Source organism: Tateyamaria sp., assembly GCF_039940735.1.
GTDB lineage: Bacteria > Pseudomonadota > Alphaproteobacteria > Rhodobacterales > Rhodobacteraceae > Tateyamaria.
This window is the reverse complement of the sequence record NZ_JBDVGB010000056.1, coordinates 1-47,990: the sequence shown is the minus strand read 5'-3', so window position 1 is coordinate 47,990 and position 47,990 is coordinate 1. Positions and strand designations below refer to the sequence as shown.

The following is a 47,990-nucleotide window of genomic DNA, read 5'->3' as shown; positions in this document are numbered from 1 at the left end:
TCAGCAAGCAACTTGTACCGCGGATTATTCCGTCACGCAGGCCGATCTTGACGCTGGTCAAGTGGACAATGTCGTCCTTGCCCAAACGACATTCGGTGCAGGAAACCTTCCCGTTGCAAGTTCGCCTGCGGATGAATCCGTTCAAGGCCTTCAAGAACCTTCAATCGAACTGATTAAGTCAGTGTCTAACGTTGCAGATACAAACCAGAATAGCCTGTTCGGTGATGCTGGTGATACTGTCAGCTATGAGTTTTTTGTTCGAAATACAGGCAATCTGTCACTGGCCGACATTATTGTTACAGACACAGGGCTTGCAAATGTCATTGCAACTCCTGTGGCGGCTTTCCAAGCTCCAAACAATGTCTTGCCGCCTGAGACCTCTGGGGTAGCTTCACCAGTTTTGGCAGCTACAGCCGAATATGTCCTGACCCCTGCCGATGTTGTCGCGGGTGCTGTGACAAATACAGCTGTTGTTACTTCAACGGCGGTGGCTACGGCTGCAGATGGTACACCTGACCGGTCCCTACCATTGGCGGGTCTAGATCCAGTAACGGATACATCTGATACAGGTACGGATCCTGAAATAGATGAAACCAACGGCGCAGTGGCAACGATCGATGATCCTGCAGCTGACGGGGGTAGCGATCCGACTGTTTTGAATTTGTCTGAAATTCGACCAGAAATTCGGCTCGTGAAGTCTGTTGTCACCATTGAGGATACTAACGTTCTTCCAGCTGGTGATCAGGTGCTGGGTAACGCTGGTGACACTGTGACTTATCAGTTTACACTTGAGAATGTCGGGAACACTGCTGTTGCAGCCGTTTCAATTGCAGATTTGGGCTTTGCCGCTCTTAACGGGGTTGCGACTGGACCAACAGTCGACCCAAGCTTTGACGGTGACCTTGCGATTGGTGAAGGTCCAGTTGTGGTTGCGACTGCGACCTATGTTCTAGATCAAACCGATGTAGACGCTGCAGAAATTGTTAATACCGCAACAGTAACTGCAACAGCCGTTGCGACAGGATCGAATGGCAATCCAGACCCCAATGCACCAATTGGGACAGCTGGGGCCGTAACTGACATAAGTGATACTGGTACTGAGCCGGATGCAGACGCCGATGGAAATATCGTCAACGTGGTTGGTGATCCTGCGCTTGCGAACACAAATGGTGTTGTTGGCGATGATGCAGACGAACCAACAGTTGTCATGCTTCCTTTTGTGCCATCTGAATTGTCATTGATAGGTACAGTGTTCTTTGATGACGGTGACGGTTCACTAGGTGTGGGCGAATCTGGAGAGGCAGGTTTCAATGTAAATCTACTCGATAGTTCCGGTAACATTGTTGCAACAACAACCACAGGACAAGACGGCAGCTATTCCTTTGAGGGTTTCGCAGCCGGAGAATATACAGTCGCGTTCCTAACGGATGAGGGTGTGACGATTGGGGTTTCTGATCCCGTTACTGTCGATGACCCCAATGTTGAGCCGGTGGTGAACCAACCAATTGACCCCAACGGTATCGTTTACGATTCCGTTACCGGTCAGGGCGTGCCAGGTATCCAACTTGCGTTTGTAAATGCTGCCACGGGTTTACCCCTTCCTGATGAGTGTCTCCTGCCTGGCCAACAGAACCAGCTTACTAGCGCCGTAGGTTTCTATGCGTTCGATTTGGTTGCCGGAGCAGCACCTGAATGCCCTGTGACAGAAACTAAGTATGCAATTGAGTTTGTCGATACTGGTACCTTCACAGGCCCATCCACCAGAATTTTGCCAGAGTCTGGAACACTTGACGGTACCACTTGTACGTCAGATGGAACGAACTTCGATGCGATCCCAGGAGGTGCATGTAACGTTTCAGCATCTGAGACGCCTCCGAATCCGACATCACCGACACCCTATTTCTTCATGTTCTTCTTAGAAGCTGGTGACCCGAATACCGTTAACAATCATATTCCTATCGATCCCGCGTCAGCAGTTGTTCCAGCAGGAACACTTACGCTCACGAAACGGGTAACTGACGGCGACACGGCAGTGATACTTGGTGATGCGGTTCCATATACAATTACGATATCTAATGCGGGTCCGAACAGTATTCCGGTAGACTTACAGGATAGATTACCGATCGACCTCATTTACACGCCAGGAAGCGGCTTGATCGACGGTGTGGCAATCGAACCTATTGTTTCGGGCCGCACGCTTACATGGGAAAATGTTGCGGTCGCACCAAACGCGACTGTGACCCTTGAATTGGTTGCACGCGTAGGGCCCGGATCGCCGCTTGGTGAATTGACCAATGTCGTGAACGCACTTGATCCAGTCACTGGAATAGCCTTGACCGAACCTGCTTCAGCTACAATTCGCCGCTTGCCAGAAGCCGTTTTCGACTGCTCCGACATCATTGGTAAGGTCTTTGATGATCGAAACTTCAATGGTTACCAGAATCCGGCCGCGGATGCTGTTAACCGCTCGTTGATTACTGATCAGAATATCTTTGGCGGCAAATTTGCAGGCAAAGCAGACCCAATTCCAGCTGATCCTGAGGGTGAGCCTGGTTTGCCAAATGTTCGTTTGGTGACGCCCACAGGGACGATCATCACAACAGATGAGCATGGCCGTTATTCTGTGCCTTGCGCGGCATTGCCAGACAATATTGGCGCCAACTTCACTCTGAAACTTGATCCTCGTTCCTTGCCCACGGGGTACCGGATTACGACGGAAAACCCACGTACAATGCGCGTGACCGCCGGTATCGCGACAGAAATGAACTTTGGCGCCGCTTTGGGCCGTGTTTTGGATATCGATCTGACCGCTGCTGCATTTGATGGAAATGAACCGATTGACCGTCTGGACCAGGGTATCGTCCAATTGCTGGGTCAAGTGGTTGATACACCAGCAATTATCCGGATCAGCTACTTCAGAGACGGGGAAAGCAAACAAACCGCGCTGAACCGTATTGCTGAATTGGAAGACCTTATTGATCGCCGTTGGAAAGATATTGGTCGCTATCGTCTGATTGTTGAAACTCAAGTCCTGCGCCTACAGTAATTGTTTAGAGAGTAAAAATGCGTAAACCATCCATGAACCACGTATCAGTTTTAGCTCTTACAATCGCGTTGATGACATCAACAGCGAGTGCGCAAGACAACGATGTTGTTAAGGCTCCCGTATTGCCCAACACAGAGCCGGACACAGGACCAGTTAACAATAACTCGGGCTTTGTTCTTTCGCTGGACGGGGATCCTGTTGATGCAGATCCACAAATTGAAGACCGCATACGCAAGGCAGACATCGCCCTAGAAAATGCGGATGTTCAAATTCAACTGGATGCCAACGATCCCGTACCACGCTTAGATGTTGAAATCGCCGGTACACCACAAGCTTATGCGCCAGGTGACCAAATTTCCCTTATTTCTGAGCTAAATTATCCAGCTTTCGTTGAACGTGGCGAAATGCGGATCATTGACCGGGCTGCGGCGGGTGGGCCACGTGTTCTAGCCACGGTCCCTGTGGAGCCGAATGGTCAAACGCGTGTAACCATACCCGAGGGGCGCGACATCGTTGTCGTCCACCGCGTATATGACGCGCGTGGCCGGTTTGACGAAACTCAAGCGTTGCCTTTGTTCTTCCCTGACGATCGCGCACAGATCGATGATGTCGAGGAAGGAACCCAATTTACAGCAAACCGGAATATTCCAATCACGTCGGGTTCCACTGTTACGGTTTCCGCTGAAAACATTCCCCCAAACGCAGTTTTAGAAACCTTGGGCGAACGCATTCGCCCCAATAGCAAGGGGCAACTGGTCATCGACCGCATTTTGCCACCTGGCGATTACGTTGTTGACGTTGAGGTAACCGAGGGTGGCCAAAACCTTGGTCTGACTCGTCCGATTCAGGTCCCCGGTGCTGAATGGTTTTATGTAGCTGTCGCAGATCTAACCTATGGTCGTTACTACTCTGAACGGGATGGGAATTATACAAGCAGCACAGGGCGACTGCAGTATTACGTCGAAGGCGAAACTGAAAACGGTGTCCAAGTAACGTCTTCGCTGGATACAGGCGAAGAAGAATTGGACGAGTTGTTCAGCCGCTTGGATGAAAGCAATCCCGACGATATTTTAGAACGGATCGACCCCAATTCTGGCTATCCGACGTATGGTGACGACAGCACGATTGTCGACAACACGCCGACCAGCGGTCGCTTCTATCTGCGGGTGGAAAAAGACAACAACTTTGGCGTTTGGGGTGACTATCAGGCATCGCTCGCGGGCAACGGATTTGTGCGCAATGAACGCAACCTTTACGGTGCCCAAGTACACTTGGAAGGTGAGACCACAACCGAGCGAGGTGACGTTCGTACATCGCTTGATGTTTACGCGGCACAACCTGATCAAGCAGTTGGTCGCGACGTGTTCCGCGGCACAGGTGGGTCAGTTTATTTCCTGAGCGCGCAAGACATTGAACCTGGCACGCAAACAGTGACTGTTGAGCTGCGAGATGAGGTCACGAACCGCGTTGTTGATCGGGTCATTCTGATTGAGGGACGTGATTACCAAATAAACGCTTTGCAAGGTCTTATCACTTTAAATGAACCGCTTACGGATAGCTTGGATCGTCGCGTAATCTCGAGCACGGGCAGTGGTGATGAGATTATCAACCTTGTTGTCCAATACGAGTTCTCTCCGACAACCAGCGATGTTGATGGCTTTAGCTACGGCGGACGCGTCGAACATTGGGTAACAGATGACTTCCGTATTGGCTTGTCAGCGACAAGCGACGACGACAACCAAACTGAACAGCAGAGTATTGGTGTCGATCTACGATATGAGCTCGGTGAAAATAGCTTTGTTCAGTTTGATTATGCTGAAAGCGACGGACCTGGGTTCACAAACTCGCTCTCCAACGACGGCGGCTTAGATTTTGATACCGATACGGCAGATCGTTCTGATGGGTCTGGTGAAGCAGTAAAACTGGAAGCCCAATTCGCACTTAGAGATCTAGGCATTAACCGTGATGGCATCGTGGGCGGTTATTTTGAAGATCGTACTGTCGGCTTCACCACTCTCGACTACAACGTGACGCCGACAACTGGCGACGAAACACTGTATGGTTTTTTCCTGTTCGTCGAACAAGAGCCGGGTAAGTTAGGATACAACCTTTACGCTGATGTCTATGAAAATGATGTCGGCGATGATCGTTTGGAACTTGGCGCAGAAGTATCTGGTCAGCTTAGTGAGAAATTTAGAATTGTCGGAGCAATCGAATACCTCGATGAAGAAAACATCCAAGCAGGAACTTCCGGCAACCGAACTGATCTGGCACTGGAACTGACATACGAGCCAACGGATAAGCTTGATTTATTCGTGTTCGGACAGGCCACAATCGACAACAACGGGCTGGACGACAACGAACGTTACGGCGTTGGCCTTGCTGCTGAATTGTCTAACAACTGGGAAATAGGCGCAGAAGTTTCCGATGGTCGCGGCGGTCTGGGGGCTGAACTTTTTGCGATCCATAATCGTGACGATAACAACTCTACCTATTTTGGGTACGATTTAGATCCTGGCCGGACATTGACTGGTATCGACAGCATTGATGGGTTCGGACCTAGCGATAACGGCGGACGCTACGTTATAGGGACGCGCCGCCAGATCAATGAAGATGTCGCCGTGTTTGGCGAAAACACATACGATCTGTTTGGCTCAACACAAGAATTGATTGGCGCGTATGGGATCACCTATTCACCAAGTGATTTCTTAACCTACACGGTGACGTACGACTTGGGTCAGCTCCGGACAGATGAAGACACTGGCGATATCGACCGTCAGGCCCTTAGCTTTGGTGTCCGCTATGAAGATGCACATTTGCGCACCTCAGGTCGCGTAGAGCTTCGCTATGACGACTTTGAAGACACGGACCAACAGGATGCATTCTCGTATTTCCTATCGTTTGACGCCGATTACGAGATCAGCGAAGAAAAACGCCTGCTCTTTAGCTTGGATTATGCAAACACAGAAAACAACGGCAGCAACAGCTTTGAAGAGGGCACCTATGCCGATGTCGTTCTAGGCTATGCGTTCCGTCCAATTGACAACGAACGCTTGAATATTCTCGCAAGCTATCGCTATTTCTTAGATACCGTCGGTCAAGAGGTTGATGGCGTATTTGATAGTGGCCCAGTCCAAGAAAGCCATGTCTTAAGCGTCGAAGCGAACTATGACTTGAATGAACGCTGGACCATTGCCGGTAAATTAGGCGGCCGCAGCACGACAAGCGCACCTAACTCAGACAGCATTATGACAAGTAACGACGCTTGGTTGGCCGTTGCAAATGCTCGGTATCATTTGGTTCATCGTTGGGATGTCTTGCTAGAAGCGCGTCACCTAAGTCTTGTTGATGCCGAGTTTTCAGAAACTGGGTTTCTTGGCGCAGCCTATTATCAGGCAAATAACAACGTATCAGTGGGCATAGGCTACAACTTCTCGAATTTCTCTGATGATCTAACTGATCTAACTTTCGATGACGAAGGGGTGTTTATCAACCTGATCGCTAAATTCTAAGTGGGGCCCTGTAGATATGTACGGACTCTCGGGACACTTCCTGTAAATTCCCTGATTTGGGATGGAGGCAGTATTCATGACGAACGAAAGCGCGACATTCAACGCAAACTCAGAGTCCCCAGAACGCCGAGAAAATCGGCAATGCTCGCCGAGCCTTCCGGTATTTTGGGGTCGGCAGATTTAGTTTTTGTAGATGGCGCGAAGCTGGGCTGAAGAATGCCAAAGCAATCCCGAAGAATCTTGCCAATCAAATCTCTGCTGAGATCGCCGAGAAAGTTCTGTATCTGCGCCGCAAGTATCACCTGGGGCCTACCCGAACAAGAATTACCAAAGGGTGCAGAGACCTTTATGCGAGACCTGCGCGATTACGGCGTGAACGCGGAGTATCCGGTTCCAGACTTCGCCCTCGGAGAAATCGTTACGCTTTCGTGCAACGCAGCTTTACAAGGTCCGCTTATCACTATGGTAAAGCGGATGATCATGCTCAGCGCAGCGAACTTCCGCTTCCCACCCGTTGTGTCGATCGACGCGAACGGCCCTTAGCGGGCATTGCTTTTGACAGATCGAGATTTTCGAACTAACATACTGTTTTTAATTAATAAATTATCTACTAAATAATTAGTTTGACAGCTTTCCATGACTGTGTGTAGCGTATAGCAGCCGGCGAAATCCGGCTCACAGAAAAATCTAGGGAGGAGACAAGATGCGTAAGTATCTGCTCTCCGCGACAGCGGCAATGGCCGTTTTCGCGGGGCATGGGACTGCTTTTGCCGACGCGGCAGCAGCTCAGAAATGGATTGATTCCGAATTCCAACCATCGACGCTCAGTAAGGACGAGCAGATGTCCGAAATGCAGTGGTTCATTGACGCTGCGGCACCTTACACGGGTATGGAGATCAACGTGCTCTCCGAGGGCATTCCGACTCATGGATACGAGTCCGAAGTACTGACCAAAGCCTTTGAGGAAATCACCGGTATCAAGGTCAATCACCAGATCCTTGGTGAGGGCGAGGTTGTGCAAGCTGTACAAACACAGATGCAGACAAAGCGGAACCTCTATGACGGTTACGTTAACGATAGCGACCTAATTGGCACGCACTCACGCTTGCAACTGGCTTACAATTTGACTGATCAAATGGCGGGTGACTGGGTCGGTACCACGTCACCTACCCTTGATCTCGAAGATTTCATGGGCAGTCAATTCACCACCGGTCCGGATGGTGACCTGTACCAACTGCCGGACCAACAATTCGCAAACCTCTACTGGTTCCGCAAAGACTGGTTTGACGACGAAGCCAACAAAGCTGGATTCAAGGCTAAGTATGGTTACGAACTAGGAGTGCCGGTCAACTGGTCGGCCTATGAAGACATCGCTGAGTTCTTTTCCAAGGATGTGAAAGAAGTCAACGGAGTCGAAATCTACGGCCACATGGATTATGGTAAACGCGCGCCTGACCTTGGCTGGCGGATGACCGATGCCTGGCTGTCCATGGCGGGCGCAGGATCTGTCGGTGAACCAAACGGCATTCCTATTGATGAATGGGGTATTCGCATGGAAGCGGGTTCATGTAACCCTGCCGGAGCGTCTGTTTCTCGTGGTGGAGCGGCCAACGGCCCTGCGGCGGTGTATGCGATCCGCAAATGGGACGAATGGTTGCGCAACTATGCGCCTCCAGGAGCGGCGTCGTTTGACTTTTATCAGTCTTTGCCAGCCCTGAGCCAAGGCAACGTGGCCCAACAGATCTTTTGGTACACAGCCTTTACCGCCGACATGGTGAAGCCGAAGTCAGAAGGCAACAACACGGTTGACGATGACGGTAATCCATTGTGGCGGATGGCGCCAAGCCCGCATGGCCCATACTGGGAAAAAGGCCAAAAGGTTGGCTATCAAGACGTTGGGTCCTGGACCTTCTTGAAATCCACACCGTCTGATCGTGCGCAAGCGGCATGGCTCTACGCCCAGTTTGTGACTTCTAAAACGGTTGACGTGAAGAAATCCCACGTGGGTCTGACCTTTATCCGTGACAGCACGGTTAATCATGACAGCTTCACGGAGCGTGCAGCGAAACTCGGCGGATTGGTGGAATTCTACCGCTCCCCTGACCGTGTTGCATGGTCGCCAACTGGCATCAATGTACCTGACTATCCGAAACTGGCTCAGATTTGGTGGCAGCAGATTGGTGACGTCAACTCAGGTGCATTTACACCTCAGGAAGCGATGAATCGTCTGGCTGAAGAGATGGACATCACCATGGCTCGGATGCAAGCAGCTGACGAGGCCGCTAATGTCTATGGTGGCTGCGGCCCACGCTTGAACGAGGAAAAAGACGCCTCAGAATGGCTTGGCAAAGGTGGTGCAAAAGCCAAACTGGACAACGAAAAACCACAGGGTGAGACCGTCAACTACGACGAACTTGTGGCTCGCTGGAACCAGTAACCTCCCTGCTGGTCCTGCGCTTGAGTGCGCAGGGCCGACATCTGGCCGGGGTCTCTTCCGAGCTCCGGCCCTTTCAGACCCTCCGCACAAGCAGGACGACACTATGACCGTTGAGCTCAGAAAAGCTAGCAAGGTAACCCGTGGGATCACCCACATCAAACCGACATCTCTCATACTGGAGGCTGGCCACTTTAACGTCCTGCTGGGTCAGACCGGATCGGGTAAAACGTCCCTGATCAAATTGATGGCGGGACTGGATCAACTGGCTTCTGGGCAGATTATTATGGACGGTCTCGATGTCTCGAAACTGTCCACCCAAAAGCGCAACATCTCCCTCGTGCACCAGTTCTTCGTGAATTATCCGCAGATGACAGTTTACGACAACATTGCCTCCCCCCTGAAGGTAGCAGGCATGGCCAAATCCGAAATCGCGGGCCGAGTCGAGGAAGCTGCGAAAATTCTACAGCTCGAACCCATGCTCAATCGCCGCCCGCAAGAGCTGTCCGGTGGCCAACAACAACGCTGCGCGCTCGCCCGTGCTATTGCCAAAGAAAGCCGCGCTGTTTTTTTAGATGAACCGCTGGCGAACCTTGATTACAAACTCCGCGAAGAATTGCGTGAGCAACTGCCAGAGCTTTTTGCGGGCAGAGGCGCGGTTGTCGTCTACGCGACGTCCGAGCCGGAAGAAGCGCTACTGCTTGGCGGAAAGACTGCGCTGATGGATGACGGCGTCGTTACCCAATTCGGCACGACCGCCGACATCTATCGTAAGCCCGACAACCTGACGGCAGCGCGCGTATTCAGCGACCCGCCGATCAATTCCGCCAAGATCGTCAAAGCAGGCACGCAAGCGCGTCTGGAAACTGGCGTCACATGGAACATGGTTGGTCCTGCTGCGGATCTGCCGGATGGCTCTTATACCGTCGCGGTGCGCCCGCATCACGTGACACCAGTCGCAGCGACATCAAATGACGTGGCGCTTAACGGCAAAGTGCAAGTAACTGAGCTCTCTGGTTCGGAATCCAGCGCGCATTTTCAGATGGGTGACAATGGCTGGGTATCGCTCGCCAATGGCGTACATCCCTATGAAATTGGAAAAGACCACGCGTTTTATATGAACTCCGCGCACTGCTTCTACTTCACCCCTGACGGAAGGCTCGTCGCGTAATGGCTAAGATCACCCTTAAGAAACTGCGCCATTCCTACATACCGCACCCCAAAGGCCCCGAGGATTATGCGCTGAAGGAAGTTGACCTCGACTGGCAGGACGGCGGCGCTTACGCGTTGCTTGGTCCATCCGGTTGCGGCAAGTCCACGTTGCTTAATGTCATTTCTGGTCTGTTGACGCCATCGGAGGGACGCATCTTGTTTGACGAGCAAGACGTGACCGACCTGCCACCGGACCTGCGCAATATTGCGCAGGTGTTCCAGTTCCCGGTGATCTACGACACGATGACAGTATACGACAATTTGGCTTTCCCGCTGCGCAATCGCGGCGTCGCCGCCGCCCGCGTCGATGAACGCGTCCGTGAGATTGCCGAGATGCTGGAAGTGACAGAGATGCTGGGAACCCGCGCGTCGCACCTGTCACCTGATAACAAACAGAAGATTTCTATGGGACGTGGTTTGGTCCGCGACGATGTGAATGTTGTCATGTTCGATGAACCGCTGACGGTGATTGACCCACACCTCAAATGGAAACTCCGTTCAAAACTGAAAGAGCTGCATCAACGCGTTAAGGCGACAATGATCTATGTCACCCATGATCAAACTGAGGCACTGACCTTTGCCGACCAGGTTGTCGTCATGCAGGACGGGGAGGTCGTACAAATAGGCACTCCGGTCGAGCTGTTTGAACGCCCACAGCACACCTTCGTTGGCCATTTCATCGGCTCGCCGGGGATGAACATCCTTGATGCATCCGACGTGAATGGAAAAATCAGTTTTAAGGGACAGCAGATTGCTGTCGAGGGCAAAGTCATAGGCCAAGGTGGAACCACGCAAGTTGGCATTCGCCCCGAATTTGTGTCGCTCAGCGACGCTGGCTTAAAAGCGCACGTGCGCAAAGTGTCCGATATCGGCAGGCACTCCGTGGTCGAGGCGATGGTTGGCGACACCTCAGTAAAAGCCGTCGTCGAAGGCGATGTGCCTGCACAAGGAGAAGCCGTCCATCTCGCCTTCCGCCAAGACCAAACCCGGCTTTACCGTGACGGCTGGCTTTCGACGGAGGGTGCATTATGAAAACTGAAAACCAAAAAGCATGGCTCTTTGTGCTTCCAGTGCTGTTGCTGGTCGCTTTCAACGCGCTGATCCCGATCATGACTGTAGTCAACTACTCGGTCCAGGAAACCTTCGGTGACAACCTGTTCTTCTGGGAAGGCCTCGGTTGGTTCGAACAAATCCTGCGCTCAGACCGCTTCCACAGCGCGCTTGGGCGTCAGTTTTTATTCACCTTCCTGATTCTGATCATTGAGGTTCCGCTTGGCATCATCATCGCGCTTGCGATGCCCAAGAAAGGCATTTGGGTCCCTGTCTGCCTCGTCACTATGGCGCTTCCTATGTTGATCCCATGGAACGTGGTGGGGGCCATGTGGAACATCTTCACGCTTCCTGATATCGGCCTTTTGGGCTACTTCATCAACAACACGCTGGGCATCGAATATAACATGACCCGCAGCCCTATCGCTGCGTGGGTTACAATCGTTACGATGGATGTCTGGCACTGGACCTCACTGGTTGTTCTGCTCAGCTATGCAGGTCTTGTGTCGATCCCAGACGCTTACTACCAAGCCGCCAAAATTGACGGAGCGAGCCCTTGGAAGGTCTTTCGCTATATCCAACTGCCCAAGATGAAAACGGTCTTGACCATTGCGATTCTGCTAAGGTTCATGGACAGCTTTAACATCTACACAGAGCCGTTCGTCCTGACAGGCGGCGGACCAGGGAACTCCACCACGCTTCTGTCTATCGACCTCGTCAAAATCGCCCTCGGCCAATTCGACCTTGGCCCTGCCGCGGCGATGAGCCTTATCTACTTCGCGATCACGCTGCTGGTCTCATGGCTCTTCTATACACTTATGACCAAGGACGATACCAAATGAGAAAACGCTCCCTCATTCCCATCCTCTACATCTTGTTCCTGATGCTTCCGATCTACTGGCTTGTCGCAATGAGCTTCAAGACCACGAACGAGATCCTCTCAGGCTTCTCCCTCTTCCCGCAGACCTTTACGCTAGAAAACTATAAAGTCATCTTCACCGACCCGTCATGGTACTGGGGCTACATCAACTCGATCATCTACGTGTCGCTTAACACCGTGATCTCAATTACTGTGGCGCTCCCAGCCGCCTACGCGTTCTCTCGCTACAGCTTTCTCGGCGACAAGACCCTGTTCTTCTGGTTGCTAACAAATCGTATGGCCCCGGCGGCGGTCTTCGCCTTGCCGTTTTTCCAGCTCTATTCTTCCGTCGGGTTGTTCGACACGCACCTTGCCGTGGCGCTCGCGCATTGTCTCTTCAACATTCCGCTGGCAGTTTGGATCCTCGAAGGCTTCATGGGCGGCGTTCCCAAAGAACTGGATGAAACCGCCTATGTCGACGGCTACTCCTTCCCGCGCTTCTTCGTAACAATCTTCCTCCCCACCATCAAAGCCGGAGTCGGCGTCGCCGCGTTCTTCTGCTTTATGTTCTCATGGGTGGAACTGTTGCTAGCCAAGACGCTCACAGCAGTCGCTGCCAAACCCATCGCCGCGACTATGACCAAAACCGCATCATCTGCGGGCTACGAATTAGGTCTGCTCGCTGCCGCCGGAACGTTGACGATCATCCCCGGCGCAATCGTTATTTACTTTGTGCGAAACTACATCGCCAAAGGCTTTGCACTCGGAAGGGTTTAATATGCTTAGTTGGATGGCCTGGACATGGCCCACTGGATTGTTCTTCATCGGTCTCTTCACCGCCATGGCAATCATCACATTCATTGAGATAAAAAAACCGGGCACATCAGAGCGCAAAGGGGCACTGGGACTAACCACAACTCGTGGCGACCGGCTGTTCCTGAGCCTGCTCGGGTCTGCCTATATCTTCCTTGCATGGCTTGGCCTGATGGGACAGCCACTTTGGTGGCCGCTTGCCATCTCACTTGGTTGGGGCACCTTCTGTTTTTGGAAAGTTTGAGAAAGCACTTTGAGATACGAAAGATTTAGTATCTATTCCCTACCCATAACGAGTGGGTGGATACGCGTGAACGGGATGGCATGAGACAGAAGAAGAAAAACGATCTGCTTACAGAAGTTGAGCTGGAGTTCATGAGCGAACTTTGGGCCTTGGGCGAAGGGACAGTACGTGATGTGCTGGATCAACTGCCCAAAGAGCGTAATCTGGCCTATACTACTGCGGCAACAATCCTTCGCATTTTAGAGCAAAAGGACTTTGTGATCAGCGAGAAGGAAGGCAAACGCCATATCTTCAAGCCGACACTTGCCAAAGACACGTATCAAACTCGCACACTGAAAGACCTCTCCATGAAACTGTTTGATGACACGCCCGCCTCTCTCGTGGCGCGGTTGGTCGATGATGCAGATCTGAGCGAAGAGGCGTTGGGGCAAATCCGAGCACTTGTGGATCGGAGGTTGAAAAATGATACCGGGTGATGCTCTTCTAGACGCTTTCATCAATGCCAATATCCTATTTATTGTGGCATTTTCGCTCTGGCGTATTGCCCGTTTGGGGCTTGACCGGACGGGTTTGAAACACGCTTACACAACACAACTGATGTTGTTGAACACAGTCTTTCTGGCAATTCTTTTCTCGCCGTTTCTTATACTTGGCCTCACCGCAGTGCAAAACGCAATCCTCGGACAAAGGATCAATTTCACCCTGTCAGATATGGTTGTGGCCTACTACCTGAACGGCGGCTTCGAAATGAAGGCGAGTGAGTTCGCAGACATGCTTGTCCTCCGTGAAACATTCACCGCCGATGTTATGCGTGCTGGAAGCTGGTCCACGCTTGCGGTTATTGTCGTCTTTGTCGCCGGCGTCGTTGTTGGCATAGTGCGTCTCGTGTTCTCGATGTTTTGCCTGCACAAGATCGTCTCTGCCAGCTATGGCTGGCGGGAGCTTGGCCGGGTCAAAATCCGCCTGTCCGACCGGACGCTGGTTCCTTTTTCCACCCGTGGCTTGTGGAGTTACTATGTTGTGATCCCGACGAGTATGCTGACCAATCCGGAGGATTTAAAAGTCTCCATCGCGCATGAATTTCAACACCTACGTCAGGGTGATCTTGAATGGGAAATCTTGCTCGAGGTGTTGAAGCCCTTCTTTTTTCTCAATCCGGCCTATCATGCGTGGAAGCGTCAGATCGAGAACCTGCGCGAACTTAGTTGTGATCAGCAGGTTCTGATCTCCGGCAAGATCACCGCCAAATCTTACTGCAATACACTGCTAAGTGTTTGTCAGCAGACACTACGTCGTGACCGCACTTTTGTGATCGCTGTTCCTAAGGTCACACTCGTGACAGCCGATCGCTCAGCACTGCGTGATGGCAAAATGACATTTCTTGAACATCGTATCACAACACTTTTCGATGCGCGCAAGCTGCGCCACCCAAAACTTGCCTTTGCGGTGGTCATCTTGCCCTTGATGGCTGCGGTTATGCTCACAGCAATGGCGCTCCAAAGCCCTGGTGACTGGAGCCATGATCGGTTGATGCTTTCAACAGTGGTTAACTTGGAACGCCTTGACGAGATTAACCGTCTGTCAACTTTTGGACGTTCCAGATAATAGGTCGATCCGCAATCACGCAGTCATCGGCGCGGGTTTCATTGAGGCGTTGGTAATTTAGCTTTTGGGAAATGTTGCGTTTGCTCTCTGAGGTGAGCCACTCCGAAATCTATGCCCCACAATGCGCCCTAAAATGAACATCACGATGTAACAGGTACTATGCGGGCATTCGACATGGCTGTTGCATTGCGTCACTCCACTGTATTTTTTCTTCCAACGGTACCTGCGCAAAGCGGGGCTTTGCCATGCGTTCGTCAAACTGCACTTGGCCAGTTGGATAGCGAAACTCTTCGAGCGGTATGCCTCAACTCTAAGCGCCGTCCTTATAGCCAATGATCTGAATAAACTTCTTATCTTGTTGGCGTGCCAAGGCGGTTTTCTTTAGGACGCCAGGGGCTCTATACGTTTGAGGTCCAACCATCACCAAAACAGCACGGGACCTCGCAATTGCTTTTGCGGCCTTGGTTTCCCATTCACGCTGAGGCGTGGCTGCTTTGAGCGAGAGATCTATAATGTTGAACGGTGAATCTGCTCTACGGGCTTGCATAACAATGAAGTCTTTAAGCTTTCGATCGTTGTCGAAATCAAAACTCACAAATACAGGTTGTTTTCATAAGGACGAGACTTCAAGATAATTGTACTCTGTCGAGTTAGCTTGCCGGGGAGAGCATTCTAGTACTGATCTGAGATCAGGACATTTTTACGTGATATTTTTGTGACCTCAAGTTAGGTTGCGACATTTCTTTACCCTAGATTTCTTAGTTCTTGGGCGAATGCCTCGGCTGGTGTTTTCCATCCCAAGCATTTTCGCGGTGTTCCGTTCAGGCGTTTGCAAATTGCCCTCATGTCGCGATCGGAAAGCGTTGAGATTGGCGTGCCTCTTGGCAAGTATCGCCGCGCTCGCTTGTTCAGATTTTCGACAGAGCCTTTCTGCCACGGAGCTTGCGGATCGCAGAACCAAACTTCAGTTCCGATCCCAGGTTTGAGCTTTCGCCAGCCCGAGAATTCAATTCCGAGATCGAAGGTGATCGATTGACGTGCGGTTTGGGGCAGGGGTTCCATGACATTCATCAGCCTTGCAATGAAGTGTTTGGCGCTACGATCATTGTTGCGGAACAGTACGGCGTAGCGCATTTTGCGTTCGGCTAACGACGCCACATTGGCTTTGCCGTGTTCGCGTCGAAAGATCATCAAATCGCCTTCCCAGTCACCAAATGCCGAACGATCTTTGACGTGTTTGGGTCTGTTCTGGATCGAGCGTTCCAGCGGGAACATCATACCACGTGGCGTCCGAGCATAGCGAGGTCTCCGCTTTTTACGACGGTCCGGCAGGTAACGGGCCAGAGCCTGTGATTGGCCATCCGGGCTGTAGACATACGCATAAATCGTCTCGTGGCTGACGGTTGTGACATGGCCTTCAATTTTCAGACGGCCTGCAATCTGTTTCGGCGACCAGCCTTCTTGAAGCCGATCAATCACAGCTTTGCGGAGTTCCGGAATGCGTACCAGCTTACAGCGTCTTGCACGCCGTTCGCCCGCTGACTTTTGCGCCGTCATTCAGTTGCGGTAGCTCTTGATCTGTGAAGTAATTATGTTTGATCTCGCGATAAACAGTCGCACGATGACGATTGATCCGGCGCGCGATCTCGATCACTTTGACTTTTCGATTCAAAAGATCTTTGATTGTACGTCGTTCGCCTAAATTTAACTCAGTGCGTTTCATAAACTGTTCTCCTGACTTTCCTGTAGGATAGAGAAAAAGTCGCTTCCCAGTTTAGAATGTACCCGATCCATATGATCAAAGCTGAATAAGGTTCATTATGTTAAAAAACTGCATTTCGTTCCACAACAACCCTTCATACATGTCGCAAAGAATGCTGGCTTTGAGCCCATCTTGACCATTTTCTGCGATGCAGCCAATGACCGATAGATCGCGCACTTGTCTTTGGGGGCGACAAATATGAGTTCGATCCCGTTTTCATTTTCGGTAGTGATCGTATTTCCGATTTGGCATTACCTTGTCTCCGTTGCTTTTGTTTGGCCAAAGTTCAAAGCTTGGAAAAGAACCGATAATAACGACAATGCTATATGGAAAGAATTTGAAATCCGAGTGTTATGGCACAACGAAACGCCGCATGAGCTTTCCCCTTTCTGGGGAACAATGAAACAAATCATATCGATTTTCGGCGGGTGTCTCTACTTGTTGGCGACGACTGGCATCCCGTAATTTTCATGTCACATCACAAACGCAAACATTGATAGTTCCTAAAAGATATCATTGAGCTTCAAAGAATGAATGACAACAAAATCCGAACTGTGTGCGTTCCTGGAAGGCGCAGCGAATGACTGCAACGCCGAGACAACCAGGGTAACCGGTGTTTGGTAGCGCGGAAAAAGTGCGCTGACAGATAAGGCAATTTTTGGGTCGGTGTCTCTTACCTAGGGTCAATATTTTATTATAGCAGCTCTTCTCACGAAGAAATAGAACTGACTTATATGCCTAAGTCGGATTAGAATAATTTCGTAATGAGGTAGAAATTTGCGGTTCAACCAAAACAATTACTCAAGGCCTAAGGTTCGCTTTTTATCAGATGCCCATTTCATGATTGTTAAGTCGAAAGTCAGCGCCATTAAAGAAACGCAGATACCAAGAACAAAATTCTTACCTAAATCCGTCCCTGCCAAAGTGCGTTGCAATTCTTGACCAAGGTCCTGAGTTCCGATGAAGGCGGCAATAATAACCATGAAGAACGCAAACATAATGGCCTGATTGAACCCCACCGCCATCGTCGGCAAAGCGAGCGGCAACTGAACGCTCCACAATTTTTGCATACGGGTTGCGCCGGACATGTCGGCCGCCTCGGTCATCTCTTCGGGCACTGTGCGCAAACCTTCGATTGTGTAGCGCGTAAGCGGGACCATCGCAAAGATCAGGATCGAAAAGATCACCGCGATATCAGTAATCCCAAACAGCATAATCGCCGGGATCAGATAGACAAAACTTGGGAAGGTTTGTGCGGTGTCGCAGATCAACAGCACACGCTCGGACCATTTGCCCGACCGCGACGCCAAAATCCCAATAGGCAGACCGATCAGGGCGGCAAGGCTTACGGCAGAGATCACGGAATAGAGCGTGATAATTGCCCGATCCCACCATCCAGACAAGGCAACCAACGAAAAGAACACAAGCGCAAAGATCGCTTCGCGTCGCCCGGCCAAAGCCAATGCAAACGCAGCCACCAGAAAGATAAACGCAGGCGTCGGGATCGACAGCATAAAGTTCCGAAACGGGATTAACACTTGAACGTTTAGGAAGGCACGCAAGAAACTGGTCGTCGCCTTCACCCATTCAATATTCAAAAAGCCCTTGATCAGATTATCGAGCTCTTTGCCTTGGCTGAAATCCTGCCCGCGCCCGACTTCTGCAAGGAACGGGACGATCAGCGACAACAAGGTGAACCCAACAAACAACGCGACCCCAAGCAGCAACATGCTGTGACGTTTCCAATAGGGTGTGCCGCGTTCAAAGTGCTCGGGTTGTTTGATGACCCACGCTTTTGACATCCGGTCTAGCATCACGGCCAACAAAACGATTGTGATACCGATTTCAAAGGATCGGCCCAGCTTGAAACTGCCCATCATGGCGAGCAGTTTGGCCCCCAATCCCGGCATCCCGATGAAGGCCGTCAAAACCACCATCGCCAGACACAGCATGATGACTTGGTTCACACCGACAAGGATCTCGGTGCGCGCAGATGGGATATAAACGTGACGCAGCATTTGACCTTTGGTACAGCCGCTCATTTTGCCCGCTTCAATCACTTCGGGCGACACTTTCTTAAGGCCCAAAGTTGTCATCAAGATCATCGGCGGAATTGCATAAATCGTGGTCGCAACGGCACCCGCCGTCGGGCCGACTTTGAAAAAGATCACCGCGGGCAGCAGGTAGGTAAAGAACGGCAAGGTTTGCAGCACTGATAGGACGGGTTTGATCACCCGATCCACCCTTGAGTATTTCCAAGCAGCGATGCCCAGCGACAACCCGATGGCAAAGGCCAATGGTGCAGCGATAGCCAATACAGACATCGTTTGCATCGCGATTTCCCATTGGCCAATCAGCGCGGTCCAAATCATCGTGCCGCCGCCAAGCAACGCCAACTTCCAGCCGCCCAGATGGTACCCGATCACAGCTGCAACAGCGGCCACAGCCGTCCACGGCATAGGTCCGATATTGGGGAAACGACGCTTGCCAAAGAAAATGTTGCCTGAGAAATCCAACAGCCATTCAAGCCCCTCGGTCAAAAATCGTGTAAAGGCGAGCAGGCCAAGGTCATCTTTGACAAAATTAAAGATAGCGTCCAGCCAGACCGCGAAATTCGGAATGACCGCTTCGGGAAGCCGGTGCAGCCACTCAGGCAGGCCGCCCAGATATTGCAGCAATGTCAGAACAATCGCCGCGCCCACCAGCCCCAAAGCAATCTGAGAATTGCTGAGCGCCCGTAGTTGGGTTGGCAATGTCGTCGTCTCTGTGCTCATGTTTCAGCGCCCAGTAAGATATCCAACGCGTCCTTGCGCGGCATGGCCCCGATCAGCGCATCACCACGTTTGACGGGGATCATGTCACGCGTATCGTTGACCAGCATGCGCGCCATGTCATGCACAGTTGTCATCGCATCCAACGGTTCGCCCTCTCCGGTCGCGCCTTTTTGCGCCAACACGCCTGCATGCACCACACGTGCTTTGTCGATGTCTTCGGTGAATTTGCGCACATATTCAGTCGCTGGGTGCAGCACGATTTGATCCGGGGTGTCGCACTGCTCGACCGCGCCGTCTTTCATGATGGCAATGCGATCCGCAAGGCGCAGCGCTTCGTCAAAGTCGTGCGTGATAAAGACAATTGTCTTGTTCAACAGTTGTTGCAAGCGCAGGAATTCATCCTGCATTTCTTTACGGATCAATGGGTCAAGCGCGCTGAACGGTTCATCCAAGAACCAAATGTCGGGTTCGATGGCGAGACTGCGCGCAATACCAACGCGCTGCTGCTGGCCACCGGACAATTCGCGCGGGAAATAGTCTTCGCGCCCTTCTAAACCGACAAGCTTTACAACCTCCAACGCGCGTTCACGTCGGGTATGCTTGTCTTGGCCGCGCATTTCTAAAGGGAATGCGACGTTTTCCAGAACACTGCGATGCGGCAACAGTCCAAATGACTGAAACACCATCCCCATTTTGGAACGACGCAGTTCGATCAATTCTTTTTCGGACAAGGACATGATGTCCTGCCCTTCAACAGTGATTGTCCCGCCGGTAATGTCATGCAAACGGGAAAAACAACGCACCAACGTGGATTTGCCAGAGCCGGACAGGCCCATGATCACCAACATTTCACCTTTGTGAACATCGATGGAAACGTCTTTGACGCCCGCGATATATCCGGCTTCGCGGATTTCATCAAAACTCATGCCCTCTGGCATACTGCTCAAAAAGCCCTTGGGGTCGGTTCCGAAAACCTTCCAAACGTTTTTACATGAAATGACAGGAGTATCGGAGGACATAGCGTTCCTTGCAGGTAAGTGTCCCCGCCCGAGCAACCGGACGGGGATCAACCAAAGTTAATCTAGGATGGCTTAGTTTAGCCAAGCTTCCCAGATATCTTTGTTGTCTGCCAACCAAGCTTCGGCGGCTTCTTCAGGCTCCATCTCATCGATGTCGACCAGTTTCGCCATTTCAGCAATCTGTGGGTTAGTGAAGCTGACTTTTTCCAACACAGAATATGCGCTTGGCCATTTGTCAGCCATGCCATCCCAAGCCGCTTTTTTCAGGTAACCCGTTGCAGGGTTGCCGCAATCATAAAGCGCGTCTGGGTTCGGACCAACAGCTGGGTCTTTGTCACAGCCATCAACCCATTCTGGGAATTCAACGAATTCACCGGGCCAAACAGCTTCTGCAAAGTTTGGTGTCCAGTTGAACACAACAACCGGACGCTTGTCTGTTTCGGCAGAGCCGATTTCAGCCCACAGAGCCGCAGCCGAACCTGCGTTCACAACAACAAAGTCCATGCCCAGTGCTTCAACACGTTCTTGACCGTGCTTCAGCCAATCAACGGGGCCATCAAGATAACGACCTTTGTCGCCTGTCTCGGCAGTTGCAAACAAAGCGGCGCAGTCATTCAGCGCTTCCCAGCTTGGAAGGCCAGGGCATGCGTCTTTGGTCCACATTGGATACCACCAGTCTTCGCGTGTCACGGCGTTGTGGTCGCCCACATCAACGATGCCACCTTTTTCCAAAGCTGCGCGGAACGACGCGCCAAAGGCGCCTTCCCATACTTCCAGCTCTAGCGTGACGTCACCAAGACGAACCGACTCGTATACCGCTTGGCTATCGGTCGTCACATATTCAACAGCATTCCCGTTTTGCTCAAGCATTTGACCAACCACGTTGGACATAACGATCTGGCTGGACCAGTTGTGGATCGGAATCACGATAGGATCATCGCTGTCGGCCGCAAAAGCGCTCAACGGCGCGAGGGTCAAAACCCCAGCCGTCAAAGCAGTCGTAAATTTGTTCATTTTTTAGCTCCCTATTTTTAGCTTCCAAACTGGAAACAACGCCATCTTGGTCGCCCTTGATGGCTTTCAAATGTGTACTCAGCGATTCTGTGCGCCATAGTATGCATCTACCTTCACTTTCGCATGATATTCCTGTCAATCAAGTTTTTTTCTTGCCAGTACTAAAAACTTGATTGCACAATAATCTGTCGCAAATGCACGCAACCGCGTCTGATCCCGAACTTCACAAGGGCTTCAGCTTCGGCAAAATGAACAAAAAAGGATCGCGGAATGCGTTATTCTGGATTGAGAGTCATCAAAGAGGCATTGACCGGCCACAAAGGCTGGCAGCCCGCGTGGCGTGATCCAGAGCCACAAAGCCATTATGATTACATCATCATCGGCGGCGGCGGTCACGGTCTGGCGACGGCGTACTATCTTGCCAAACAGTACAAACAAAAACGCATTGCTGTTCTTGAAAAAGGTTGGATTGGCGGTGGGAATGTTGGGCGCAACACCACGATCATTCGGTCCAACTACTTGCTGGATGGAAATGAACCCTTCTACGAATTCTCTCTCAAACTTTGGGAAGGTTTGGAACAGGACCTGAACTACAACGCGATGATCTCACAACGCGGGATCTTGAACCTGATCCACTCGGACGCACAGCGCGACGCCTTTGTACGCCGAGGCAACGCGATGATCCTGAATGGCGCGGACGCCGAAATGTTATCAACCGAGCAGATCAAGGCGCGTTACCCGTTTCTGAACACTGAGGATGCGCGTTTTCCGATCAAAGGTGGCTTGGCGCAGCATCGCGGCGGGACCGTGCGCCATGATGCCGTTGCTTGGGGCTATGCACGGGGTGCGGACAGCAACGGCGTGGACATTATCCAGAATTGCGAAGTGACCGGGTTTCGCATCGAAAATGGCACATGCCTTGGTGTGGAAACATCACGCGGATTTATCGGAGCGACCAAAGTGGGCTGCGCGGTTGCCGGGTCTTCAGGCCGCCTGATGGCCAAAGCAGAGATGCGCTTGCCGATCGAAAGCCACGTCTTGCAGGCGTTTGTCTCGGAAGGGTTAAAACCCGTGCTGCCCGGTGTCGTGACGTTCGGTGCTGGTCACTTCTATGTCAGCCAATCTGACAAAGGCGGGCTGGTCTTTGGCGGCGATATCGATGGGTACAATTCTTACGCACAACGCGGCAACCTGCCGACGGTCGAAGACGTCTGCGAAGGCGGCATGGCGATCTTCCCCGCCTTTGGACGCGCACGACTGTTGCGTATGTGGGGCGGAATCATGGACATGTCGATGGACGGCTCACCCATCATCGACCGCACCCATATCGACGGGCTCTATTTCAACGGCGGTTGGTGTTACGGCGGGTTCAAAGCCACCCCAGCCAGCGGGTTCAGCTTTGCCCATCTGTTGGCCACTGACACACCTCACCACACAGCTACGGCCTATCGGTTCGACCGCTTCGAAAAGGGTTTGATGATCGACGAAAAAGGCATGGGCAATCAGCCCAACTTGCATTGAGAGGACGCACAGTATGATTATCGAACATCCTCTTTTAGGTCCGCGCGACGCCTCCGAGTTCACCTATTTGGGCGACGCCAAATTGATCGACCGCCCCGATTGGCAGTCCGAAACAGCAGCGCAGGATTTTTACGAATACGGCTATCTGCGGGACAATCCGACAGGTTGGCACCAAGAGCTGTGGTTTCACGAAGCGGGCGACCGTTCGTGGTTGGTGGTGACGCGCAACACCGTCACGCATGAAATCAAATCAGTTGAGCTTGCCCGCAATGTGGCGCGCAAGCGGGGGCGCAGCACATGACCCAAGTCAATCGGTTCACAAGCGGCGGTCAAATCGACCGCCAAGTCACACAGTCCTTTACCTTTGACGGCAAAACCTACCATGGCCACGCCGGCGATACGCTTGCATCGGCATTACTAGCCAATGGCGTACGTCTGATGGGGCGGTCGTTTAAATATCACCGCCCCCGTGGCGTTCTAACGGCGGGGTCCGAAGAGCCCAATGCGTTGGTCGAACTGCGTGATGGCAACCGCCAAGAACCCAACACCCGCGCGACCACGGCCGAACTTTATGACGGGTTGATTGCCAAAAGCCAAAACCGGCTTGGATCGCTGCGGTTTGATTTGCTCGCCATCAATGATCGGCTTTCGAACTTTTTGACGGCCGGGTTTTATTATAAAACCTTCATGTGGCCCGCTGCGTTCTGGGAAAAACTGTATGAACCCATAATCCGCCATGCGGCGGGTCTTGGATCATTGTCGCTTCAGGATGACCCTGATGTGTATGACAAAGGTTTCTTGCATTGTGATCTGCTGATCATTGGGGCTGGACCCGCTGGATTGGCCGCAGCTTTGACGGCGGGGCGTTCCGGTGCTGATGTGATCCTCGCGGATGAAGATTTCCGTATGGGTGGGCGTTTGAACAGCGAAACATTTGGCCTTGGCGATCAAAGCGGTTCAGATTGGGCGCGGGCTGCGGTCAATGAACTGGAAAGCCTGCCAAATGTTCGCGTGATGTCGCGCACAACCATTATCGGCGCATTTGATCACGGCACTTACGGCGCAGTTGAGCGGATCAGCGATCATGTCCACACACCTGCCGCTGGAAAACCGCGCCAAATCCTGTGGCGCATCTATACCAAACGCACCGTGCTGGCCGCTGGTGCAACGGAACGCCCGATTGCATTTGAAAACAACGACCGTCCGGGCATCATGTTGGGTGCCGCGCTACGTACCTACGCCAATCGGTTTTCTGTGACGGCTGATAAACGTGTCGCGATTTTCACCAACAATGACGACGGACATCGCACCGCTGCTGACCTGCACGCCAAGGGCGTCAAGATCGCCGCCGTTGTCGATGTGCGCCCAAATACGCCGCGCAGCATGGACTACGAAGTGTTGCACGGCGAGGTCGTTGATACCAAAGGTCGGCTTGGCCTGACCTTTGTAGATGTTCGGTTGGGTGATGGATCTACCCGTGTCTTGGAGTGTGGGGCTTTGGGCCTGTCCGGAGGATGGAATCCCAATGTGCATATGACCTGCCATCAACGCGGTCGCCCAACGTGGAACGAGGGCCTTGCCGCCTTTGTGCCCGGTGGTGATCTGCCCGCTGGGATGACCGTCGCGGGTGCTGCAAATGGTGATTTATCTACAGCTGGTGCGTTAAACGGCGGCCGTGCAGCAGCCATGGACGCGCTGGATTTGAAAGCACCCAACTTTGATCTGCCAGCAGCCGAAGACGCGCCCGTTGCGTTGAAACCCTTTTGGTATGTCGAAGGGTGCGCGCGCGCATGGCTGGATCAGCAAAACGATGTCACCGTCAAAGACGTCAAGCTTAGCCATCAAGAAGGCTTTCGGTCGGTCGAGCATTTGAAACGCTATACCACGCTTGGCATGGCAACCGATCAGGGCAAGACCTCGAACATGGGTGGCCTTGCCATCATGGCTGAACTGGCCGGTAAATCCATTCCAGAAGTTGGCACGACGATCTTTCGCCCGCCCTATACGCCCACTGCGATTGGCGCTTTTGGCGGACGACATCGGGGGCAAGATTTTCACCCTAAACGCCTGACCCCCAGCCACCAATGGGCGACTGAACAGGGTGCGGTCTTTGTCGAAGTCGGCAATTGGCTACGTGCGCAATGGTTCCCACGCGCCGGTGAAACAACATGGCGCGAAAGTGTGGACCGCGAAGTTCTGGCGACGCGGCAATCCGTTGGGGTTTGTGATGTGACGACCTTGGGCAAAGTGGATGTGCAAGGCACTGACGCCGCGACCTTCCTCAACAAGATTTACTGCAACGGCTTTGCCAAGCTTTCTGTTGGCAAGACCCGTTATGGGCTGATGCTGCGCGAAGATGGCATTGCCATGGATGACGGAACCGCCGCGCGACTGGCCGAGGACCACTTTGTGGTCACAACCACCACCGCCAACGCCCTACCCGTCTATCGGCACATGGAATTTGGGCGCCAATGCCTGTTCCCTGACTTGGACGTGCAGTTGATATCGACAACCGAAGCGTGGGCGCAATATGCGGTGGCTGGCCCAAACAGTCGCAGTGTATTGGAAAAGATCGTCGATCAGGACATGTCGAACGAGGCCTTTCCCTTTATGGCCTGTGCGAACATCACTGTGTGCGGCGGCTTGCGCGCGCGCCTGTTCCGCATCTCGTTTAGTGGCGAACTAGCCTATGAAATCGCTGTGCCAACCGCCTATGGCGACGCGCTGATGCGCAAGATCATGGAGGCTGGGGCGGAATACGACATTACGCCTTACGGGACAGAGGCGCTTGGCGTGATGCGCATCGAAAAAGGCCACGCAGCGGGCAATGAATTAAACGGCACGACGACTGCACAAAACCTTGGAATGGGGCGCATGGTGTCCAAGAAAAAGGACAGCATCGGATCAATCCTGTCTGAACGTGAAGGCCTGAATATGGAAAATGACCTTCGGCAAGTCGGGATCAAACCCGTCGATCCCGAGGCCCCTGTCCCGGCAGGCGCACATTTGATGGCGCTGACCGGGCCGATTGATGCCGCACACGACCAAGGCTACGCCACATCGGCGTGTTATTCACCCAATCTAGGCCACGCCATTGCGCTTGGGTTCCTTAAGAACGGCAGCGAGCGCATGGGCGAACGGATGCGGCTGGTCAGCCCCCTGACGCAAGTGGAAACCGAAGTTGAAATTGTCAGCGCCCACTTTATCGACCCCGAGGGAGGACGTCTTCGTGCATGATCTGCAACCAGTCACCGCCCTAGGTGGGTCAGAACCCCGCGTCGACACGTTTGACCATGTCACAATTGCGGAAAACGACGGTGTTGCGTTGGCCTCAGTGGCGGCACGAAGGGGGTATGAAAAGAAATGCCACGCCACGTTGAAAAACGTGCTTGGGGCGGTCCCTGCCCCCGGCCGCGCGGTCCTGCATGACCCAGAGGCCGGGTTTTGGATGGGGCCGGATCAGTGGATGATTGGCGCGCCAAAGACGACGCATGACTTGTTGGCCGATGACCTCAAACAGCGGTTTGGCGACACGGCATCCGTGACCGAACAGACAGGGGCATGGGTGTGCTTTGATCTGACCGGGTCGGGCATGGCCGATGTGGTTGAACGACTGTGCGCTGTACCAATCCGCAAGTTACAAGCAGGGGATGCGCAGCGCACTGTGATCCATCAGCTTGGTTGTTTTGTCATCCGCCGCGTCGACGAACATCACTTGCGTATCCTTGGCCCCCGCGCCTCGGCCGCCACACTGCATCACGCGCTTTTGACGGCGGCGCAATCGACAGCCTAATCTGAGGCGCGAATGCCTTCGCGCACACGAAACATGTTGATTTTGCTGCGCTCTTCTTTGGGGAGGATGCCAAAAACCTCTTTGTATGTCTTGGTCAGTGTGGTTGAGGTTGAATACCCAACGGCGGCGGCGATTTCGGCAAGTGTCTGCGTCCCGTAAAGCAACAACTGACGGGCTTTGTGCATGCGCAGCGACTTGTAATAGACCAGCGGCGAACTGCCGGTCGACTTTTGGAACAGCCGCTCCAATTGACGTACAGACACACCGACCTCTTGCGCCACATCTGCGATATTCAACGGATCCTCAAGGTGGCTGGCGAACATCGCGACCGCATCACGAACCACGGGCGGCAACATGTCACTGGTGCTTTCTGCGGCAAAGGTGGGCGTACGTTGCAGCACCCCCTGCCCGCGCACAAATGGATGTTGGAACCAACACGCCACTTCTGTTGCGACATCCGCACCAAATGCCTGTTCAATCAGATGCAATGACACATCAAATGCAGCGGCAGAACCCGACGCTGTAACCCTGCGATTGTCAAAAGTGATGACATCGCTTGAGGTTGCGAGATGCGGAAATTCCTCGGCAAATGCCGCCTCATAGCACCAATGAACAGATGCTGTTTGTTCTTCAAGAAGGCCCGACCTTGCCAACGGAAATACACCACCGCTGATTGCACCGATCGTGACACCGTGCCGGGCCAGCTTGCGCAATTTTCCATTTGAACGCTCGGGGTTTTGAAAAAGAGAGGACGGGCTGCTGAGCAAAAACACTTGCTCGGCATCATCAACATCTGCAAGCGCAACATCAGGGTCGAAACCGACCCGCGCACTGGCTTCAATTCTGCCCCCATCCTCTGAAATCAACGTCCAACGAAAAATGTCCTCGCCCGCAATCTCATTTGCTGCGCGCAAAGGTTCGATCATCGAAGTCAGGCAAGCCATCGGGAAGCCAGGGAAAATTAGAAATCCAATATGTCTTTCTTTACGAGCATGCATAATTTTATCCTACTAGGAAAATTCGGTGCTATACTAGTGACGGGATAGTAAAAAAATTGAACCGTCTACTTGTCAGTCTGAAACAAAGCAGTAATGCGATGAATGTAGAAAATTTGGATGTGAAGATGGCCAACACTCTTTTGCAACAGGATCCTCACCGCGTTGATGAAAACCGTGAAAAGGTTCTTGAAGTTGCCATAGGACGTGAAGTGCGCGCCTTTCGCCGCAAGCAAGAAATCACTGTGGCCGAGTTGTCCGCGATCACCGGTATTTCAATCGGGATGTTATCCAAGATCGAAAACGGCAACACCTCGCCGTCATTGACGACGTTGCAAAGCCTTGCAAACGCGCTGTCCGTTCCATTGACCGCCTTTTTCCGCCGTTTCGAAGAATCCCGCACAGCGGTCCATACAAAAGCCGGCGCGGGTGTCGAACTGGAACGCGAAGGCACGCGGGCCAATCATCAGTACAATCTGCTGGGACATATCGGTTCCAACGCAAGTGGCGTGATTGTTGAACCCTATCTGATTACACTGTCAGACAAGGCTGACGTCTTTCCGACGTTTCAGCACGCCGGAATCGAGACGATCTATATGCTCGAAGGCGAAGTTGATTATCGCCACGGTGATCAGGTCTATAACCTGACACCCGGCGACACGTTATTCTTTGACGCAGATGCCCCGCACGGTCCAGAAAACCTGATTGCGCTGCCTGCCCGCTATTTGTCGGTCATCAGCTATCCGCAAGACGGTTAATACTTGGACGCGCCAAACACCGGCACTTGCAATTCCCGGATCAATTTGCGGCGCATCGCGTCGGCATAATCATCGTATCCATGGGCGATCATCGCAAACGACGATGAGCCGTGGATGACTTCGGTTTCGAAATACCGCAGCAAATCATGTTTCGCCGACGCTTGGCTGGCCCCGCTTCCACCAATAACCAACGCATTTACCGTGATCTCGTCAAAAGCGCCACTTTGGTAAAGCTGGACAGGTGTGATGCCGATATTGTTTTTGCCGTCCCCCGACACATCAACCGTTTTCACCCAACAGTCCGATTGGGCCCTAAAAAGCGATGCTGCAAACGACAAAGACGTGCCCATTGCTGTTCGCAATCCTGCACGAACCTTTTGATGCCCGCGGATTCGTGCAATCGCCGCATCTAACACCCCGTTTGTGGTCAAAGCTGTCCAAGGCTGGATCACATATTGATGGTTGCGCGAACTCCATTCGTACACTGCCAACGACACATGTAAGCCCGAACCATCCAATATCTGCGCGCGCACATCCGGATGATCTAGGGCCGCTGCCAATCCATTCACTTGTTGTGTGTATTCGGCAGCGTCCACAGACCCCGAGACATCAAGTGCAAGAACCAAGGCCAAGCGGCACGACTGCGCAAATGCAGCCCCACCCAAAGCCAATACAATCAACAGCGCACTCATTCCTGTCGTCAAGAAAGTGCGCATATGTATCCTATCTTATTTTGCGAGTGGTGGTTCAGACGTTAGGTCAGGCCAGATGCCGGGAGATGTGGGCAATCCGTCATCAAAGGCTTCGAGATAGTCCAACATCATGGGCCGGTTGTCGATAAACCCTTTATAGGTAGCCAGCTCAACCGGAAGGTCACGCACAACGCGGTGCAAACGGCGCCCCCATTTTGGCACAGTCATAATATCTTGAAAGCTGCACAAATAGCAGCGGATCGGGAACACCAACGCATTGGATCGTGGCAAACGAAAGAAGGTCTGCAATTCAACCCGCAAGTGCTGTTTTGAGCCCAAGTTTTCAGGGGTCAGTGTTGTCTTTTGAATGCCCCATTTGTGGTAGTTCTCGGGGCTAGTGTCCAACAGTGGATTCACTGTCATGGTCCAGTTCAACCGCCGCGCAGGTGCGCCTTGTTGGATGTTAAGCAGGAATTTCAACGCGCGGACAAAAATCCCTTTTTCATGGGCCAGCGGAACAGGTGCGTGCCACTCAAAAAAGTTCATTCCAATGTCAAAATCCAGCGACCAATCCGCTTGCGTGGTCACACAACCCGCATCCATCCACAGATTGTCATCCCGTTGGTCTAGTACACAAAAGTCGCCCTGCGCCTGACGCGTAATATATTCCATCGGGCCATATGGCAGCGTGGTTTCATCCAAAAACACAAAGCTGTCGTCGATGCCCAATGGTTTGTTAATCCACCGCCAGTTGTTGCCATCGCGGTGCAGCTCAAACAGGTCAGGATAGTCTTCGGATTTCGAGACCATGATCAGTTCAAGTAAGTCCCATCCGGCAAGCGTCATGTGCGGCAATGATTGACAACGCAGTGGGTCGTCGGCCAAAACCATCGCCCGGTCACGCATCTCGGCGACGTAATGTTCGTCGACATCAAACCGCATTTCGTAGACGGAATCCTTTGGCCCACCCCGGTGCTGTTCCATGTTGACCGAATACATGTAGCTGTCTTCGTGGAACGGAAAGGGGAACCGTTTGATCGCGCGTTCCGAGTTGAAAAAGGAATAGTCGTCGCGGAAGGTTTCGTCGTTGAATTGAAGTGTCATTGTTGTCTCTCCGTCCGCCGCGTTAGCGGTCCAAAACCAGTGTTTTGCCTTCAAAGCGGCTGACACAGGGCATGATCTTTTGACCACCTTTATGTTCGTCATCGTCCAACCAGTGATCGCGGTGAATGAAGTTGCCCGTGTAATCGATCACTGACGTTTCACACTGCCCGCAAGCCCCGCCCCGGCATAGATAGGGTGCGTCGACACCTGCGCGTTCTATCGCTTCCAGCAGGCTTTCTTGTTCACCGACTTGGATGACTTTGTTTGACACGGCCAGTTTAACCTCGAACGGCTTGCCCGGTTGGGGTGCAAGGAATTCTTCGTAGTGGATCGCCTCGCGCGGCCACCCTTCGTCTGCCGCAGTCTTGCGCACCCAATCGATCATGCCCTTCGGGCCACATACATAGACATGCGTTCCTAAAGGTTGCCCATCGAGAAGGTTCACCAGATCAATCGTTTGATCCTGATCATCATAATAGACATGCGTTTCATTGGGGTGGTGGTTGGTCAACTCATCCACATAAGACCCCAGGCTTTCGGACCGACACGCATAGTGCAAATCCCAGTTGCCGTTGAACCGTTCAAGCTGTTTGATTTGCGCAAGAAACGGCGTGATCCCAATACCACCAGCAACAAACAGGTGCTTTTTGGCGCGCAGATCAAGGCTGAACAGGTTAACCGGATAAGAGATCACCATCTCGTCCCCGACTGCGACATTGTTATGCATAAACAGCGACCCACCTCGCCCTTCGTCGTCACGACGTACGGAAATGGTGTAATGCGTTTGATCCATCGGGTCCGACATCAGGGAATAGGGGTTCAGCCGCGTGAGTGCGCCGTCCTTCATTTCCACTACGGTGTGGGCACCGCCCGAAAAGGTGGGCAGCAAATCACCATCCGTTCGCTTGAATTCGAACCGGGTCACCAGCGCGTTGAGCGGCACAATATCCGTAACCGTCACAGCAATCTTTTCAGCGCCACTCATTCGTAAATCCCCTTGGATGCTGGCACGTTTCCTGGATCCTCAGCATCAATGCACACCCCTTGATAGGCCGCAAGACGACGTGAATAGTGATCGCGCACAAACAGGTTCAGCCCGCAATGGGCACACACAAACGGATCCGTTTCCACGTCTTCGGTGATGCCCTTGCAATGCACGCACTGCATCCGGCGCGCCACGCTGCCGCGGTGTTCGGTCTGAATAGCTGTGTGTGGGATACCGGCGGCCATGGCCGCGTTTTGCGCCTGCCCCATCAGCCCTTCGGTGCCTGCCAAATAGACCTGCAACCCCATTTTGGCATCTTCTAACGCTTTGCGCAGTCGCGACTCTGCTGCCCCATATGTTGGCCCAGAATAGAACGACGCAGGGTTCAAGGCGCGCAGTTTATCTTCAAACGCTTCGCCCTTGGAAATGTAAATAATGTGCGCTTTCGCCATCATGTCCGGCGTCGCCACATCCAAGATCGCCTCGGCCCCGTGGGCATCGGCAACCAACAAATGCGCCGACCCGTCACGCACGCTCAACGTGCCATAAACCGGGCGGCTTCTGATACTTTCGGGAAACGTGAATTTCGACATCTCAGTCCTTTGAATAGCAAAAGGGTGCGGGACCAAATCCCGCACCCAAGTCAATCAGCCCTTAGCGGTACGGATTTTCTTGTCTTGGTCATAGAATGGCATTTCTTCTGCCGTCGCGGCCAGTTCGGTTCCGTCCGGTTGCTTGACCACCAACTTGGTGCCCGGTTTGGCAACCGATGGGTCAAGACGCGCGATCGCAACGCTGTAGTTGTTTAACTCGGACGACAGGCCATAAGTGATCACACCGACATCCTTGCCATCGTGCAGAACGCGGGCAAACATCTCCATCTGATCCATGCTGTCGCTTAGCTTCACGCCGTAGATCTTGAACCGTTCTTTGCCCTTGGAAGCATAGTGGTTTTCGGACCCCACAAAACCTTCTTTGCCGGGGGACACTGTGAAATCAAGGCCCAGTTCCCATAACGTATCGCCACAGGTTTCATCCGCGAACGGGAAGGTTTCGGAGTTGTCGCCGGGGTAAAACAGCAAATAGCTTTCGATCCGTAGCATATCGAGTGTCGAGAACTGAACCGGGCGCACGCCCATGTCCTTGCCTGCGTCTAGAATGCTGTCCCAAAGGTGGGTTGCGTCTTTGGCGCGGCAGAAAATCTCGTATCCACGCTCACCGGTGTAGCCAGTGCGCGAAATCATAACGTCGCGACCATAAAGGCGCGTTTGCATCAGGCCAAAATATGCAAGATCGCGGATCGCCGGAATTTCTTTGGCCAACAGGTCAACCGACACAGGCCCCTGCAACGACATGTCGTGCAGATCATCGTCAAACAGGATTTCACAGTTTTTGCCAGCCGCCGCAGCTGCCAGTTGTTCCATGCCAGTGCCTGTACCATGCACAACCAGCCACGAGTTTACCGCGATGTGATAGATGATGCAGTCATCGATGAACTTGCCTTCGGAATTCAACATGGACGCATATGTCGACCGGCCCGGTGCGATCTTTTCAACGTTGCGTGTGGTCACGCGGTCGATGACATAGGCCGCATCAGCGCCGACGACATGGACCTTTTTTAGGCCAGACACGTCCATAAGCCCGGCCTTGGTCCGTACGGCTTCGTAATCCGCTTTGGCGCGTTCAGGCGTTTGGTCGTAAAACCACGCCGTGCCCATACCGTTCCAATCTTCCAACTCTCCGCCGATCTCGGTGTGACGGTGTGCAAGCGCTGACGCTCTCCATAGAATGGCCATTGATAATCCCCTGTTTTCGACTCTGTCATCGTTGAAGTGTATTCAGCCTCAGGCCACTTCAAAAAGCAACAATGTCATGCAACTTTTTTTCCTAGCAGGCAATTCTTGGCAAAAAGGGGCCACCTGTTGGCGGCCCCATTGATCAGATTAACGATCACTTATTTGTCGAAGGCTTTTGCCTTTTCTGTTTCGGATCGTTGGCCGATCACAAGGACAACGACACAGATGACCGCCGCGATAAATGTGGTGAGACCGGGCAATGCGCCGCCCCAACCCATAAACATCGCACCATCAACAACAGACCAGCTTGCTTCATCATATGGAAACATGATTTTCTCCTTTGGTGTTCATTATTCAGCAGGGTGTGCAGGTGTGACAGGTGCATCACCACCCCATTCAGGATAGCCAGCGGCTGGCACTTTAACGATGTCCATACCCGCAAGTTCAGCGCCTTCCCGGATGCGCAGCATACCTGCCATTTTAAGCAGAAGTGACACAACATATCCCGGCACAAAGCCCAGCAGGAAGAAGACGATCGCGCCAACAATTTGCCCGATTAGGGAAATCGTCGGGACTTCGCCTGCGGCGCCTTGCAATGCGGGGTAACCTGAACCCCAGATGCCCAGCATGACAACGCCGTAAAGGCCAATCGTGCCGTGCACAGTGACCGCGCCAACAGCATCGTCGATACCGCGTTTTTCCAGCCAGTCGGCACAGGGCTTCAGGATAATCCCTGCCGAGAAGGCGATGATGAACGCCAGCGCAGGGAAGTAGATATCCAACCCAGACGCTGTCGAAATGATCCCGGCAAGTGCGCCAGACATCATCCAGAACGGATCACGCGTAAACAACCACGCACCGATGATCCCACCAGCGACAGCCATCAGGATGTTGAAGGACAGGGCCGACAACGTGATTGGCGTCCCGTAAATAGTCGAAGGTTTGTCAGCGAACCATGACCACGCTTCGCCCGGAACGATGACGCAAGCCATCAAGAAGCCCCAGAACCCTACGATGATCAGCATCAAGCCCGTCACAGTCAGTGGCATATTGTGCCCCGGAATGTGGTTCGCAGACCCGTCCGCGTTGAACTTGCCAATACGTGGCCCAAGGTTGATCAGCACGCCAAGCGCAAAGAACCCGGCCACAGCGTGGACAAGGCCAGCAGCACCAAAATCGTGCACGCCCCATTTTGTGACCAACCAGCCATCTGCGTGCCAGCCCCAAGCGGCCGCAACCACCCAAGCAAAAGACCCAAGCACAACGGCCAGAATGATAAAGCCAACAGTTTGGATCCGCTCGATCACAGCTCCGGACATGATGGAGGCGGTCGTTGCAGCAAACAACGCAAAGGCACCAAAGAACACGCCAGATGCTTGGTCAGCAATGTTTGGCCCCATGTATTGGGCGCTTTCGCCCCAACCCCAAGCAATAGCGTTCGCATATTCCACACCAGAAATCCCGGCGGGCCCCGCGGCACCCGGCAAACCAGTGGGGAAGCCCCAATAGATCCACCAACCGAAGAAATAGAACGTTGGAATCATAAAGGCGAAGGCCAGGATGTTTTTGACCCCGGATGACAAGACGTTCTTAAGGCGCGATGCCCCCATCTCGTACGCCAAAAAGCCCGCATGAATGATGATCATCAGCGGGATTGTCAGATAGTAAAATGTCTCAGCGAACATGGTATTGGTGACGGCTGCGCCACCTGCCGCCGCCTCTAACTCTGCCACTTTGGCGACGAGTTCAGCCAGTTGTTCTTCCACGGTTTGTACCCCCACGTAGAATTTCGTTTCAGTCGTTTCAGTGCCCACGCATGGGGCCGATGACGCAAATGAAACATAAAACGTCGAAACCGCCTAGCAAATTTTGCCCTCAAAGAAAAAAAGTTTCCTGATGGTTGAGTTTTGGAATTTTGGTGATAGCGTTTAGCAGGAAAACTGGTCCAAGAGATCAGCACCGAGTCGGGAGCGTAAATATGTGCGGAATCGTTGGTCTTTTTCTGAAAGACAAATCCTTAGAACCTAAGTTAGGCGAGATGCTGACGGCGATGTTGATTACTATGACTGACCGCGGGCCGGACAGCGCTGGCATCGCGATTTATGGTGGTGAATCAAGTGGTCGGACCAAAATGACCGTTCAGTCAGACACGCCCGATACCGCGTTTGCGGGACTGGAAACTGTGCTTAGCGACGCGGCGGGCGGCAGTGTCTCCATGACAACCAAAAGCACGCACGCCATTCTTGATATCCCTGCCGGATCAACCGCAAAAGTGCGCGCGGCTTTGGATGATTTAAACATTCGCGTGATGAGCCGGGGCGACAGCCTTGAGATATACAAAGAAGTCGGTCTGCCAAAAAAAGTAGCGGCCCAATTTGATCTTGCTGCAATGTCGGGCACCCATGGTATCGGGCATACACGTATGGCAACGGAATCTGCCGTGACCACAATGGGCGCGCACCCTTTCAATACCGGCGACGACCAATGTCTTGTGCACAACGGCTCACTTTCCAACCACAACTCGTTGCGCCGCAAATTGCGTCGTGAGGGCATCCATATCGAAACCGAAAACGACACCGAAGTTGGTGCCGCCTATTTGACATGGCAAATGCAGAATGGCGCAACCTTGGGCGAAGCCCTCACCAGCAGCCTTGATGATCTTGATGGGTTTTTCACTTTTGTTGTCGGGACCAAAGACGGCTTTGGCGTCGTACGTGACCCAATTGCCTGTAAACCTGCCGTCATGGCCGAAACCGATCAATATGTGGCGTTTGGTTCCGAATACCGCGCCTTAGTTGATCTGCCGGGCATCGAAAATGCGCGCGTTTGGGAACCAGAACCCGCAACGGTCTATTTCTGGAGCCACAACGACACTCCTTCAGCCACAGAGAAAGCGGCCTGATGCAAACAATCGACCTTTCAGAAGTCGGCTTGCGTGACATGAACAAAATGTTGCACGCACAAACCGAAACAACCAACCAAACCGCATGGGAAATTGTGAATCCAAAAGGTGCGCATGCGATCGCCTGTGGCTTGGATTCCCCAATCGAAGTGACCGTCAAAGGTTCAACCGGCTATTATTGCGCCGGGATGAACCAGCAAGCGACTGTGAATATTCATGGCTCGGCGGGTCCGGGCACCGGCGAAAACATCATGTCAGGTAAAATCGTCATCGAAGGTGACGCTAGCCAATACCTTGGGGCAACCGGGCACGGTGGGCTGATCGTCGTTAAAGGCAACGCATCCTCGCGGTGCGGCATTTCGATGAAGGGCGTGAACATCGTCGTTCAGGGCAACATCGGACACATGTCCGCTTTTATGGGGCAATCAGGCAATCTGGTGGTTTGTGGTGATGCCGGCGATGCCCTTGGTGACAGCTGCTATGAGGCACAGTTTTTTGTACGCGGCACCGTCAAAAGCCTTGGCGCGGATTGCGAGAAAAAAGAGATGCGCGCAGAGCATTTGACGCTTTTGCAGGACCTTTTAAACGAAGCCGAAATAGATGCCCAACCAAGCGAATTCACCCGCTACGGATCGGCGCGTACTCTTTACAACTTCGACGTCGACAATGCCGGCGCGTATTAAGGACACCCTGTAAATGAACAAAAATGATCCACAGGGTATTCCCCACACCACGCCGCGCCAATCCGCGACCTTTACCCAAGATGTAAACAGCGACATCCGGCGCGCCGCAGCGACAGGCATCTATGACATTCGCGGAGGCGGTGCCAAACGCAAGGTTCCGTCATTTGACGATCTGTTGTTCATGGGCGCGTCAATCTCGCGCTATCCGCTCGAAGGGTATCGCGAAAAATGCGAGACCTCTGTGACCATCGGGGGGCTGCACGCTGAAAACCCGATTGAATTGGATATCCCCATCACCATTGCGGGCATGTCATTTGGTGCGCTGTCTGGGCCTGCCAAAGAGGCGTTGGGGCGTGGCGCATCGGCGGCTGGCACGTCGACGACTACAGGTGACGGGGGCATGACACCCGAAGAGCGTGGGCATTCCGACAAGTTGGTCTATCAGTACCTTCCATCGCGCTACGGCATGAACCCGGATGATTTGCGCAAGGCTGACGCGATTGAAATCGTGGTGGGCCAAGGCGCCAAACCCGGCGGCGGTGGTATGCTGTTGGGTCAAAAAATCTCGGATCGCGTAGCCGAAATGCGCAATTTACCCAAAGGGATCGACCAACGCTCGGCCTGCCGTCACCCAGATTGGACCGGCCCGGACGACCTTGAGATCAAGATTCTTGAGCTACGCGAGATCACGGGCTGGAAGGTTCCGATCTATGTGAAAGTTGCGGGCGCGCGCCCTTACTATGACACAACGCTTGCGATCAAAGCCGGTGCAGATGCGGTTGTTCTGGATGGCATGCAAGGTGGCACCGCTGCCACGCAAGATGTCTTTATCGAACATGTCGGCCAACCGACGCTCGCCATTGTGCGCCCCGCTGTGCAGGCGTTGCAGGATCTTGGCATGCACCGCAAAGTCCAGCTGATCTTGTCCGGTGGCATTCGCTCTGGTGCGGATGTCGCCAAGGCGATGGCGCTTGGCGCGGACGCCGTTGCGATCGGCACTGCGGCGTTGATTGCCCTTGGAGACAACGATCCAAAGTGGGAATCCGAGTACAATGCTCTTGGCACGACTGCGGGTGCATACGATGATTGGCACGAAGGCAAAGACCCCGCAGGCATTACAACGCAAGACCCTGAGCTGATGGCGCGGTTCGACCCCGTCGAGGGTGGCCGTCGCCTGCGAAACTATCTCAAGGTGATGACGCTCGAGGCGCAAACGATCGCGCGCGCGTGTGGCAAAAACCACCTTCACAATCTTGAACCCGAGGACCTTGTGGCCCTGACAATGGAGGCCGCCGCCATGGCGAAAGTGCCTTTGGCGGGCACCGACTGGTACCCCGGCAAACCCAACACATCTTTTTAACCAACACGAGGGCGCGGCTGCATGCAGACCGCGCCCCATTTCTTAGACGACAGGGAAACAAATCGATGGCTACAGACCTCGCAAAATTCGCCGAAGACAATGGCGTGAAATACTTCATGATTTCGTTCACAGACCTGTTTGGCGGGCAACGCGCCAAGCTGGTTCCGGCACGCGCCATTGCCGATATGCAAGAGGACGGCGCTGGCTTTGCCGGATTCGCGACTTGGCTTGATCTGACGCCCGCGCACCCCGACATGCTGGCCGTGCCCGACCCAGAGGCCGTGATCATCCTGCCATGGAACAAGGAAATCGCGTGGGTGCCGGGCAACTGCGTCATGGAAGGCGAAGACGTCGCCCAAGCGCCACGCAATGTACTGCGCCGCCTGATCAACGAAGCCACCGCCGAAGGCATGCATGTCAAAACCGGGATCGAAGCCGAGTTCTTTTTGCTCACCCCTGCGGGTGATCAAATCTCGGACGCATTCGATACGGCGGCCAAGCCGTGCTATGATCAACAGGCCTTTATGCGCCGCCTCGATGTGATCCGCGAAATCTCGGATCACATGTTGGAACTGGGTTGGAACCCGTACCAAAACGACCACGAGGACGCGAACGGTCAGTGGGAAATGAATTGGGATTTCGATGACGCGTTGAAAACCGCAGACAAGCATTCTTTCTTTAAGTTCATGACCAAATGCGTCGCAGAAAAACACGGATATCGCGCGACCTTTATGCCCAAGCCAATCGAAGGACTGACCGGCAATGGCTGCCACGCGCATATCTCGGTTTGGGATGCACCCGGTGCGGCGTCCAAAACCAACGTGTTTGCGGGCGAAGGCGAAGGCCAAACCGGCGAGTTGGGCCTGTCTGAACGCGGCAAGCACTTCCTTGGTGGCATCATGAAACACGCCAGCGCACTGGCCGCGATCACCAACCCAACAGTGAACAGCTACAAGCGGATCAATGCACCGCGCACGACGTCGGGGGCCACATGGGCGCCCAACACTGTGACCTGGACAGGTAATAACCGCACACATATGGTGCGCGTTCCCGGCCCCGGCCGGTTCGAATTGCGCCTGCCAGATGGCGCGGCCAACCCCTATCTGTTGCAAGCAGTGATCATCGCGGCGGGCCTGTCTGGCATCCGTTCCAAAGCGGACCCCGGCAAACGCCACGACATCGACATGTATGCCGAAGGTCACAAGGTCAAAGGCGCACCCAAGCTGCCGTTGAACATGTTGGATGCTTTGCGCGAATACGACAAAGACAAAGGCCTCAAAGCTGCAATGGGCGAAGAATTCTCAGCCGCCTACCTTAAGATGAAGCACGAGGAATGGAACGATTATGCGTCGCATTTCTCGGATTGGGAAAAGGCCAATACTCTGGATATTTAAAGACTTGCCTGCGCGGTGTGATCATCGCGCAGGCAACCTGCTTTGGCTTATGACAGCCAGCCAAAACGGCGCACGATGGACGCATACCACAACAGTGCAATTGCGACGAGGATCGACAGTGCCATGCTTGGCACCACGCCGACAATGCTGAGGGTAAAGACCCCCATCAAAAGAACCCCTGCGCCTGATAGAATAAACACCGGCACGGCCACGCGTTTGCGCAGCAGCAGCAAAATGCACCCGACAGCACCACCAAAGACACCAATCGCAAAACCCGCTGTCGCCCAATCTGGGCGACCATTGATGATCGCCTGATAGACAGGTGGCATCTGCGCAACCGCTTCGGGATTGGCTTGTGTGACGTAGTTCAGGCACCCCATAAGGTTCCAAAACAAGCCCAGGGCCGCGACAACCCAGAAACTGAAATGTGGTTTTATGTCATTCATACTCAACACCCTCTTAAGTAATGACCATACACATATCGCAGCTTTCCTAAAAAGAAAATTTGTTGACTTGTAGGGATATTTTTGTGCATTCTGAAAATCGATTTTTCCAACTAAAGGCTGCACAATGACAAAGAGAATCGCTGTTCTAGGGGCAGGTCCATCAGGTTTGGCACAACTGCGTGCATTCCAATCTGCGGCAGCCAAAGGCGCCGATATTCCAGAGGTCGTGTGCTTTGAGAAACAAGCGAACTGGGGCGGCCTTTGGAATTACACATGGCGCACCGGATTAGATCAATACGGCGAACCGGTCCACGGTTCCATGTATCGGTATCTTTGGTCCAATGGACCCAAAGAAGGTCTGGAATTCGCTGATTACAGCTTTGAAGAACACTTTGGTAAGCAGATCGCATCTTATCCACCACGGGCGGTTCTGTTCGATTATATTCAAGGTCGTGTCGAAAAGGCTGGAGTACGGGACTGGATCCGGTTCGAAACAGCAGTGCGCTGGGTTGAAAAGACCGACAACGGCTTCAACGTAACCGTTTGCGATCTTCCTAACGATCGCACCTACACCGAACAATTCGACCACGTGATCGTGGCAACCGGACACTTCAGCACGCCTAACGTGCCTCACTTTGACGGGTTTGAATCCTTCAAAGGGCGCGTTCTGCACGCACATGATTTCCGCGATGCCATGGAGTTCGCCGACAAAGACGTTTTGATCGTTGGTACATCCTATTCCGCCGAAGACATTGGATCCCAGCTGTGGAAATACGGCGCAAAAAGCATCACTGTCAGCCACCGCACCGCAGCCATGGGATATGACTGGCCCGACAACTGGAAAGAAGTGCCCCTGCTGACAAAAGTCGAAGGCAACACGGCACATTTCAAAGACGGCACAACCAAAGACATTGACGCGGTGATCCTGTGCACGGGCTACAAGCACCACTTCCCGTTCCTGCCGGACAGCCTGCGCCTGAGAACACCAAACGTCCTCGCGTCCGATGATCTTTACAAAGGGACAACCTATGTACACGAGCCGGACCTGTTTTATCTGGGGATGCAGGACCAGTGGTTCACCTTCAACATGTTCGACGCACAAGCCTGGTGGGTACGGGACGTGATCTTAGACCGGATCGCCCTACCCGATCACGCTACAATGGTTGCTGATGTGGAAGCACGCCAAACAGCCGAAGCCGCGATTGAGGATGACTATGCCAGCATCTGGTTCCAAGGTGACTACACCAAAGAGCTGATCGACGAAACGGACTACCCCAGCTTTGATGTTGAAGGCGCGTGTCAGGCATTCAAAGCATGGAAGGGCCACAAAAAGGCGGGCATCATGACCTTCCGCAACAACTCTTATACGTCAGTGATCACCGGCACGATGGCTCCGGTGCATCACACGCCGTGGAAAGATGCGCTCGATGACAGTCTTGAGGTGTACCTGGAAAACTAAGGTTGCTTACTTGGGCAAGGTGACCCTCAGGAACACATAAGTTTCTGACAACGCAGCTTTGTCCTTAAGCGAAACGCCAATCTCTTGGCCTCCAGCCCGAAACGTTTGGAGGTCATAAAAATCGGGGTGATTGACGTTCAAATCTGTCGTCACGACAGCCCCGTCCCCTAAACATTGCGTCACCGCTTCGACAAGCCCTTCAAAGGCCTCAGAAGCTGCTGACGCGCGGTAGGTGAATGACCAACCACAATGCAGCTGTGTCCCGCCATCTAGCATCAGAGACCGCGTACAGCGCACTACACTTGCGGATCCCGGCAGAGCCAGCGAGATATTGTCTGACCGTGCGCTTAGGGTTTGGATGGTTTCGCAAAACACGCTCGCCGTGGCCGATCCTGCAAAGATAGACATAGCAAAAAAGACCACCGCACGCGCGATCATCGAGCTTCTGCCAAGTCATCTTCCCAATCTGGTACGTCGTTGACCAGAACCGCTGCGACCCGCTCAAAAGCACTGTTCAGTTTGTCCACGTGGGCACCGCAATGCCCTTGTTCGGCCAACGCCTGGCGCATGCAAAACAGCCAGTTTTTGGCGTCTTCGGGTCGGATGGGCACATGGGCATGCATCAACTTCACATCCATATGCCCGTGTTTTTCTTTGTAGTAGGATCGACCGCCCATAAATCCGCTCAGAAAGTTGAACTGCTCAACGCGACCATGTGCAATCCCGTGACCGCGCGCATGAAGACGCCGTAGGTTCGACCCTTCCGGAAGCGTTTCGATTAGATCATAGAATGTTTCGACAAGATCACGCAGCTTCTGTTCGCCGCCGATGTCGTCAAGCATGCTCACTGCACGACCAGTTCTTGTCCTTCGACCACGTCGAATGGCGTAGGTGGAGTTATCTTACTGACCCAGAACCACTGCCCCGCATATTCCATGACAAGCCAGCCTTCCCATTCCGTGTCGCTCGCCCAGATGCTTTGGTATTCTTCCCCTTCAACACGCCAGCTGCCGCGGGCAGAACGCGCACCTTCTTGGGCATAAATCGTGCTGCCATCGGCATCAAAATACTGGCGGTAGGCATTTCCCTCCCACGTCCCAACGGCAGTATTACCGGTGAGTAGGGTCGCAATCTCATCCGCGCTCAACTTGACCGACTGAGCGTCAGCCGCCCCTGCCAAAACAGCCAATGTCAGCGCAAATCGGATCATGACCGGGGGCGTTCCTTTTTGGGGTCAAACGCAGCCAATGTTTCAGCCACCTTTGCAGGCAAGCGCATTTGATGACCGTCAAGTTTGCCGATCTCCACCTCGGTCCCGACATCTGCATGCGCCACATCAATGCGCGCCAACGCGATGTTCTTTTTTAACAGCGGCGAGCGCATAGAGGACGTAACCTCGCCGATCTGCGCGCGTCCGATATGGATGCAATCGCCGTGGCCCACATCAACGTTGCTGTCGATCTCAAGCCCTACCAATTTGCGCATCGGATGTTCCTTGCGCCGGATCAATGCGTCCCGGCCAACAAAGTCGTCGGTCTTGGATTTCAACGGGCAAGTAAAGCCAATGCCAGCCTCAAACGGATCCGTCTGATCTGTGAAATCGTAGCCAGCAAAGATCAAGCCCGCCTCAATCCGCACCATATCAAGGGCCTCAAGACCCATTGGGGTTAACCCATGATCCTGCCCGACACCCCAAATCGCATCGAAAATTTCGGCGCAATCTTTGGGGTGGCAAAAAACTTCGTACCCCAATTCGCCCGTATAACCGGTGCGACTGATGACAAAGGGCGTGCCCGCTTCGTTGTGCAAGCGCGCAGGTGTAAAGCGGAACCAATCAAGCTGATCGAACTCGGGGTTATGTGGCGCAGTCCACACGATCTTGCGCAACAAATCCCGGCTTTCGGGGCCTTGCACGGCAACGTTGTGCATTTGATCCGTGGATGAACGCACCAGCACCTTCAGCCCATTTTTCTCGGCCAGTTCGCGTAGCCATTCGCCGCCGTAATCCGCACCACCGATCCAACGGAAATTGTCTTTGCCCAAACGGAACACCGTGCCGTCATCAATCATTCCGCCGTGTTCATAACACATCGCCGTATAGACAACGCCGCCGACGGGCAGGGTCTTCATGTTTCGGGTAAAGGCATATTGGCACAGCGCCTCGGCATCGGGGCCGGTAATTTCAAATTTGCGCAAAGGCGACAGATCAAGGATTACGGCCTTTTCCCGACACGCATGGTATTCTGCGATGGGCCCGGCGGCTGCGAAACAGCTTGCCAACCAATAGCCGTTGTATTCGATAAAATTGCGCGTGTGTTTGGCAAAGCTGTCGTGGAAACCTGTTTGCTTGGTCATCTTAGCCTCTGAGTCCGGTGTCGCGCGAATTGCGACGGCCTTTTGAAAGGTTTCTTTGCCGCTATAGGTGCGGATGTGAATGTCAGTGGGGTTCCAGCCATTGGCGGCTGTTGTGTCATCGGGGCAAGCGCTGGATACGCACACAATGTCCGTAAGCGCGCGCAGCAGAACGTAGTCGCCCGGACGGCTCCATGGTTCGTCCGCATACATGACACCATGATCGTCCAAAAACGTGTTGAAGAAAAAGTTGATGGCCATCCAACCGGGCCGCGCAGTTACATTGAACTTTTCCAGTGCGGTGTTGAAATTTTCCGAACAATTCACATGCCCCGGGTACCCAATATCGTCGTAGTATTTCGCCGAACAGGCCAGCGCAAAGGCGTCATGCCGCCCGCATGTGTCTTGTACCACTTCGACAAGCGGCAGCATTTCCTGATCGTAGTATTTCGCGTGCAATCCCGGCATCGGATAGGCATGCCCCATCAGGGTTCGCGTGGTGGTGACATCCAGCGCGTGTTCTATCCCCTTGTCCAGCTTGCGTGCCGAAAAGCATTCAAAATCAGTGCACTGACGCCCATCAACATCCAAAATTTGAATGTAATCGCCAGCTTTTACAAAATACGCCTCTGCCGTTTGGCTATGGACGCGCAAGTCCGTCAATGGGTCGGCCAACGGGTCTGGCAACGCAAAACGAACCTGTGTTTTTAACGTCGCCCTTTTGATCATCACGGTCAGAGACGTGGCGGTGTCTTGGACCTCAAAATCCATCGCCGCTGCGGGTGCGGCAATGATCACTGTTCCAGATCGGGTCACGGAAAAGGCCGTCTCGGTCTTGGCTGGAGTCGTGCTTTCGAACAGATGCACAGCGGGTGCTGCACCCAAATCGATGCCGCGTGCATCAAGCCCCATACGCAACCCGCGCAAAGACCGATTGTTTGACGTCACCAACGCCTGCAACCCATTTGCATTGCCAGACGCGCTTGCACCAATGATCCCGGCATCGCTTTTGCCCTTTTCATCAACAACAACGACTTCACAATGCTGCCCGCCTTCATCATTGATGATGGTCAGCTGATCACCGGTTTCGATCGGGATCAAAACCGCGCCTTGCCCTTCGACAACATAGCGCTCAGTACCCGGAGGCATCGAAAAGACCTGTGGCTTGATGATCGAGCTGGCTTTTGGCGGCCCGGGGCGTACATTGGGATATTCGTCGAGCACTATGTTCTCCCCTCGGCCGTGTTGCATGAACGGAATAAATGTTTAATCATAAGAATACAGACCTCGGGCATTTCAGCAAACAAATTCGGACGTCATGAGCAATCATCAGATCACTTTTATCGGTTGGATCCTGTTTGTGATCTCGGCGCTTGGATTTTGCATCGCATCCATTGGCAGTTTCTGGGCTATGTTTGGCTCTGTCTTCTTTTTGATCGCATGTCTGGTGTTCATGATCCCCTTCTTTCGGAACGACCCGTGAACGCGCTCGCTTTGGGCCTTGTGGCTGCATTGTGTTGGGGATTTCACGATGTCTGCGCCCGATTTCTAAGCCAGAAGACCGCTGTCAGTGCCTGCATTTTTACAGTCCTGCTTACAGGGTTGGTGTTTCACACAGGCCTGACCGTCGCCACTGGCACGTTGCAAACGATGCCTGCCCCCGCAGTCTTTCGCGCGCTCGCGGCAGGTTTCTTTTTTGTGGTGGCGACGTTTGGGCTTTATTATGCGTTTCAACGCGGGCCGGTGCGCCTTGTCGCACCTTTGATTGCTGCCTATCCGATTCTGTCTGTCAGTTGGGCTGCATTTCAGGGTGTTCCCGTTTCTGGTCTGCAATGGCTTGCTGTGATTGCGATTGTTGTCGGTGTGTCAGCCGTCGCCATTCTGTCAGACAACAGCGCGGAAAAAGACCCGCCGATTGGGCCAACAATCCTATTTGCAGTGATCGCCGCCATCGCCTTTGCCTGCACATTTGCGTTGGGCCAAAGTGCAGCCGCCCTTAGCCATGACATGCCCAGCACCCTTGTGACTCGTCTGGTTTCATTCGCACTGGTCGTGGGGATCGTTGCGATCCTGAAACTGCCGATTTGGCCGGGGAAACAAGCGCTGCCGTGGCTGTTGGCGATGGGCATTGCGGACGGCATTGCCTTGATGTGTGTTCTGTCCGCTGGTGCCCTGCCCAATGCTAAATACGCGGCTGTTTCATCCTCATTATTTGGAATGCTGACAATCGTGTTGGCGTGGATGTTCCTAAAGGAGCGGATGACCTTGCCTCAATGGGCCGGGTGTGCCGTCGCCTTTGCCGGGGTCGGCTATCTGGCGCTTTAGGGTCAGGCCGTCCACCCAGCCTCTTTTTGGCGTGCATGCGCACGAATGGCATTGCGCATCAAAATAGCGACAGTGACAGGGCCGACGCCACCGGGCACTGGTGTGATCCAACCGGCCAGTTCCTTGGCACCTTCGGTATCGACGTCGCCTACCAGCTTGGTTGTGCCATCGTCTGCGATGATTTGATTGATCCCGATATCAATGACAACAGCGCCTGGTTTTATCATATCCGGGCCGATCAGATGCGCCTTGCCGACGGCCACAATAACAACATCTGCGCGCCGCGAATGCATCGCAACTGAACGTGTCATGTGGTGACAAACCGTAACCGTCGCGCCTTCGGCCATGAGCATCATCGCAGCCGGTTTTCCGACGATTTCGGAATGGCCAACCATGACCACTTCCAGCCCTTCCATATCCAATCCGGTTTCGCGGATCAGCTCGACAGCAGCGGCAGCAGTGCACGGCGCCATCGCGACGTCGTTGTAAACAATGTTCCCGATCGAAGCCGGGTTCATGCCTTCGACATCTTTCAAAGGGTGAATCGCAGATTGCAGCGAACGGATATTCAAATGCTCAGGGACCGGGCGCTGCAGGATAACACCCAGAACTTCAGGATCATCATTCATCTGTTGGATCAGCGATTTACATTCTTCCTGAGTGATTTCTCCGCCCCAGAGTTGTTGATCGAAAGGCAGGTTCGCCTTTTGCGCGGCGCGGGCTTGGTTGCGCACGTACACGGCCACTTCGGGCACATCGCCAATGGACACAGATACCAGTTTGCCAACGTGACCAACCGCCTTCACATAGGTGTTTACGTCGCTAAGGATACGATCTTTGACCGGCCCACCTTTGAGGTAACGCGGGTCATCTTGGTGATCTTTCATGCCGTCAGTCCCTTGGGTTCGGCCAAGCCATTGGCACGACAGCACGCGGTAACGGTATTTGCCAACAGGCACGCAATCGTCATCGGGCCAACACCACCGGGCACGGGTGTGATGGCACCCGCAACGTCCGCGCAACTGGCATAATCGCAATCGCCCACAAGCCGCGTTTTACCTTCGCCTTTTTCGGGGGCGTCGATCCGATTGATGCCCACATCAATCACAGTTGCACCCGGTTTGATCCATGCCCCAGTCACCATCTGAGGGCGACCCACCGCAGCCACAACAATGTCCGCGGCCCGTGTGATTGCCTGAATGTCCTTGGTGCGCGAATGCGCGATGGTCACCGTGCAGCTGTCACCCAGCAGCAATTGCGCCATCGGTTTGCCCACAATGTTCGAACGTCCGACAACAACTGCATTCAATCCAGACAATGACCCATGATGATCGCGCAGCATCATCAAACATCCCAAAGGCGTGCATGGGACCATCGATTTTTGCCCCGTACCCAAAAGCCCAACGTTCGAGATGTGGAACCCATCAACATCCTTGGCCGGATCAATGGAATTGATCACAAGGTCTTCGTTCAGATGCTCTGGCAACGGCAATTGCACCAGAATGCCGTGAATTGTCGGGTCAGTGTTGAGCCGATCAATTAAGTCCAGCAAATCCACTTCGGACGTGTCCGCATCCAACTTATGTTCGACACTGTTCATGCCAACTTCGACCGTCATTTTGCCCTTCGAACGCACATAGACTTGCGATGCAGGATCCTCCCCGACCAGCACAACGGCCAACCCCGGCGTTAATCCGTGGTCCTCCTTCAACTTGGTCACATGTTCAGCAACTTGGCCGCGCACCTTGGCGGCAAAGGCTTTTCCGTCAATCACGGTTGCAGGCATGCTAGGTTCTTTCTTTTCGCGTATGATGTTGGTGGGCACAGCGCCAACTGTGCCCAAAGGTCATAGAACGAGGCCTTAAAACAGCCCTTCGATTTGTCCTGCGTCGTTGAGGTGGATGCTTTCGGCTGAGGGCACGCGGGGCAGGCCCGGCATCGTCATGATCTCTCCGCAAACCGCCACGATGAACCCGGCGCCCGCTGACAGGCGCACTTCGCGCACGGGCACAGTAAAGCCTGTGGGCGCGCCGCGTTGTGTTGGGTCGGTTGAGAACGAGTACTGCGTTTTTGCCATACAG

Annotated in this window: 43 protein-coding genes and 2 pseudogenes; 24 read left to right on the top strand and 21 right to left on the bottom strand. The window is 53.4% G+C overall.

Going from position 1 to position 47,990, the window contains the following annotated elements:
• Positions 1 to 61: 61 nt before the first annotated feature.
• The 12 genes and pseudogenes from ABJF76_RS12400 (at position 62) to ABJF76_RS12345 (ending at position 14,775) form a co-directional block, all read left to right on the top strand.
• A complete protein-coding gene (locus ABJF76_RS12400; protein WP_413820533.1) occupies positions 62 to 3,046 on the top strand; it encodes an SdrD B-like domain-containing protein in 2,985 nt (994 codons plus the stop codon).
• A gap of 17 nt (positions 3,047 to 3,063) precedes the next feature.
• Positions 3,064 to 6,558, top strand: a complete 3,495-nt coding sequence (locus ABJF76_RS12395; protein ID WP_413820532.1) for a hypothetical protein — start codon at positions 3,064 to 3,066, stop codon at positions 6,556 to 6,558.
• A 72-nt stretch (positions 6,559 to 6,630) separates the two neighbouring features.
• A pseudogene (locus tag ABJF76_RS12390) lies at positions 6,631 to 6,875 on the top strand (IS481 family transposase); the annotation flags it as partial.
• A gap of 31 nt (positions 6,876 to 6,906) precedes the next feature.
• Entirely contained in the window at positions 6,907 to 7,101 is a 195-nt protein-coding gene (locus ABJF76_RS12385) for a hypothetical protein (protein WP_413820535.1), read from the top strand.
• 160 nt (positions 7,102 to 7,261) lie between these two features.
• Positions 7,262 to 8,995, top strand: coding sequence for an ABC transporter substrate-binding protein (locus tag ABJF76_RS12380; RefSeq protein WP_413820531.1), 1,734 nt, complete (start codon positions 7,262 to 7,264; stop codon positions 8,993 to 8,995).
• A 103-nt stretch (positions 8,996 to 9,098) separates the two neighbouring features.
• Positions 9,099 to 10,163, top strand: a complete 1,065-nt coding sequence (locus tag ABJF76_RS12375; protein ID WP_413820530.1) for an ABC transporter ATP-binding protein — start codon at positions 9,099 to 9,101, stop codon at positions 10,161 to 10,163.
• Positions 10,163 to 11,236 (top strand): ABC transporter ATP-binding protein, encoded by a 1,074-nt coding sequence (locus ABJF76_RS12370; protein WP_413820529.1) that lies wholly within the window; start codon positions 10,163 to 10,165, stop codon positions 11,234 to 11,236. The genes ABJF76_RS12375 and ABJF76_RS12370 overlap by 1 nt, the downstream gene beginning before the upstream one ends.
• Complete coding sequence (locus ABJF76_RS12365) at positions 11,233 to 12,096, top strand: carbohydrate ABC transporter permease (protein WP_413820528.1); 864 nt, start codon at positions 11,233 to 11,235, stop codon at positions 12,094 to 12,096. The genes ABJF76_RS12370 and ABJF76_RS12365 overlap by 4 nt, the downstream gene beginning before the upstream one ends.
• Positions 12,093 to 12,890, top strand: coding sequence for a carbohydrate ABC transporter permease (locus ABJF76_RS12360; RefSeq protein WP_413820527.1), 798 nt, complete (start codon positions 12,093 to 12,095; stop codon positions 12,888 to 12,890). The genes ABJF76_RS12365 and ABJF76_RS12360 overlap by 4 nt, the downstream gene beginning before the upstream one ends.
• Position 12,891: 1 nt before the next feature.
• Positions 12,892 to 13,170, top strand: a complete 279-nt coding sequence (locus ABJF76_RS12355; RefSeq protein WP_413820526.1) for a DUF2160 domain-containing protein — start codon at positions 12,892 to 12,894, stop codon at positions 13,168 to 13,170.
• A gap of 80 nt (positions 13,171 to 13,250) precedes the next feature.
• Positions 13,251 to 13,646 (top strand): BlaI/MecI/CopY family transcriptional regulator, encoded by a 396-nt coding sequence (locus tag ABJF76_RS12350; protein WP_413820525.1) that lies wholly within the window; start codon positions 13,251 to 13,253, stop codon positions 13,644 to 13,646.
• Positions 13,633 to 14,775, top strand: coding sequence for a M56 family metallopeptidase (locus ABJF76_RS12345; RefSeq protein WP_413820524.1), 1,143 nt, complete (start codon positions 13,633 to 13,635; stop codon positions 14,773 to 14,775). The genes ABJF76_RS12350 and ABJF76_RS12345 overlap by 14 nt, the downstream gene beginning before the upstream one ends.
• A 310-nt stretch (positions 14,776 to 15,085) precedes the next feature.
• Here the strand turns inward: ABJF76_RS12345 and ABJF76_RS12340 are convergent, their stop codons facing one another.
• From ABJF76_RS12340 to ABJF76_RS12320, 5 genes and pseudogenes are all read right to left on the bottom strand, one after another.
• Positions 15,086 to 15,370 (bottom strand): hypothetical protein, encoded by a 285-nt coding sequence (locus ABJF76_RS12340; RefSeq protein ID WP_413820523.1) that lies wholly within the window; start codon positions 15,368 to 15,370, stop codon positions 15,086 to 15,088.
• 149 nt (positions 15,371 to 15,519) lie between these two features.
• A pseudogene (locus ABJF76_RS12335) lies at positions 15,520 to 16,498 on the bottom strand (IS30 family transposase).
• An 836-nt stretch (positions 16,499 to 17,334) separates the two neighbouring features.
• Positions 17,335 to 19,311, bottom strand: coding sequence for an ABC transporter permease (locus tag ABJF76_RS12330; protein WP_413820522.1), 1,977 nt, complete (start codon positions 19,309 to 19,311; stop codon positions 17,335 to 17,337).
• Positions 19,308 to 20,330, bottom strand: coding sequence for a quaternary amine ABC transporter ATP-binding protein (locus ABJF76_RS12325; protein WP_413820521.1), 1,023 nt, complete (start codon positions 20,328 to 20,330; stop codon positions 19,308 to 19,310). Before ABJF76_RS12325 ends, ABJF76_RS12330 begins: the two co-directional genes overlap by 4 nt.
• A gap of 72 nt (positions 20,331 to 20,402) precedes the next feature.
• Positions 20,403 to 21,344, bottom strand: a complete 942-nt coding sequence (locus ABJF76_RS12320) for an ABC transporter substrate-binding protein (protein WP_413820520.1) — start codon at positions 21,342 to 21,344, stop codon at positions 20,403 to 20,405.
• Between the two features lie 270 nt (positions 21,345 to 21,614).
• On the opposite strand from ABJF76_RS12320, the gene ABJF76_RS12315 reads away from it, so the two are divergent.
• Genes ABJF76_RS12315 through ABJF76_RS12300 form a run of 4 tightly spaced genes read left to right on the top strand, consistent with a single transcriptional unit; the run spans position 21,615 to position 26,658 of the window.
• On the top strand, positions 21,615 to 22,865 hold the full coding sequence (locus ABJF76_RS12315; protein WP_413820519.1) for a sarcosine oxidase subunit beta family protein: 1,251 nt from the start codon (positions 21,615 to 21,617) through the stop codon (positions 22,863 to 22,865).
• Between the two features lie 13 nt (positions 22,866 to 22,878).
• Positions 22,879 to 23,166 carry a sarcosine oxidase subunit delta gene (locus ABJF76_RS12310; protein ID WP_413820518.1) on the top strand — a complete coding sequence of 96 codons (288 nt, stop codon included), beginning with the start codon at positions 22,879 to 22,881 and terminating at the stop codon, positions 23,164 to 23,166.
• Positions 23,163 to 26,102 carry a sarcosine oxidase subunit alpha family protein gene (locus ABJF76_RS12305; protein WP_413820517.1) on the top strand — a complete coding sequence of 980 codons (2,940 nt, stop codon included), beginning with the start codon at positions 23,163 to 23,165 and terminating at the stop codon, positions 26,100 to 26,102. Before ABJF76_RS12310 ends, ABJF76_RS12305 begins: the two co-directional genes overlap by 4 nt.
• Positions 26,095 to 26,658 (top strand): sarcosine oxidase subunit gamma, encoded by a 564-nt coding sequence (locus ABJF76_RS12300; RefSeq protein ID WP_413820516.1) that lies wholly within the window; start codon positions 26,095 to 26,097, stop codon positions 26,656 to 26,658. The genes ABJF76_RS12305 and ABJF76_RS12300 overlap by 8 nt, the downstream gene beginning before the upstream one ends.
• Here the strand turns inward: ABJF76_RS12300 and ABJF76_RS12295 are convergent.
• Positions 26,655 to 27,656 carry a GlxA family transcriptional regulator gene (locus ABJF76_RS12295; RefSeq protein WP_413822580.1) on the bottom strand — a complete coding sequence of 334 codons (1,002 nt, stop codon included), beginning with the start codon at positions 27,654 to 27,656 and terminating at the stop codon, positions 26,655 to 26,657. The genes ABJF76_RS12300 and ABJF76_RS12295 overlap by 4 nt on opposite strands.
• Positions 27,657 to 27,754: 98 nt before the next feature.
• Between ABJF76_RS12295 and ABJF76_RS12290 the strand changes: the two genes are divergently transcribed.
• Positions 27,755 to 28,411, top strand: coding sequence for a helix-turn-helix domain-containing protein (locus tag ABJF76_RS12290; protein ID WP_413820514.1), 657 nt, complete (start codon positions 27,755 to 27,757; stop codon positions 28,409 to 28,411).
• On the opposite strand, the gene ABJF76_RS12285 is transcribed toward ABJF76_RS12290, so the two are convergent.
• From ABJF76_RS12285 to ABJF76_RS12255, 7 genes are all read right to left on the bottom strand, one after another.
• Entirely contained in the window at positions 28,408 to 29,127 is a 720-nt protein-coding gene (locus ABJF76_RS12285) for a DUF1194 domain-containing protein (protein WP_413820513.1), read from the bottom strand. The two genes, ABJF76_RS12290 and ABJF76_RS12285, sit on opposite strands and share 4 nt — an antisense overlap.
• A gap of 12 nt (positions 29,128 to 29,139) precedes the next feature.
• Complete coding sequence (locus ABJF76_RS12280; protein WP_413820512.1) at positions 29,140 to 30,207, bottom strand: heme-dependent oxidative N-demethylase family protein; 1,068 nt, start codon at positions 30,205 to 30,207, stop codon at positions 29,140 to 29,142.
• A gap of 22 nt (positions 30,208 to 30,229) precedes the next feature.
• Positions 30,230 to 31,192, bottom strand: a complete 963-nt coding sequence (locus ABJF76_RS12275; protein WP_413820511.1) for a PDR/VanB family oxidoreductase — start codon at positions 31,190 to 31,192, stop codon at positions 30,230 to 30,232.
• A complete protein-coding gene (locus ABJF76_RS12270) occupies positions 31,189 to 31,785 on the bottom strand; it encodes a dimethylamine monooxygenase subunit DmmA family protein (RefSeq protein WP_413820510.1) in 597 nt (198 codons plus the stop codon). The genes ABJF76_RS12275 and ABJF76_RS12270 overlap by 4 nt, the downstream gene beginning before the upstream one ends.
• Positions 31,786 to 31,839: 54 nt before the next feature.
• Positions 31,840 to 32,988 carry an aminomethyltransferase family protein gene (locus ABJF76_RS12265; RefSeq protein WP_413820509.1) on the bottom strand — a complete coding sequence of 383 codons (1,149 nt, stop codon included), beginning with the start codon at positions 32,986 to 32,988 and terminating at the stop codon, positions 31,840 to 31,842.
• Positions 32,989 to 33,146: 158 nt separating this feature from the next.
• A complete protein-coding gene (locus tag ABJF76_RS12260; RefSeq protein ID WP_413820508.1) occupies positions 33,147 to 33,317 on the bottom strand; it encodes a hypothetical protein in 171 nt (56 codons plus the stop codon).
• A 21-nt stretch (positions 33,318 to 33,338) separates the two neighbouring features.
• A complete protein-coding gene (locus ABJF76_RS12255; RefSeq protein ID WP_413820534.1) occupies positions 33,339 to 34,754 on the bottom strand; it encodes an ammonium transporter in 1,416 nt (471 codons plus the stop codon).
• 212 nt (positions 34,755 to 34,966) lie between these two features.
• Here ABJF76_RS12255 and ABJF76_RS12250 point away from each other — a divergent pair, with 212 nt between their 5' ends.
• The 4 genes from ABJF76_RS12250 (at position 34,967) to glnT (ending at position 39,327) form a co-directional block, all read left to right on the top strand.
• The gene (locus tag ABJF76_RS12250; protein WP_413820507.1) at positions 34,967 to 35,890 is read left to right on the top strand and encodes a class II glutamine amidotransferase; all 924 of its coding nucleotides are present in this window, start codon (positions 34,967 to 34,969) and stop codon (positions 35,888 to 35,890) included.
• Positions 35,890 to 36,573 (top strand): protein GlxC, encoded by a 684-nt coding sequence (locus ABJF76_RS12245; protein WP_413820506.1) that lies wholly within the window; start codon positions 35,890 to 35,892, stop codon positions 36,571 to 36,573. Before ABJF76_RS12250 ends, ABJF76_RS12245 begins: the two co-directional genes overlap by 1 nt.
• A 13-nt stretch (positions 36,574 to 36,586) precedes the next feature.
• The gene (locus ABJF76_RS12240; RefSeq protein WP_413820505.1) at positions 36,587 to 37,933 is read left to right on the top strand and encodes an FMN-binding glutamate synthase family protein; all 1,347 of its coding nucleotides are present in this window, start codon (positions 36,587 to 36,589) and stop codon (positions 37,931 to 37,933) included.
• Between the two features lie 65 nt (positions 37,934 to 37,998).
• Positions 37,999 to 39,327 carry a type III glutamate--ammonia ligase gene (gene glnT, locus ABJF76_RS12235; RefSeq protein ID WP_413820504.1) on the top strand — a complete coding sequence of 443 codons (1,329 nt, stop codon included), beginning with the start codon at positions 37,999 to 38,001 and terminating at the stop codon, positions 39,325 to 39,327.
• A gap of 47 nt (positions 39,328 to 39,374) precedes the next feature.
• Here glnT and ABJF76_RS12230 read toward each other — a convergent pair whose 3' ends face one another.
• Positions 39,375 to 39,773, bottom strand: coding sequence for a hypothetical protein (locus tag ABJF76_RS12230; protein ID WP_413820503.1), 399 nt, complete (start codon positions 39,771 to 39,773; stop codon positions 39,375 to 39,377).
• Positions 39,774 to 39,897: 124 nt separating this feature from the next.
• On the opposite strand from ABJF76_RS12230, the gene ABJF76_RS12225 reads away from it, so the two are divergent.
• Complete coding sequence (locus tag ABJF76_RS12225) at positions 39,898 to 41,232, top strand: NAD(P)-binding domain-containing protein (protein ID WP_413820502.1); 1,335 nt, start codon at positions 39,898 to 39,900, stop codon at positions 41,230 to 41,232.
• 6 nt (positions 41,233 to 41,238) lie between these two features.
• Here ABJF76_RS12225 and ABJF76_RS12220 read toward each other — a convergent pair whose 3' ends face one another.
• Genes ABJF76_RS12220 through ABJF76_RS12205 form a run of 4 tightly spaced genes read right to left on the bottom strand, consistent with a single transcriptional unit; the run spans position 41,239 to position 44,808 of the window.
• A complete protein-coding gene (locus tag ABJF76_RS12220; RefSeq protein ID WP_413820501.1) occupies positions 41,239 to 41,670 on the bottom strand; it encodes a hypothetical protein in 432 nt (143 codons plus the stop codon).
• Positions 41,667 to 42,074, bottom strand: coding sequence for a group II truncated hemoglobin (locus tag ABJF76_RS12215; RefSeq protein ID WP_413820500.1), 408 nt, complete (start codon positions 42,072 to 42,074; stop codon positions 41,667 to 41,669). Before ABJF76_RS12215 ends, ABJF76_RS12220 begins: the two co-directional genes overlap by 4 nt.
• A 2-nt stretch (positions 42,075 to 42,076) precedes the next feature.
• On the bottom strand, positions 42,077 to 42,442 hold the full coding sequence (locus tag ABJF76_RS12210; RefSeq protein WP_413820499.1) for a hypothetical protein: 366 nt from the start codon (positions 42,440 to 42,442) through the stop codon (positions 42,077 to 42,079).
• A complete protein-coding gene (locus ABJF76_RS12205) occupies positions 42,439 to 44,808 on the bottom strand; it encodes a DUF1989 domain-containing protein (RefSeq protein ID WP_413820498.1) in 2,370 nt (789 codons plus the stop codon). The genes ABJF76_RS12210 and ABJF76_RS12205 overlap by 4 nt, the downstream gene beginning before the upstream one ends.
• Before the next feature lie 94 nt (positions 44,809 to 44,902).
• Between ABJF76_RS12205 and ABJF76_RS12200 the strand changes: the two genes are divergently transcribed.
• Both ABJF76_RS12200 and ABJF76_RS12195 read left to right on the top strand, forming a co-directional pair.
• On the top strand, positions 44,903 to 45,067 hold the full coding sequence (locus ABJF76_RS12200) for a cytochrome oxidase subunit III (RefSeq protein ID WP_413820497.1): 165 nt from the start codon (positions 44,903 to 44,905) through the stop codon (positions 45,065 to 45,067).
• Positions 45,064 to 45,909: an EamA family transporter gene (locus tag ABJF76_RS12195; RefSeq protein ID WP_413820496.1), complete on the top strand. Its 846-nt coding sequence runs from the start codon at positions 45,064 to 45,066 to the stop codon at positions 45,907 to 45,909. Before ABJF76_RS12200 ends, ABJF76_RS12195 begins: the two co-directional genes overlap by 4 nt.
• Positions 45,910 to 45,911: 2 nt before the next feature.
• On the opposite strand, the gene ABJF76_RS12190 is transcribed toward ABJF76_RS12195, so the two are convergent.
• The 3 genes from ABJF76_RS12190 to ABJF76_RS12180 form a co-directional block, all read right to left on the bottom strand.
• Positions 45,912 to 46,796 (bottom strand): bifunctional 5,10-methylenetetrahydrofolate dehydrogenase/5,10-methenyltetrahydrofolate cyclohydrolase, encoded by an 885-nt coding sequence (locus ABJF76_RS12190; protein ID WP_413820495.1) that lies wholly within the window; start codon positions 46,794 to 46,796, stop codon positions 45,912 to 45,914.
• Positions 46,793 to 47,695: a bifunctional methylenetetrahydrofolate dehydrogenase/methenyltetrahydrofolate cyclohydrolase FolD gene (gene folD, locus ABJF76_RS12185; RefSeq protein WP_413820494.1), complete on the bottom strand. Its 903-nt coding sequence runs from the start codon at positions 47,693 to 47,695 to the stop codon at positions 46,793 to 46,795. Before folD ends, ABJF76_RS12190 begins: the two co-directional genes overlap by 4 nt.
• 75 nt (positions 47,696 to 47,770) lie before the next feature.
• The coding region (locus ABJF76_RS12180) for a formate--tetrahydrofolate ligase (protein ID WP_413820493.1) at positions 47,771 to 47,990 on the bottom strand (220 nt) is incomplete at its 5' end.

Bases quoted from the DNA above. Each gene is read 5' to 3' on its own strand.
- ABJF76_RS12240 (WP_413820505.1), top strand. From the start codon at position 36,587: ATGAACAAAAATGATCCACAGGGTATTCCCCACACCACGCCGCGCCAA.
- ABJF76_RS12320 (WP_413820520.1), bottom strand. From the start codon at position 21,344: ATGAACAAATTTACGACTGCTTTGACGGCTGGGGTTTTGACCCTCGCG.
- ABJF76_RS12225 (WP_413820502.1), top strand. From the start codon at position 39,898: ATGACAAAGAGAATCGCTGTTCTAGGGGCAGGTCCATCAGGTTTGGCA.
- ABJF76_RS12325 (WP_413820521.1), bottom strand. From the start codon at position 20,330: ATGTCCTCCGATACTCCTGTCATTTCATGTAAAAACGTTTGGAAGGTT.
- ABJF76_RS12355 (WP_413820526.1), top strand. From the start codon at position 12,892: ATGCTTAGTTGGATGGCCTGGACATGGCCCACTGGATTGTTCTTCATC.
- ABJF76_RS12315 (WP_413820519.1), top strand. From the start codon at position 21,615: ATGCGTTATTCTGGATTGAGAGTCATCAAAGAGGCATTGACCGGCCAC.
- ABJF76_RS12290 (WP_413820514.1), top strand. From the start codon at position 27,755: ATGAATGTAGAAAATTTGGATGTGAAGATGGCCAACACTCTTTTGCAA.
- ABJF76_RS12275 (WP_413820511.1), bottom strand. From the start codon at position 31,192: ATGAGTGGCGCTGAAAAGATTGCTGTGACGGTTACGGATATTGTGCCG.
- ABJF76_RS12215 (WP_413820500.1), bottom strand. From the start codon at position 42,074: ATGCTTGACGACATCGGCGGCGAACAGAAGCTGCGTGATCTTGTCGAA.
- ABJF76_RS12380 (WP_413820531.1), top strand. From the start codon at position 7,262: ATGCGTAAGTATCTGCTCTCCGCGACAGCGGCAATGGCCGTTTTCGCG.
- ABJF76_RS12230 (WP_413820503.1), bottom strand. From the start codon at position 39,773: ATGAATGACATAAAACCACATTTCAGTTTCTGGGTTGTCGCGGCCCTG.
- glnT (WP_413820504.1), top strand. From the start codon at position 37,999: ATGGCTACAGACCTCGCAAAATTCGCCGAAGACAATGGCGTGAAATAC.
- ABJF76_RS12350 (WP_413820525.1), top strand. From the start codon at position 13,251: ATGAGACAGAAGAAGAAAAACGATCTGCTTACAGAAGTTGAGCTGGAG.
- ABJF76_RS12270 (WP_413820510.1), bottom strand. From the start codon at position 31,785: ATGTCGAAATTCACGTTTCCCGAAAGTATCAGAAGCCGCCCGGTTTAT.
- ABJF76_RS12200 (WP_413820497.1), top strand. From the start codon at position 44,903: ATGAGCAATCATCAGATCACTTTTATCGGTTGGATCCTGTTTGTGATC.
- ABJF76_RS12310 (WP_413820518.1), top strand. From the start codon at position 22,879: ATGATTATCGAACATCCTCTTTTAGGTCCGCGCGACGCCTCCGAGTTC.
- ABJF76_RS12375 (WP_413820530.1), top strand. From the start codon at position 9,099: ATGACCGTTGAGCTCAGAAAAGCTAGCAAGGTAACCCGTGGGATCACC.
- ABJF76_RS12280 (WP_413820512.1), bottom strand. From the start codon at position 30,207: ATGACACTTCAATTCAACGACGAAACCTTCCGCGACGACTATTCCTTT.
- folD (WP_413820494.1), bottom strand. From the start codon at position 47,695: ATGCCTGCAACCGTGATTGACGGAAAAGCCTTTGCCGCCAAGGTGCGC.
- ABJF76_RS12330 (WP_413820522.1), bottom strand. From the start codon at position 19,311: ATGAGCACAGAGACGACGACATTGCCAACCCAACTACGGGCGCTCAGC.
- ABJF76_RS12295 (WP_413822580.1), bottom strand. From the start codon at position 27,656: ATGCATGCTCGTAAAGAAAGACATATTGGATTTCTAATTTTCCCTGGC.
- ABJF76_RS12395 (WP_413820532.1), top strand. From the start codon at position 3,064: ATGCGTAAACCATCCATGAACCACGTATCAGTTTTAGCTCTTACAATC.
- ABJF76_RS12190 (WP_413820495.1), bottom strand. From the start codon at position 46,796: ATGAAAGATCACCAAGATGACCCGCGTTACCTCAAAGGTGGGCCGGTC.
- ABJF76_RS12285 (WP_413820513.1), bottom strand. From the start codon at position 29,127: ATGCGCACTTTCTTGACGACAGGAATGAGTGCGCTGTTGATTGTATTG.
- ABJF76_RS12345 (WP_413820524.1), top strand. From the start codon at position 13,633: ATGATACCGGGTGATGCTCTTCTAGACGCTTTCATCAATGCCAATATC.
- ABJF76_RS12220 (WP_413820501.1), bottom strand. From the start codon at position 41,670: ATGATCGCGCGTGCGGTGGTCTTTTTTGCTATGTCTATCTTTGCAGGA.
- ABJF76_RS12305 (WP_413820517.1), top strand. From the start codon at position 23,163: ATGACCCAAGTCAATCGGTTCACAAGCGGCGGTCAAATCGACCGCCAA.
- ABJF76_RS12365 (WP_413820528.1), top strand. From the start codon at position 11,233: ATGAAAACTGAAAACCAAAAAGCATGGCTCTTTGTGCTTCCAGTGCTG.
- ABJF76_RS12385 (WP_413820535.1), top strand. From the start codon at position 6,907: ATGCGAGACCTGCGCGATTACGGCGTGAACGCGGAGTATCCGGTTCCA.
- ABJF76_RS12360 (WP_413820527.1), top strand. From the start codon at position 12,093: ATGAGAAAACGCTCCCTCATTCCCATCCTCTACATCTTGTTCCTGATG.
- ABJF76_RS12250 (WP_413820507.1), top strand. From the start codon at position 34,967: ATGTGCGGAATCGTTGGTCTTTTTCTGAAAGACAAATCCTTAGAACCT.
- ABJF76_RS12245 (WP_413820506.1), top strand. From the start codon at position 35,890: ATGCAAACAATCGACCTTTCAGAAGTCGGCTTGCGTGACATGAACAAA.
- ABJF76_RS12265 (WP_413820509.1), bottom strand. From the start codon at position 32,988: ATGGCCATTCTATGGAGAGCGTCAGCGCTTGCACACCGTCACACCGAG.
- ABJF76_RS12210 (WP_413820499.1), bottom strand. From the start codon at position 42,442: ATGATCCGATTTGCGCTGACATTGGCTGTTTTGGCAGGGGCGGCTGAC.
- ABJF76_RS12370 (WP_413820529.1), top strand. From the start codon at position 10,163: ATGGCTAAGATCACCCTTAAGAAACTGCGCCATTCCTACATACCGCAC.
- ABJF76_RS12260 (WP_413820508.1), bottom strand. From the start codon at position 33,317: ATGTTTCCATATGATGAAGCAAGCTGGTCTGTTGTTGATGGTGCGATG.